This window comes from Sphingobacterium sp. UT-1RO-CII-1 (genome assembly GCF_026711005.1).
Lineage (GTDB): Bacteria > Bacteroidota > Bacteroidia > Sphingobacteriales > Sphingobacteriaceae > Sphingobacterium.
The window spans coordinates 1-57671 of sequence record NZ_JAPPVJ010000006.1; the positions used below are offsets into that span (position 1 = coordinate 1).

At 37.2% G+C, this 57671-nt stretch carries 38 protein-coding genes (1 of these 38 running past the window's edge); 10 read left to right on the forward strand and 28 right to left on the reverse strand.

Translation table 11 applies throughout. The features are described 5' to 3' along the window. Positions 1 to 330 precede the first annotated feature (330 nt). Together ORI89_RS13720 and ORI89_RS13725 are read right to left on the reverse strand one after the other, a co-directional pair. The gene (locus ORI89_RS13720) at positions 331 to 1539 is read right to left on the reverse strand and encodes an MFS transporter (protein WP_268231066.1); all 1209 of its coding nucleotides are present in this window, start codon (positions 1537 to 1539) and stop codon (positions 331 to 333) included. 65 nt (positions 1540 to 1604) lie between these two features. Continuing rightward, complete coding sequence (locus ORI89_RS13725; protein ID WP_268231068.1) at positions 1605 to 2252, reverse strand: FadR/GntR family transcriptional regulator; 648 nt, start codon at positions 2250 to 2252, stop codon at positions 1605 to 1607. A gap of 230 nt (positions 2253 to 2482) precedes the next feature. On the opposite strand from ORI89_RS13725, the gene ORI89_RS13730 reads away from it, so the two are divergent. After that, complete coding sequence (locus tag ORI89_RS13730; RefSeq protein WP_268231069.1) at positions 2483 to 3847, forward strand: MFS transporter; 1365 nt, start codon at positions 2483 to 2485, stop codon at positions 3845 to 3847. 367 nt (positions 3848 to 4214) lie between these two features. Next, entirely contained in the window at positions 4215 to 5591 is a 1377-nt protein-coding gene (locus ORI89_RS13735) for a sulfatase-like hydrolase/transferase (RefSeq protein ID WP_268231070.1), read from the forward strand. Positions 5592 to 5600: 9 nt separating this feature from the next. On the opposite strand, the gene ybaK is transcribed toward ORI89_RS13735, so the two are convergent. Together ybaK and ORI89_RS13745 are read right to left on the reverse strand one after the other, a co-directional pair. Further along, positions 5601 to 6074 (reverse strand): Cys-tRNA(Pro) deacylase, encoded by a 474-nt coding sequence (ybaK, locus tag ORI89_RS13740; protein WP_268231071.1) that lies wholly within the window; start codon positions 6072 to 6074, stop codon positions 5601 to 5603. A gap of 13 nt (positions 6075 to 6087) precedes the next feature. Continuing rightward, the gene (locus ORI89_RS13745; protein WP_268231072.1) at positions 6088 to 6903 is read right to left on the reverse strand and encodes a ZIP family metal transporter; all 816 of its coding nucleotides are present in this window, start codon (positions 6901 to 6903) and stop codon (positions 6088 to 6090) included. Positions 6904 to 7040: 137 nt separating this feature from the next. Between ORI89_RS13745 and ORI89_RS13750 the strand changes: the two genes are divergently transcribed. Together ORI89_RS13750 and ORI89_RS13755 are read left to right on the forward strand one after the other, a co-directional pair. Beyond that, positions 7041 to 7697: a metal-dependent transcriptional regulator gene (locus ORI89_RS13750; protein WP_268231073.1), complete on the forward strand. Its 657-nt coding sequence runs from the start codon at positions 7041 to 7043 to the stop codon at positions 7695 to 7697. 82 nt (positions 7698 to 7779) lie between these two features. Then, positions 7780 to 8871, forward strand: a complete 1092-nt coding sequence (locus ORI89_RS13755; RefSeq protein WP_268231074.1) for a hypothetical protein — start codon at positions 7780 to 7782, stop codon at positions 8869 to 8871. Between the two features lie 97 nt (positions 8872 to 8968). On the opposite strand, the gene ORI89_RS13760 is transcribed toward ORI89_RS13755, so the two are convergent. The 18 genes from ORI89_RS13760 to ORI89_RS13845 form a co-directional block, all read right to left on the reverse strand. Beyond that, positions 8969 to 10072, reverse strand: a complete 1104-nt coding sequence (locus tag ORI89_RS13760; protein ID WP_268231075.1) for a toxic anion resistance protein — start codon at positions 10070 to 10072, stop codon at positions 8969 to 8971. A 2-nt stretch (positions 10073 to 10074) separates the two neighbouring features. Continuing rightward, complete coding sequence (locus ORI89_RS13765) at positions 10075 to 10863, reverse strand: hypothetical protein (RefSeq protein WP_268231076.1); 789 nt, start codon at positions 10861 to 10863, stop codon at positions 10075 to 10077. Positions 10864 to 10996: 133 nt separating this feature from the next. Next, complete coding sequence (locus ORI89_RS13770) at positions 10997 to 12208, reverse strand: MFS transporter (RefSeq protein WP_268231077.1); 1212 nt, start codon at positions 12206 to 12208, stop codon at positions 10997 to 10999. Positions 12209 to 12341: 133 nt separating this feature from the next. Beyond that, positions 12342 to 12791: a copper resistance protein NlpE gene (locus ORI89_RS13775; RefSeq protein WP_268231078.1), complete on the reverse strand. Its 450-nt coding sequence runs from the start codon at positions 12789 to 12791 to the stop codon at positions 12342 to 12344. A 101-nt stretch (positions 12792 to 12892) separates the two neighbouring features. After that, on the reverse strand, positions 12893 to 13555 hold the full coding sequence (locus tag ORI89_RS13780) for a porin family protein (protein WP_268231296.1): 663 nt from the start codon (positions 13553 to 13555) through the stop codon (positions 12893 to 12895). Positions 13556 to 13573: 18 nt separating this feature from the next. Next, positions 13574 to 14854: a TolC family protein gene (locus ORI89_RS13785; RefSeq protein WP_268231079.1), complete on the reverse strand. Its 1281-nt coding sequence runs from the start codon at positions 14852 to 14854 to the stop codon at positions 13574 to 13576. 155 nt (positions 14855 to 15009) lie between these two features. Then, on the reverse strand, positions 15010 to 18102 hold the full coding sequence (locus tag ORI89_RS13790; RefSeq protein WP_268231080.1) for an efflux RND transporter permease subunit: 3093 nt from the start codon (positions 18100 to 18102) through the stop codon (positions 15010 to 15012). A gap of 9 nt (positions 18103 to 18111) precedes the next feature. Then, positions 18112 to 19242, reverse strand: a complete 1131-nt coding sequence (locus tag ORI89_RS13795; protein ID WP_268231081.1) for an efflux RND transporter periplasmic adaptor subunit — start codon at positions 19240 to 19242, stop codon at positions 18112 to 18114. A 731-nt stretch (positions 19243 to 19973) separates the two neighbouring features. After that, positions 19974 to 21773: a polysaccharide biosynthesis protein gene (locus tag ORI89_RS13800; protein WP_268231082.1), complete on the reverse strand. Its 1800-nt coding sequence runs from the start codon at positions 21771 to 21773 to the stop codon at positions 19974 to 19976. Between the two features lie 453 nt (positions 21774 to 22226). Further along, a complete protein-coding gene (locus ORI89_RS13805; RefSeq protein ID WP_268231083.1) occupies positions 22227 to 24488 on the reverse strand; it encodes a DUF4350 domain-containing protein in 2262 nt (753 codons plus the stop codon). A 4-nt stretch (positions 24489 to 24492) separates the two neighbouring features. Beyond that, positions 24493 to 25425, reverse strand: a complete 933-nt coding sequence (locus tag ORI89_RS13810) for an ABC transporter ATP-binding protein (RefSeq protein ID WP_268231084.1) — start codon at positions 25423 to 25425, stop codon at positions 24493 to 24495. A 3-nt stretch (positions 25426 to 25428) separates the two neighbouring features. Beyond that, positions 25429 to 27678 (reverse strand): Gldg family protein, encoded by a 2250-nt coding sequence (locus ORI89_RS13815; protein ID WP_268231085.1) that lies wholly within the window; start codon positions 27676 to 27678, stop codon positions 25429 to 25431. A 57-nt stretch (positions 27679 to 27735) separates the two neighbouring features. Further along, positions 27736 to 29292, reverse strand: a complete 1557-nt coding sequence (locus ORI89_RS13820) for a PKD-like family lipoprotein (protein ID WP_268231086.1) — start codon at positions 29290 to 29292, stop codon at positions 27736 to 27738. A gap of 20 nt (positions 29293 to 29312) precedes the next feature. Next, a complete protein-coding gene (locus ORI89_RS13825) occupies positions 29313 to 30044 on the reverse strand; it encodes a DUF4843 domain-containing protein (protein ID WP_268231087.1) in 732 nt (243 codons plus the stop codon). Positions 30045 to 30176: 132 nt separating this feature from the next. Continuing rightward, positions 30177 to 31652, reverse strand: coding sequence for a RagB/SusD family nutrient uptake outer membrane protein (locus tag ORI89_RS13830; RefSeq protein WP_268231088.1), 1476 nt, complete (start codon positions 31650 to 31652; stop codon positions 30177 to 30179). A 3-nt stretch (positions 31653 to 31655) separates the two neighbouring features. Continuing rightward, a complete protein-coding gene (locus ORI89_RS13835; protein WP_268231089.1) occupies positions 31656 to 35087 on the reverse strand; it encodes a SusC/RagA family TonB-linked outer membrane protein in 3432 nt (1143 codons plus the stop codon). 95 nt (positions 35088 to 35182) lie between these two features. Next, positions 35183 to 36325, reverse strand: a complete 1143-nt coding sequence (locus ORI89_RS13840) for a FecR family protein (RefSeq protein ID WP_268231090.1) — start codon at positions 36323 to 36325, stop codon at positions 35183 to 35185. A 212-nt stretch (positions 36326 to 36537) separates the two neighbouring features. Further along, entirely contained in the window at positions 36538 to 37113 is a 576-nt protein-coding gene (locus ORI89_RS13845; protein ID WP_268231091.1) for an RNA polymerase sigma factor, read from the reverse strand. A gap of 947 nt (positions 37114 to 38060) precedes the next feature. Between ORI89_RS13845 and ORI89_RS13850 the strand changes: the two genes are divergently transcribed. The 6 genes from ORI89_RS13850 to ORI89_RS13875 all read left to right on the forward strand — a co-directional run bounded on the left by ORI89_RS13850 (position 38061) and on the right by ORI89_RS13875 (position 48169). Then, entirely contained in the window at positions 38061 to 38612 is a 552-nt protein-coding gene (locus ORI89_RS13850) for an RNA polymerase sigma-70 factor (protein ID WP_268231092.1), read from the forward strand. A gap of 159 nt (positions 38613 to 38771) precedes the next feature. Beyond that, positions 38772 to 39878 carry a FecR family protein gene (locus ORI89_RS13855; RefSeq protein WP_268231093.1) on the forward strand — a complete coding sequence of 369 codons (1107 nt, stop codon included), beginning with the start codon at positions 38772 to 38774 and terminating at the stop codon, positions 39876 to 39878. Positions 39879 to 39982: 104 nt separating this feature from the next. Further along, a complete protein-coding gene (locus tag ORI89_RS13860; RefSeq protein WP_268231094.1) occupies positions 39983 to 43513 on the forward strand; it encodes a SusC/RagA family TonB-linked outer membrane protein in 3531 nt (1176 codons plus the stop codon). Positions 43514 to 43536: 23 nt separating this feature from the next. After that, on the forward strand, positions 43537 to 44904 hold the full coding sequence (locus tag ORI89_RS13865) for a RagB/SusD family nutrient uptake outer membrane protein (RefSeq protein ID WP_268231095.1): 1368 nt from the start codon (positions 43537 to 43539) through the stop codon (positions 44902 to 44904). A gap of 9 nt (positions 44905 to 44913) precedes the next feature. Continuing rightward, positions 44914 to 45837: an ABC transporter ATP-binding protein gene (locus tag ORI89_RS13870; protein WP_268231096.1), complete on the forward strand. Its 924-nt coding sequence runs from the start codon at positions 44914 to 44916 to the stop codon at positions 45835 to 45837. A 22-nt stretch (positions 45838 to 45859) separates the two neighbouring features. Then, positions 45860 to 48169 (forward strand): Gldg family protein, encoded by a 2310-nt coding sequence (locus ORI89_RS13875; RefSeq protein ID WP_268231097.1) that lies wholly within the window; start codon positions 45860 to 45862, stop codon positions 48167 to 48169. Positions 48170 to 48223: 54 nt separating this feature from the next. Here the strand turns inward: ORI89_RS13875 and ORI89_RS13880 are convergent, their stop codons facing one another. From ORI89_RS13880 to ORI89_RS13905, 6 genes are all read right to left on the reverse strand, one after another. Continuing rightward, entirely contained in the window at positions 48224 to 49396 is a 1173-nt protein-coding gene (locus tag ORI89_RS13880; protein ID WP_268231098.1) for a purple acid phosphatase family protein, read from the reverse strand. Between the two features lie 10 nt (positions 49397 to 49406). Then, positions 49407 to 50219, reverse strand: a complete 813-nt coding sequence (locus ORI89_RS13885) for an endonuclease/exonuclease/phosphatase family protein (protein WP_268231099.1) — start codon at positions 50217 to 50219, stop codon at positions 49407 to 49409. 88 nt (positions 50220 to 50307) lie between these two features. Beyond that, positions 50308 to 52047, reverse strand: coding sequence for a RagB/SusD family nutrient uptake outer membrane protein (locus ORI89_RS13890; RefSeq protein ID WP_268231100.1), 1740 nt, complete (start codon positions 52045 to 52047; stop codon positions 50308 to 50310). Between the two features lie 3 nt (positions 52048 to 52050). Continuing rightward, the gene (locus tag ORI89_RS13895) at positions 52051 to 55299 is read right to left on the reverse strand and encodes a SusC/RagA family TonB-linked outer membrane protein (protein ID WP_268231101.1); all 3249 of its coding nucleotides are present in this window, start codon (positions 55297 to 55299) and stop codon (positions 52051 to 52053) included. A 511-nt stretch (positions 55300 to 55810) separates the two neighbouring features. Continuing rightward, positions 55811 to 57007, reverse strand: a complete 1197-nt coding sequence (locus ORI89_RS13900) for an MFS transporter (RefSeq protein WP_268231102.1) — start codon at positions 57005 to 57007, stop codon at positions 55811 to 55813. A gap of 82 nt (positions 57008 to 57089) precedes the next feature. Continuing rightward, positions 57090 to 57671, reverse strand: the 3' portion of a protein-coding gene (locus ORI89_RS13905) for a helix-turn-helix domain-containing protein (protein ID WP_268231103.1). It continues 342 nt past the right edge of the window; the window shows 582 of its 924 coding nt (coding positions 343–924); its start codon lies beyond the right edge, outside the window; it ends in the stop codon at positions 57090 to 57092.

Sequence of the window (57671 nt, forward strand, 5' to 3'; positions counted from 1 at the left end):
AGCCCCGCACAGGAATAGCCCTGTCTAAGCAAGATCTAAGCCCCGGCTACAACGAAAAAACAACGGACTCTAGCGGACTTCCACGCATATTAACGGACTTTAACGCACTTTAAAAGGAAACCGGAGTCATATAAAAGAAAAGAACAAAAGATACTCCCCTAAAGAAGCAATGTACAAGATAGGCAATTAAAAAGACAAATGCCATCCAAACAACAACTAAACATAATTGCTTAAAACATAAACAGCACCACTTATTAATCTATAATAGATAAGGTCTATTTAAAACACATTTTCTTACGCCAAAGTATGGCGTAAGAGAACGGTTCAATTCTATTTCCTAAAATTTGGTAAAAAGCCTGCTACAATTCCGATTAAAGGCAAATAAGCACAAATATGGAAAACGTATATAATACTTGTTCTATCAGCGAGCCAGCCCAAAACTGCAGAACCTAAACCTCCCATTCCAAAAGCAAAACCAAAAAACAATCCCGCAATAAGGCCCACTTTACCAGGCATAAGATCAGTAGCATAAACTAATATAGCGGAAAAAGCAGATGAAATGATAACCCCAATTATAATTGCCATCACCACAGTCATTGTCAAATCCATATGTGGTAATAGTAATGTAAATGGTGCTGCTCCTAAAATAGACACCCATATAATTAATTTTCTTCCATACTTATCCCCTAGTGGCCCTCCCAAAATAGTCCCAGCAGCAACAGCAGCTAAAAAAGCAAATAAATAAATCTGAGATTGCTGAACGCTCACATCAAACTTATCAATAAGATAGAAAGTAAAATAACTAGTCATGGACGCCATGTAAAAGTATTTTGAAAAAATCAATAACAACAAGATAACAATAGAGGTTGTAATCTTGGATTTACTCAAAGCATTACTAGAGACTTCAACACTACCTTGTACTGCACTTACAGGCTTCGGTTGCATATTCACTTTATACCAATTCCCTACTATCGTTAATATAACTATTGCTAAAAGAGCAAAAAGACCAAACCAACGAATATAAGGCTGTCCATAAGGAACTATAATTGCGGCCGCCATTAATGGTCCTATCGCACTGCCGGCATTACCCCCTACCTGAAAAATAGATTGCGCTAAACCTTTCTTCCCTCCCGACGCTAGCTGTGCAACACGTGAAGCTTCTGGATGAAAAATAGATGACCCCATCCCCACAAAACAAACAGACATTAAAATCATCAAAAAACTATTTGCAAATGACAATGACAATAAACCAACTAAAGTGATCCCCATCCCAATAGCTAGGGATCGAGGGTTAGGATTTCTATCGGTATAGTAACCAACAAACGGCTGTAACAGTGAAGCCGATAATTGAAACACAAGTGTTATCAATCCGATTTGAGTAAAAGTCAGATTAAAACTATCCTTTAAAACAGGATAAACCGACGGAATAACGGACTGTAAAAGATCATTTAAAAAATGTCCAAAACTAATAGCAAACAAAATACTGTAAACCGTTCCTTTAGTTAGTTGATTTGCCGTAGTGGCAGAGGCTGATTTCATTATATTTATCTATATTATATAACACCAATCGGTACACGATCAGTTATTTTTTTTAAAAGAGTTAATCACACCACAGTTATAATCTGCTTCAAAACACTTAATGTTCTTTTACTATCCTGCTGCTTAATGCCTAGGCATAACATTTCATGTAACTCGTGTGTCAATAAAAAAGAACTCGTATCTGCAAACTGCTGCATAAACGACTCCACAACATACACAGAAGATGCCCGATACAACTCTGCCAAAATATTATTCCCACATGCATCAGCAATAGCTTGATGAAAATTCACATCAGCCTTAATAGCTGCAACAACATCCCCTTCTTTAGCATATTTATAACGTTCAACTAAAGCAGCTTCCATTTTCTCAAGATGTTCGTTCTTTCTATTCAAAACAGCTTTTTCAGCTATTCGCATCTCCAATAAATGACGCACTTCAACCACATCTAACAAATTAGCACGCTCAAATTTATCGAACAAGGATTCCCTACCGACCACACAAGTAACAAAGGTTCCTACCCCTTGCCGAACATCTAAAAAAGCGGAGTTCACTAGTATTTTAATAGCTTCACGGATTGTAGATCGCCCCACACCGAATGTATTCATGAGCTCAGGCTCTGCGGGCAATTTCATACCTAAGGCATAATCTCCCGCCTTTATATGTAATCGAATACGATCAGCTACCTGCTCAGCTAAAGATTTTCTTTTCAACATAAGTCATCTGATGATATGATGTTTGCAAAGCTAATAATTCTCTACTATTCTCCAAAAGCAATTTCCTTTTTTACACTTAAAAAATTATCCATTCCCTTTCCCTAGAGATTAAGAAAAAAACACATATACAAGTACACCAAACCTAACAGCTTCAAATTAAGTATCAACAAAACCAAAAGTGGGATGAAAAAAAACCTAAATTTGCCGAAAAATCATCTACTATATACTAAATGCGCAAACAAGTCATTTTAATCCTAGCCTCTATAGGCACATTTGTAGAAGCTCTCGACATAGCTATCATCAACTTAACTATTCCAACTATACAAGAGCAGTTTAATATCACAAACGACACTGTACAATGGCTACAAACGCTCTATGTGCTTTTTTTTGGAGGCTTTTTAATCATTGGCGGAAAGCTGGCAGACCAAGTCGGCAGAAAAAAGATGTTTATTGGTGGAGGCGTTTTATTTATGCTTGCTTCATTGGGAGCGGGTTTGTCAGAAAACTTCGAAAGTTTGGCCCTGTTTAGAGCTCTTCAAGGCTTTGCCGCCGCCCTCGTTATGCCAGCCTCTTTATCTTTAGTAACCCATACCTTTCAAGAACCTAAAGAGCGAAGCCGAGCTGTCGGTATATTTAGCTCTTTTGCAGCCATTGGCTCAGGTAGCGGATTATCAATTGGAGGAATAATTAGCACCTATTGGAGTTGGCACTGGGTCTTTCTTATCAATGTACCTATACTAGCCATTACTCTTTTATTGTCTATTTATTATATTCCTAAAGACGAAATAAAACAAGATGATTTAAAAACAGATTATTTCTCCGGATTTCTGCTCGTCATCAGTTTACTGTTATTGACTTTTGGTGTTCAAAAACTAAACAGCTTTCAAGAAAATCCCTATCTAATTAGTTCAAGCTTGTTTATAGGAGCTATATTCCTTCTTTTAGCAATTCATCGTATCCGTACTTTAGAAAACCCACTGATCGACCCTTCTATTTTTAAAGAAAGATCAGTTGTGCTATCTAACGTAGGTTTTTTCTTCCTAGGAGCAATGTTTGTAGGCTTCCTCTTTTCTATTTCCCTGATGCTACAAAATGATATGCATCACACATCTGCAGCTGCAGGTTTGATGCTTGTTCCTTTCAGCATTCTTTCGGCATTAATAGCAAAGTTCATTCTTCCCCTTATTATAAAACGTATTGATCCTCCAAAAATGGGCATACTTGGTATGTCGTTCATGGTAGCCGGCAACTTACTGCTTTTACTAGCTACCTACTTGGGGCACCCGTTAATCATTGTTTTATTAGCAGCTGCCTGTATTTCCGGAATTGGTATGACCATTTGCTTTACAAGCTTATCCGTACTTGGCGTACGTGATATATCTCAAAAAGATTATGGGCTTGCATCTAGTTTAACAAGCACAACGTACTTCTTAGGCGCAGGAATAGGTCTTTCGTTTATAACCTTCATCAGCCAATTTTTTCCGTCAAATCTAGCGGTCAGCCCATTCAGCTTGCTTGTTTTAACATCTTACGCACTTTGCGGACTGATTTTACTTATAGATTTTACAAAAAAAGACCAACACGACAGCAGATAAAAGAACAACAACTGTATTAAATTCAATACGTTAACACTAATTATGTCCCTCTTATAGGGCAACTATTATCTTTCTTAGTAGATTAAAGATAATAGTTGCCCTATATTATGTTCCTCCGAACCACACTACCCGCACTTTACTCGACAAACATACATCGGCCACTGATAATCAACAAAATGGCACATCATTTGCAAATGTATGTATTCATAATTTAGGTTAATAATTGGTTTAGGAGCTTCAAAATCGCCCGATTTTAAGCTCCTTATTTTTTCAATCATGTACAACGGTAACCAAAAACTTAGTATATTCATATCCATATTGATAAACTTACTTGATTATAAAACACCATATCCCAGTATCTTATACAATGAAACAACGACCTACTTATATCATTTATCTACTACTTTTCTTTGTAATTGTATCGACAAATCAACCTATAAAAGCACAGAACCGCCCAAATATCATACTTGTTCTCACAGACGACTTGGGCTACTCTGATATAGGCGCCTATGGAAATCCATCTATTTCTACACCTTTCCTCGACTCCATGGCATACGAAGGTGTAAAAGCGACACATTATGTAGTAATAAATCCTACTTGCACCCCCTCTCGCGCAGGTTTATTAACAGGTCGTTACCCTACAAGGTATAATTTAAACGACCCCATAGGTCCTGGATCAAAACTAGGTCTACCAGATGAAGAAATAACAATCGCCGAAGTACTAAAGACAAAAGGTTATAATACCGGCATTATTGGAAAATGGCATTTAGGAGATCAACATTCCTATCACCACCCGAACGCACAGGGTTTTGACTACTTCTATGGCATGCTATACAGCCACGATTACCGTAGCCCTTATGTACAAACGGATACAGTCATGAAAATATTTAGAAACCGCTCAGTAGAAATCACTCAGCCGGCAGATTCCGATCTGAGCAAACTCTATCATAAAGAAGCTATGCAGTTTATCAATCGTCAAAAGGCCAATGAACCATTTTTTCTCTATTACGCTCATAATTTCCCACATCTGCCAATAGCTCATGGAATCAATAAAGACCCCGATTCAAACGAGCATCCAGCAGGCCCTTTGGCAATAGTCCTTGAAGATTTAGATACTAAACTATCACAATTGTGGACAGAAGTACAGCGTCTAGGATTCGAAGAAAACACTATCTTTATCTTCACCAGCGATAACGGCCCCTGGATTGAATACCCATCGCGCATGTCCGATGATATGGTCACTAAAAACTGGCATGTGGGCACTGCTGGTATGCTCAGAGGATCTAAAGCTCAAACTTATGAAGGAGGTATACGTGTCCCTTTCATTATTTCGGGTACACAGCAAATTGCCAAGAAAAAGACAATAAGATCCGCTATAAGTAACCTCGACCTATTACCCACGATAATTGACTGGACTTCCGCCTCTTTTGAACAGTCCGAAATTTTAGATGGGCAATCCATAGCTGATTTACTTTCGGGGGAAATAACCGAACAAAATTTTAAACACAGACCTATTTACGTCGTTAATCACGGTATACCTGAGGCAGTTAAGCTAGGCAACTGGAAGTATAGAGAGGTAGAAGCAGGCGTCAATAACAATTCTGGAAAAGCATATACCGCTGCAAAGGAGCTTTTTAACGTTGCAGCAGACCCATCAGAACGAAGCAATGTTATTCTTGACTACCCTGAAATAGCAAAAGAACTCAAAGCTTTATTCGACGCATTCGATGCTTATCCTAAATAAAAAACACGTTTAAGTCAAGTCCACAAAAGAGGCATTAACAGCCCTTGCCAGATCATCTGCAGATAAGACAAGTTGGAGGCCTCTTTTACCAGCACTGACAAAAATAGAATCATAATTTCTAGCTGTACTATCAATAAACGTGGGGAATAACTTTTTCATACCTAGTGGCGAACACCCTCCCCTCACATAACCTGTAACAGCAAGGAGATCTTTCATAGGTATTAACTCACATTTTTTCACGGTTAATACCTTTGCCATCTTTTTCAAGTCCAGAGTTTTTCCTCCCGGCACTATCGCAACAGTATAAGAGTTCGTATTATCTTTCACTACCAATGTTTTAAAAATCAAATTCGGATCTACTCCTTGATTTTCTGCAACATGAACTGCACTTAAATCATGCTCGTCTACCTCATATTCCTTAAGCTGATAAGTAATATTACGACTATCCAACCATCTTACTGCATTTGTTTTAACTGTTGCCATCCTCAAATATAAGCTAGCCTAATACAACATCCAAACTCATCATCACAACAAACCCCAAACTAAAGCCCAATGTCGCAAAATCTGAATTATTGTTTTGCTGGGCTTCCGGTATAACCTCTTCAATTACCACAAAAATCATCGCTCCAGCCGCAAAAGCCAAAGCATATGGCAATATCGGAGTAAAAAAACCCACTGCCACCGCACCAAGAACTGCAGCTATCGGCTCCACAACGGCCGAAAGTTGTCCATAGAAAAAGCTTTTCCTACGGCTCATTCCCATTCTTCTTAAAGGCATAGCTACCGCGATTCCTTCTGGCAAGTTCTGCAGTCCGATACCTATAGCTAAAATCACAGCGCCAGCAATACTAGCCTCTGGCATACCAGCCGCTACTGCCCCAAACAAAACCCCTACTGCTAATCCCTCAGGAATATTATGTAAGGTAATAGCTAATACAAGAAGTGTTGTTCGCTGCCACGGAGACTTCACTCCCTCCACCTGCTTAAAATTAACATGAAAATGAGGCATCAACTTATCCAAAAGAAATAAACTTCCTACCCCTAATAAAAAACCGACAACAGCTGGCATAACTTGTACAAACCCATCCCCCTCTGACATTTCAATAGCAGGAATTAATAAACTCCATATACTTGCAGCAACCATTACACCACCAGTAAAACCCAACATTGTGTCGAGAAAATTCCGATTCATTGTTCTACAGAAAAACACCACAGCAGCACCTAAGGCTGTTAAAAACCAAGTAAAAAGAGAAGCATAGAATGCCGCCAAAATGGGGTCTATCGTGCTTAAATAAACTACTATACTATCCATCTATTAAAATCATATTTTCTAAATCAAATCCTACATAGAATTTGATCCGTGAAACAAAAATATAAAGTTAGCCTATTCTAACAAAATATTTTTCAATAAATATTATTAGACCATACTTACAATACTTACATTTGAATATGATTTCTAACACCGAAGAGAATTATTTAAAAGGTCTATTTATGCTTTCTGTAACAAAAGGCGAGGCAAACGTAAATGAACTTAGTAAGCTTTTAGACATCAAAATGCCCACTGTAAATAGCATGATGAAAAAACTAGCAGAGAAAAAGCTAGTTATTTACCAAAGCTACAAGCCAATCAAACTAACTGAAGAAGGAAAAAAAGCAGCAGCACTTATAGTACGTAAACACAGACTCACAGAAATGTTTTTGGTAGAAAAAATGGGGTTCGGCTGGGACGAAGTACATGAAATTGCAGAACAAGTGGAGCATATTCAATCTCCATTATTTTTTAAAAAAATGGATGAAATATTAGGTCATCCTAAAATAGACCCACACGGCTCCCCCATTCCAGACAAGGATGGCAATATCGATAACCCAAACTACCATCAGCTTAATGAGTGTGAAGTGGGGCAATCAGTTATCTTAAAAGCTGTACGACTTTCTTCTGACACTTTTTTAAAATTTTTAAACGCCCATCAAATGTCCTTAGGTACCATTATCACTATCACAGCTAAAGAAGAGTTTGATGGCAATATGACCTTAAGCTACGGCGATCAAAAATCACAAGTATTCAGCTATAAAGCATGTGAAAGACTTTTAGTGGAAAAACAATAACAAAAAAAACACTAACCATATTAGCTTTTAGTCTTCTAATCGGATATTATTCACAATTTAAAAAAAACACTTATCATTCTTTATGAGAAATATACTCTTCTTGCTAGCAACTTTATCACTTTATAGCTGTAAAGACACCTCATTAACTATTGCAGATATATTAGCTGAAAACGAAATAAAAAAAACAGAGGTACTTGATATTTTATCAAACACCTACCTAAATACTACAAAAATTTATTATAACAATAGCGATACTGTACACCTAGTAAATTATCGCGAAGCTTTTTTACACCTGGATACAGCTAATAAAAAAGCGGTTTTGACGACAACAGAACCCTCTTCCAAAGTGGACAGTAATATAACAGAGTCGTATAAAAAAAAATGGTTAAAACTAAAGGAAATAGAAGACAAAAATTATCCCGAAGATGAACTAAAGGCTAGATTAGACATTTCAGCAAGAAATAGTGATAAAGAAATTCTGCAATACATTAAATCTTCAAAAAATATCCAAGAACGGTTTGCCTATAAAATTGCCAAAGATGGAGGCATTTTCCGAGCCTACAGCAATGTAAATAACTTAAAAACTAGTGATAAAAATATTGATTTTAAAGTCGCGACTACTCATCAAGGTCAATTAACCTTAACTCATGATTCTATTAACAACAGCGTTGTCCCATCAACATACTTTAATTACTTAGATAAAAACACGACAGAGATAAAAGCCGCGACGAAAGTACACGTAAGTATTACAACACAAAAAGAGTCAAATCCAGATAACATTTCTTTTCCTATAAGTGGTGATTTTTATATAACAGACACAATATACTACCAAGATAGTAAACACAACGAAAAATATAAAAAAGACTTCAATACAGGTTTTAAAACTGGCAATATATCAGGAAATATACTACAATCTAAAGGAGAAGAACCAAGAGAGTTTACGATAGAAAGAATAGAAAAATATGATATTGTTGTTCTCACATCGCAAAATGCTCTCGAGCCCCTCACCTATTTGCCTTTTCATATTTCGGAGCAAGGGGATAAAATTATATTAACTGCAGAACTAGAAAATGGACAGTCAAATTTACCGATTTTTGAAATACCTTTCGAAAACCAAGAAAACTCTGAGTACGCATCACGCATTATAATTAAAATAAACCTCACTAAGCGTTAAGAAAATAAAACAAGTAAAAAGGCTAGCTGAGTAATATGCTCAGCTAGCCTCCAATTAAATCCCTATATGAAAAGTCATCTACCTAACTTAAAAACGACTAATTAATCAATTTATTATCATCACTTGCCGATTTTAAAATATGATTTTTCAATTCTTGCTCTGCCTGTACCAATTCCTGTTCAACCAGTTTCCTTTTTTCCCTTCCTTCACGTTGAATCTGCAAAACCTGTTCTATTGTTGACACAATATCCTGATTTGCTTTTTTTATCGTCTCTATATCTACTATACCTCTCTCCGTTTCTTTAGCAATATTTACCGTTGTTTCTTTTAACATTTCAGAATTTCGTCGCAACAGTTCGTTCGTAGCATCCGTTACTGCTTTCTGTGCTTCCAGCGCACGTTGCGCATGTGCTATCCCCAGTGTTAATACCATCTGGTTTTTCCATAAAGGAATTGTATTCACTAGAGACGATTGTATTTTTTCCATCAATGCAGAGCTGTTATTTTGAATTAATCGTATCTGCGGTGCAGTTTGTAACACAACCATACGTGTCAGCTTTAAATCATGTATTTTCCTCTCAAAACGCACGACATGCTGCTCCATATCTTTATAAGCCTGCACTTTATTCTGGTCGCCACTACTTTCAGCTTCTGCTCTCATTTCAGGCAAAGTAGTACTATGCACCTCATCTAATTTCTCCTCACCCGCTGCTATATATAAAGATAATTCTTTAAAGTAACTCTGATTCTCAGTAAAAAGTTTATCGAAAATATTAACATCCTTTGCTAGATTTTTATAATGCCCCTCCATCTTTAATTCAATCTGATGGATGTTTTTCTCTACAGATTGATATTCTGTACGCATTCTTTGAAGCTTTTTCTTAACATTATCAAAAAATGGAATCAACGGTTTCTTATTCAATTTCTCATCGAAAGTCTTAATATCTGTTCGCAGATTTAGCAAAATATCTTCCGCCCCTCCCATATCTTTAGTACGAACCTGTTTTAAAATCTCATTTGAAAAATTACTCACTTTCGTCTGACTTCCCACACCAAACTGGATCACATCCATCGTAGACGTTAGATTGATTTTGTCTTTATACTGTTTAACCAAAGCTTTTTCTTCATTAGTTAATTCAATTGACGACTCTTTCTCTTTTCCAGCACCGTCATCAAATGTTGTCAAATCCAGGTTTCCCATATTTATTCGCTTAAAAGATTTCTATTTTTCAATGTTTTAATATATACATCAGTTTCTGCCGATACATCAAGTATGCCTGCTTTAAACTGATTTGTCACTTCATTTTCAATAGCTATTGCAGCTTTATCCAGAACATCAGCCAACTTCTCTTTAGATGCAATTGTTACAGTATTATTTAATTTAGAATTTTCTATTTCATCATACTTCATTAATACACTAACAACCGTAGAATGTCTTACTAGAAAACGCTCTGCTTCCATGTGATCATTCTTTTGCAATAATTGAAACAGATGAATTATCTTATCAATGTTTTGATGAATCGCCCTATTATCAATTTCTTTACGCCAATGCAGAAGACGTTCTACAAACAGTTGAGGTGTATCCAATGTATTTGGCGATAAAACTTTATATCTATTTTTGGCTGATGCCGTAGGTATCCATGAAAGTTCATGAATTTCGGCAAGCTCTAATCGTTGTAAATAAGGTCTGGCTCGGTTAAGTAATAAACCATTACCCAGCACATAAGCCGTGACATACCCCCCAAGTGTTAACAACATTCCCTGCGACAAAGCCCCAAAAAAATATATAAAAGAAGCAAAAAGACCGATTTCCAATAGGAGAAAAGCTATAGCAGTCGCATACCATGACCTAACTTTACTCTTCTTTGCCTGCGAGAGCATAACAAAAGGAAATAAGTGCACGGGAAAAGGAAGAAACACAACAATAGACAAAAATGTCCAGGTCAATTGCCGTAACTCCCATCTTTTAGTTTTTTTTGTAGCAAATCCCATCCTGCAATTTAATTATTTTTTTCTTTATCTTTCCCAATCAATATTCTCATTTTTACAATTGTTATTCCAAGACTCCCCCACATGCCACAATGACCGCCTAAATCATTTTTTAAACAGCACCACTTTAACCGCATCACCTATGCATTGTTCTATTTTCAACCTTTTCCGAAAATAGCATTTGAGCAAGTAGCGCCATAAATGTGAACCCCAACCCTACCATACTCACTCCAGCCCAGCCCATATACTTCCATGCTTGGCCCCCCAGGAATGTCCCCAACGAACCTCCGACAAAATAACTCACCATATAAACAGTATTCAATCGGCTTGTTGCGTTCGTTCGTATAGAAAAATAATCTGTTTGGTTCATAATATGTAAGCTTTGTAATCCTAAATCAATCAACAAAATACCGATGACTAGACCAATATATGTTTCGCCTAAAAAATAAATAAACCCCCAACTGCCTAACAATATAAATAGCGAAACATAAATTATCCTGTTTAGTGAAAAACGCTGATTAAATCGACCTACAAATGCCGCCGACAAAGCACCTACAGCACCTACCAATCCAAAACTTCCCACAACAGATGCGCTTGCATAGAAAGGAGCTCCTTCCATGTGAAACACTAAAGTAGTAAACACTGCAGATAGCGCTCCAAAGCCCATTGCACCACGAAAAGAAGCCAACTGCAGCAAGGGTTCCTTTAATGCCAATTGCCCAACTGAACGCATTAATGCTCCGTAAGTTCCTTTAAACTGCGGTTTTAGTTCAGGGATTAAATAATATACAGCAAACCATACAGCAATAACAATCCCTGCTGCAACTCCAAACATAGTCCGCCAACTCCAAAAATCACCTATAAAACCACTTAGCGTTCGAGAAAGTAATATACCCACTAATAAGCCAGACACCACTACTCCTAACTGGCTTGCCCGTTTATCAACAGGAGATAATTCAGCTACCATAGGCACAAAAATCTGTGGCACCACAGATGTTACACCAATAAAGAAACTAGCCACAAACAACAGCCATATCTCTTTAGCTATCATCATAACTAGCAGAAATAAAAAAGCAAAGATTAAATCAATTAATATTAATCTTTTCCTCCAAACCATATCACCTAAAGGAACAATTAATAACAAACCAGTTGCGTAGCCCAACTGTGTTAAAACCGCTATTTGGCTTACTTTTTCTTCAGTTACAGATAACTCTTCTGCTATAAGCCCTAAAAGAGGCTGATTATAATAATTATTAGCAACAACAAGTCCTGAAACAATTGCCATCGTCCAAAGAACAAGTGGAGTCAAAATTGGCTTAGCGACAGTCATAGCTACAATTTTTTTCATACATGTATCCAAAATTACGATAGTCTATTAAATACGCAAGACCATTCGTACAAAAAAGAAGCAAGCCTGTCAGGTCGACAGGCTTGCTTCTTTTTCAATCTAAACAATAGTATATAATACCTTAATAATGAAACTACATTCTCTTTTTATAAATATATTGTTCTGCTAGCTCTCCTGTTATTTCATTTCCTTCTTGGTCTAAATGAAAAAGCTGGTTCTCTCCTACTTTAAGACGCACTTCTTCGCCTTCACCTTTCAATAAAATAGACGATCCATTGTTAAACCAAGTAAACACTCCTTTATCTGAAAACTTCCCGTCCTTACCTAAGTACTCAGTTTCCATAGTAAATGTACCATCATCCTTTAGTTCAATCATTGTTTTGATCCCTTCACAATCAGCACAGGGAATCGTCCCATCGTATACCCCTGCCCAATCAACAGAGTTCTGTGAAGTATGCGTTGTATCGGCAAAAGCTTCAACATTTGTACTATCCTGTGTAGTTACTTCCTCCTTTTTACTTGAGTTTTGGTTACAAGATGCTAAAACCAGCATCGAAAGTCCGACTAAAAATATCTTATTCATATCTATCTTCTTAATTGAGCTCCTAAAGCTCTGGTTATTTTCATGTAGTAACAAACAAATTCTAAAAATGTTTCAACATTTCAATTAACTTATTATTATTATTATTGCACTTTACCAATTTTATAATATAGCATAATACTACCGGACTGATTATAAATACTTAATTGATTTTTACTTTCTGCATTCTCCATGATGGGCGCTATCCCCCTAGCAAATTGCAGAGTGACACCTAATAATCTTGAAAAAGAAAAATCAACACCAACTTTGACGCCGATGTCTAACTTCTGCATATAATCCCCCTCTAATTCTGCTGTCCCGTAAATATCTTTATCTCTATATTTTTTACCATCGCTCCCCAATCGCTGTATGCTAGCCCCAGTCAGAAAACCAAAGTAAGGCCCACCGTAAAGACTTAAATTTCTCCATCTATGAACCATATTAACTGGAGAAACTACAACAGTCATCCTTCTTAACTGACTAGTATACGCTTCTTTTTCTTTTAGTTCCACTTTAGTATTCAGCATATTAAACCCCACCTCGTGTCTAAACCCCCAACGATCGCCTAATGGCTGCTTCAACCTAAGACCTACGTCTAGACCAATAGCCGCCCTTGACTTGCCATCAATAGCAAACTCTTTTAACCCACTTCCCATTAAACCACTATAATTAACCCCTCCAAACATCCCCCATTCTATGCCATCTGTTTGCCCGTAGCTAAGAAATGCACTCAACCATAAAAGCATTAAAATCATCTTTTTAATCATCACCGATTAATTTTTTTATTAAAATTCAACATTCCAAATTCCAGCTTTTCTTTCTAACTCCACCAACATCATTGCACGATTATACAAAGCTTCTAAATACCCTATCTGCGCCTCGTTGTATGTCCGCTGAGCATCTAGCAATTCTAAAAGACTAGATTCCCCACGCTGATAACTATACACTCTTCCATCCAGCACTTTTTTTGACCTGTCCATAATACCTGATTGATAACGCTCTACCTGCTTTTGCGCAGCCTGATAAGCATACCAAGCCTGCACAACTTCATTCTTAATTTGACTTTCAGCATACGCATAATTATTTTCCGCCTGCTTAACAGCAAACTGTAAAGCTCTCAACTCCCCTTTATTCCTGTTAGAAAACTTCAAAGGAATACTCAAACCAGCAGACAGCGTAGTAGTTGACGGTGTAGGAGCAACAACATTCGAAACTACAGATGTCCCCCCCACTCCTAAAGTTACACCTAGATCAATTGCTCGTTCACTCTTTGCGAGCTTCAAACTTCTTTCTGACACATTAACACTTTTCAAAGCAGCCTGTAAATCACCACGATTTTCTATTCCACTAGATATTAACTCACTCAATAAATAAGATGTATTCAACTTACTAATATCACCTTTCAAAGTTAGCATGACGTCCTGCTCCGTATTCCCCATTAGTAAATTTAATTCCGTGACCGCCATTCTCCATTCGGCGTCCTGCTGAGCCAACTCTACCCATATCCCCTCGGCTTCTACCCGACTTTGCTCTGCTTCTACCTCCATAATTTCACCTAGCCGAAACCTTATACTATCCGCATCAGCTATATCCCTCATACGATCATAAGAGTCCTGATGCACCATAAATAGAGCTTCATTCTTCAATGCTTCCAAATAAGCCAATGTAGCATCTGCTCGAAGATTTTGGAAATAACTTTCCAACAATGAACGTTCCATAGCTAGTTCGCTTTTAGCTAAATCTATGCGCGCTTTCCTTTTTCCTCCCAATTCCACAGTCCACTCCAACTCCGTGGATACTTCATACCCCATCCGCATACGCCTTTGACCATTATCAGTAGCGCTTACCGAAAACTCAGGATCAGGAAACACTCGCGCTGCAATCACCTCCGCTTCAGCTATGCCTACATTAAACTGTTCTGCAATATATTCCTGATTATGCTTACCAACTTCACTTATAAAATGTGCATAATCTACTATCTTACTATTACTTTGAGCAACTACTGTCTGCATTGTCATAAGACTCAGTAAATTCCCCAAAACATATATATTCAACCAATTTTTCATGATTATTTGTTATACAACTATAAATTACAAAACCTCAATTTTACGTATTGACTTTCCCTATGCCTACGTATTTTATATACAACACCTCTTTGCCTGGTCTCTACTGCGAGCAGATCAAACTTTTCCGCTTCTGCTAAGAGCAAGCTAGTGTCAAATTAGTCCTCCTTATTCGCATATTCGTTTTTACGTTCTACCAAATAGTATAAAGCTGGTAACACATATAAAGTCACCACTGTCGAGAACATTAAACCATAGACAATTACAGTCGCAAGAGGACGTTGAACATCACTGCCTATTCCCGTCGCTAAAGAGGCCGGCAACAAACCTAAAACAGCAACTGTAGCAGTCATTAACACAGGCCTAAACCTATTCTCAGCACCGTTAATTACGGCCGGCAATAGGGACTGACCTTTTCTTCTCAGCTCATTAATGTAAGATATCATGATAACTCCATTCTGGATAGCAACACCAAATAAAGCGATAAACCCAACTGCCGAAGATACATTAAGAGTCATACCTCTAACATTCAAAGCCAACATTCCTCCAAAGATTGCTAAAGGTACAATACCCATTAATAAACCAGCTTGTTTAACTTTACCGAACGCCATATATAGCAATAAGAACATAATTGACAGTGCTAAAGGAACTATAATAGCCAAATGACCGTACGCCCGTTGTTGATTTTCAAATTGTCCTCCCCAACTCAATTTATAATGCTCATGATCATATTGCACTTCCTCTTCAATCTTATCCTGCGCTTCTTTCAAGAAAGACGATAAATCTCTTCCTCTCAAATTTAGCTTAACCGTCAAGTGTCTTTTATTCATTTCACGTGAAATAGTACTCTCGCCTGTATTTAGTTTCACATCACACACTTGTGACAAAGGCACCTTGGCCCCCTCACTATTAGTTAGCATCAGATTACTAATTTTTTCTGGTGTATTTCTACTATCTTCCTCATAGCGACAGGTAATATCGTACATCTTATCCTCCACAAAAATCTGAGAAATCGCCTTCCCTCCCATAGCAACCTCTATCAACTCTGACACATCACTTACATTTAACCCATATTGTGCTATTTTGTTACGGTCGGCAGATATCTGTATCTGTGGTAATGGTGGCTCTTGGTCAATATCTAAATCTACAGCCCCCTGTACTGTTTTCAACGTACTCACCACTTCCTCTGCAATACGTCTCGTTTCTTTAAAATCATCACCATAAACTTTCACAACCAACTCACTATGTGCACCCGACACCTTATCCATAACCCCATCTATCATGGGTTGAGAAAATGCTACAGAATACCCCGGCATCTTAGCATACACTTCAGCCATTTCATCAATCAAGTCTGCTTTTCTTTTACCTGATTTCCATTGCTTATACGGCTTCAACCCTATACTACACTCAAAGTGAGAAGGAGTCCAAGCGTCAGTTCCGTCATCATTTCGTCCAGCCTGTACCATTATATATGTTACTTCCTCAAACTCTAAAGTCACTTTACGAAGTTCATCACTCATCTCTTTTGATTTCTCTACCGTTATGCCGGGAGGTAAGGAAACTTGTAACCAAATTGACCCTTCATCCAATGGCGGTAAAAAATCTTTCCCCACATGCATCGTTAATCCCACTGCGCCTATCAGTACAAAAACGATCGGCAATAACACTTTCTTAGGCTTATCCATAATACTTAAAATATGCTTATGATAGCCTCCCGTCAATTTTTCTAGCCACCTATTATGAAATGGCTTCTGCGGCTTTTTATAAATCACATAAGCCAATCCTGGGATCAACAATAAAGCAACTAATAAAGCTCCTAACAAAGCATAACCTACTGTAAAAGCCATAGGTGTAAACAGCTTTTTCTCAACCCGTTCAAAAGCAAACAAAGGCAAATAAGCTGTAATAATGATAATTGTAGAAAAGAAAATAGGTTTAGCCACCTCTTTAACACGGTCGGCCACACCTTTTACAGTGAGCTCTTCCTCGGGTTCATCTTCCCTCTTTTTCAAGATTGTTTCCATCATTACAATTGCACCATCCACTATAATACCAAAATCAATAGCACCAAGTGACAAAAGATTAGCTGGTATATCTGTGAGCTTCATCAGTATAAAAGCAAATAATAACGAAATTGGTATTGTAATTGCGACTAGTAATGCTCCTCTCCAACTTCCCAAAAATAATATCAAAACGATAATAACTAAGCTTACCCCCTCCAGTAAAGTTGTCGATACAGTCTCTAAAGTCGTTGACACCAAATCCCTTCTATCTAAAAATGTATGAATTCGAACCCCTTTAGGTAAAATATGGTTATTCAACTCTTCCACAGCTTCATGTACGCCATCCAGTACAATTGACGGATTTTGTCCCTTTAAAAGTAGGACGATTCCTTGTATATTATCTGAATAATCAACCCCTCTCTTGTCCGAATATCCTAACGCTCCTTTCCGCTCTAGATTCCCATACTTTAGCTTACCCAAATCCTGTAATAATATAGAGCTACCATCCACTGTTTTAACAACAATATGCCCGATATCATCCAGGTTTTTAACTAAACCAATACCCCTCACTACGTATGCCTGATCACCTCTATCAACAACACTCCCTCCTGCATTACTATTATTACTTTCAATGGTTTCAATAACTTCTGATAGCGAAATATTATACTGTTCAAGTTTTTTAGGATCCAACTCTACTTGATACTGCGTAGTTATTCCTCCAAAATTAGTAACCTCAGCGACTCCCGATACTTGATTTATACGAGGTATAATCGTAAAATTCTGCAGATCGGTTAATTCACGCAAATCATGTGTTTCACTTTCTAATATATAACGGTACACTTCCCCTGTAGGCGAAGTTAAAGGATCCAAGCCTGGTTGTGCATCATATGGCAACTCTACTTCCAATAAACGCTCCTGTATCCGTGCTCTAGCAAAATAATCATCCACACCATCATCAAAAACGATAGTCACCATCGACAAGCCAAAGGTGCTTCTACTCCGCATCACATGCATACCTGGCAACCCATTAATTGCCCGCTCTATAGGTATAGTGATCTGCTGCTCCATTTCTTCTGCCGCCAACCCTGGCACCTGGGTCACGATTTGGGAAGTTACATCTCCAATATCAGGATAGGCCTCAACAGAAAGTTTTGTCCAGGATAGATAGCCAAAAACTACCAGTAAAATAAATAAAGTACTGATCAACCACCTTTTCGCTATTGTCGTTTCAAAAATATTTTTTTTCATATCCCCTCTCTATTTAGCATCTAACAAATAAAATGCACCTTCACTTACAATCTCTACACCTGGCTCTACACCTTCTAAAATTTGAATCTTTCCGTCTTGCGTCACTCCCGTCTTCACATATTGTCTACGGAATTTCCCTGCCCCCAACTTTACAAACAAATAACTACGATCATTATACTGTAATACCGAGTTAGCAGGTACAAAAAGAGACTCCTGAGCTTCATCTTCAAAAAGAACCGTCGCATACATACCAGGTTTTATAGAACGATCGGGATTATCACATTCTATTAATACCTGAGCTGATCTTGTTTCTTCTTCAATGATTTCATCAACATGGTACACCTTACCTTCAATCTTCATCTCTGGAAAAGCGGCAAGGGACACAGTTGCTTTGTCCATCTCATGAATAAAGCGTATATCTTTCTCTTTTACCCTACCGACAACCCACACTTTACTGAGATCAGCTATTGTTGCATGTGCTGGATCATCATCCTTTATAAAATGTCCACTTATAATTTCATTTGTTATTACGTCTCCTTTAATAGGCGAGCGCACTATCATAGACTGTCCAAAAATCATATTCTTAACATTCACCCCATATATCTGCAAGGCTGCTTTCGCATTCTCTAGTTCATTTTTAGCAATAGAATAGCTGGCTTGTGCCTCTTCCAGATCCCGCACCGAACCGACACGGTGCTCATGCAAATCCCGTTGCCTATTCAGGGTTAGTTCAGCTGTTTGCATATCAGTTTTTGCCTGAAAATACGCTTTTTGTGCTTCTAAGAAATCTGGAGATACCATTTCAAATAATGCTGTGCCTGGCTGCACCGTCATCCCTAATTTCAAGTATACTTTTGTTACTCGACCTGCAAAAGGTGGAGCAATTTCTGCATACTGATTGGGTATGGCCCTTACGACACCAGAAGAAGTTAAAGCCAGTCTATATTCCGATATCTCTAGAGGTTCTGTTTTTAATTTTTGCAAGACAGGGTGACCATCCGACACCTGAATCGTGTCCCCTGCAAGCGCATACTTATACTCTTGTTCCTCAGATCCTCCCCTAGTACAGCTCAACACTAAGCCAAAAAGTGCACTACTTAAAATAGTGCGAACAATTAATAATTTGGTTGCTAATTTCATATGTAAACAATTTATTCTTCATCTATCATATGGAATACTCATGTGTGATTGTGCTTAAGGAAACATGAGAATTTCATACATATATAATTACTTTCTATATTCTTTAATCTTATTCTATTCAGTACATACCTAGTACTAACCCATTGTTAATTCCTTATCGAAAAAACAACAGCGCAAAACTAAGCAAGCCCCTATACAGCTACAGTTAGAACCTAAATAGAAAATTATTAGAAAATCATTAGAGATACAGGAGTAGTTTTACATATATAGAATGAAGTTTATATTTTTTTGATATAACCAGCACATTAATAAGCTCCTAACAGACCGAGCTACTAATCATAATTAGACACTTCTTAAAAAAACCGTACAGATACTTTTAACAACTATAAAGTATTCGTGGAAAATAGTCTCTATACACTGATCGTACCCGCCTTTCCAAAAGACTCCCGAATACATAAAATCGTAAACAAAGTAAAAAGCAATCTTAAGAAAATCTATGCTATTGATGGCAAGGACCATACCAAAATTTATAATGGGATTATGTGCTAGTAAAAAAGCTAAAAGTATAAAGACTATTGGAGATACTTGAAAATTCTGCAGCAAATAAGAACTTATATAACATGTACCGACCACATTATACATCAACCTTTCAGGAGATCTATTGACCTTATAAGCTACAATATATAATTAAAGATGACTCCTGTTTTAAGAATCGGTCATCTACATAGAAGTTAATCCGTTCCGGACGCTTTTATCTGTTCCTTATTATCTAATTTACTAAAAACAGAATTTTTTGATACAAACTCCGGAACAATATTTTTCAGCTGTGCAATAGCATTAAAGTCGTTATCCTCTCGCTGCTGCTGATTCAGCTCTACGTAAATCGACAACTCTTTTATAAGCTGCCTCTTTTCCTTCAAAGCTTCCGTACTTACCTTTGCTATTAATATCTTTGAATGATGCGTTTTTATAGTATTCTCATCATTTGCCAGCAATTCTTCAAATATCTTTTCTCCAGGACGTAGACCTACAATTTTTATATCTATATCCTGTGGGTAACGGTATCCCTTTAGGCTAATCATCCGCTTTGCTAAGTCCATTATTTTCACAGACTTACCCATGTCGAAAACAAAAATCTCTCCCCCTTTCCCCATAGTTCCTGCCTCCAACACCAACTGGCACGCTTCAGGAATGGTCATGAAATATCGAGTTATATCTTCATGAGTAACAGTAAGCGGCCCACCTTTCTCCATTTGCTTCTCAAATGTCGGTATAACTGATCCGCTTGACCCTAATACATTTCCGAAACGAGTTATAATAAAATTTGTTTCACTCAATTCATTACAAGAACTCACATATATCTCAGCGGCTCTCTTTGTTGCCCCCATTACATTTGTTGGATTTACAGCTTTATCTGTCGACACCATTACAAACTTTTCCACCCCAAACTCACTAGCTAGGTCAGCTAACAACATACTTCCCCCTATATTATTCCTTATAGCCTCATGAGGGTTACATTCCATTAAAGGAACATGTTTATAAGCTGCTGCATGCAAGACAAAGTCTGGCTTAAAACGTTCAAAAACCCCTCTCATCAACACCCTATCGCGAATGTTTCCTATAACAAAATAAGTCTGTTCTTTATTCGACAAGCGTATACTCTGCTGCACATCATATAAGTTTGATTCTGCTTGATCTACTAAGATCAACTTATCATATTTCCTCGCTGCAATTTGTCGAGCAAGCTCACTACCAATAGAACCTGCTGCTCCTGTTATTAAAATGACACGTCCTTTCAGTTCCTCATTTAACACGGGGTTATCCAGCCGTATAGTATCACGTCCTAAAAGATCCTCAATACGTAGCTTTCGAATCTGTCTTTTATCTCCCGCATTGAGCAATGAATTACCAGGTTGCATGATTTTAAGCTCTAGCCCTAAAAGTTGAAAATGATCCGTTATTCTCGCCAATCGTTCAGGATCATTATTCTCAACAGCTATTACCACCTCCTCTATATCGTACTTCTTTACAAAAGCCCCATCAATACTTAAAAGATTTAGTATCCTTATTCCGCGTGAGTTTTTCCCTACTCTGGAATCATTATCTTCTACAAAAGCTACAACATTATTTTTATTTCGGATATCATCCTTTAACATCGCGTATGCTACTAATCCCGGTCTTGAAGCTCCAAAAATTAAAACTTGCTTACTCTTTCTCTTTCTAAAAAAAAACAACTCATACAAACTTCGATACATGACACGTGCCGCCACCATCACTACCATTGTCAAGAAAGTATGTGTAAAAATCACCGCATACGATAATCTCAAATATTGAATTAAGGGTCCTAAATGGGATATGTTTTTACGTACTAGAAAAGAAATAAGAAATAACGATAAGCAAGCCCACCACACTGTTTTAAATATTTTAACAGTTTCACTAAGCCCGGTATGTCTTACAATGTCACGATATGTTTTCATCAGCAAGAAACACACCGTATATACACCAAGCACAATTACGCTGGTTTTTGCCATCAATTGAATATCAAAAACACCCCGGAAACTATTAACAATAAAATGTGCTGTCACATAGCAAGTTAACACTATCGATAAATCGATCAGTAAAATAACCCACCTAGGACTATCTCGTCTAAGCTTTTTTCTCAACACACTAAGATCCATTTCAGGCTTTTTATGAAATCAATATAATGTCACTAATATTCATGGTTTTATTCACAAATATACAGAAACAATTCACATGGAACGATAAAAAGAAAATGGTAAAAAACAAATTGTTACACTTGTAACAGTCCAAACTCTTTAAATCAACATTTTATATATGAAAAAGTGTGTTTAAGAAAACTATCCTTGTAGTGAAAAACTTAACCTAAAACTCCTCAATAAAGCATAGCCAAAATAAAATAGTAAAAAAGAAAGGGCTGCATCATTACGACTCAGCCCTCTTCTACTAAACAAATTGAAACAAAATCATTTGCTCCGCCTTTTCTTTAAAGTTATAAAAGCGAATCCTGCTAAGAGCATAGGAATTATTCCTAAGAATGTAATTTTTTGAAAATTTATGTTCTTTCTACTTACTTTAATAAGTGTGTCTGGGGCCTTTTCTTTTATCCCTCCTATGGGATACTCACCATCACTAAACCATTTAAAACTTCGCATAGCAAAAGAACTATTTACAGTTGAGATATTATACCGACTCATCTCTGCATTACTCATAAAATCAGCATCACCTGAAACTATTATTTTTTGGTTACGCCCATTCCGCTGTCTTTCCATTTTTACAGCTGTAATTTCCTGAGCTCTTACATCTACAACACTATCAAAAGTCACTTTTTCTTTTTCCAAGTCAAAAGCTCCAGTCTTATTCCAGGTATTTGTTGGATTTGTCACAAAAAGTGGCGTAATCTGATAGCCCTTTTCAGCTACAATTTTAATAGCTGCGGCCCCTTTCATTACGACTTTCGCTCCATCATAAAACTTATAACCGTTCTCAATAGCATCTCTCGTAAACTGCAACTGCAATAAATCAGCATCGAAATCAGCACTCTTTTGCAACAATGTACCATCTTTGTACGCTAGGCCTAAATATTCAAGTATCTCTTTAAAACTAAGCGTACTCCCCGGGTCAGCCAACAGCATGAGATTGCCGCCTTGATCAATATACTGTTTTAATATTGTTATTTGTTCAGGCGTGTATGCCTTCTGCGGATCCGAGACTATGAGTCCCGCACCACTAAAGCTATTCAGATCAGAAAATCTCAACGCATTTACTTCGAACCCCTGATTTATCACCGACCCCCGCACACGCTGCCCATTTAAAAGAACAGTGTAGTCTCTATCCGTATAATTTTCTATTCCCCTTTCACCTTGCCCAACCAATATGCCAAGCTTTGCAGGCCCAACCTTCAATCGCTTCAATGCTGCTAAAACCTCTGATTCCCCCGGATACTGCAACATATCATCATACATCCGTAAAGCAGTTTGTTTCCCATCATACTTCAAAAATCTAACAAAACTATTTTCCTCTTTAGCCACTTCAGGATATTCCTTCATTTGCTCAGGTGTTTTTAACTTTTCAAAATTAAAACCCAAAGCTTTTGCTTTCTTTTTTGCAGCCATTACTATGGTTTCTCCTGAATCTAAACGCAAATAGGGAACACTATCATAATAGGCAATATATTCTATCTCCATATGTGGTATAAATCGAATAAATGATTGGAACCGTTGTACATCAGCTATTCTATTTTTAGATGAACCAAAACCTGCCCGATCATCCAACACATTTACGAAAGATGTCAATTTAATTGGCCCTTCTATACTCTTTGCTAATTCCTGTCCTGTTACACTTATTGTTCTATCTTTTATTCTGGTAGTATCATAGTACATGTTAAACTTTGGCAAACTACTGATGTAACCAATTGACAATAGAAGAAAAAACAATACAACAAAACTAAATACACGTTTGAAGTGCGGAGTCGCCTTACGGGTAAATTCCATTTGCATCACTGCAACTACTAAAAAGAAAACTGTAATTAATACAAAGTATATAATATCACTACTTTTAAGCAACCCATTGACCAAATCCTCTGTCCGTCCACCAATAGCGAGCCAATAGGTAATTTCCCTAAGCCCATCATAATTCTGTCCTACAACTTGTGCATAATTAAAAAATGCCAGCAAAGCTAATGTCGAAATAGCTGCTACAATTTGATATGAGGTCAAACTAGACATTAAAAGTCCTACCGCAGCATACGCGCAAAGCAATAAATATAGCCCTAAAAGTCCAAACAATAGAAACTTAAGATCAAGTTGTTCCACAGAGAAATAAGCTGAAACCAAGTATAGACTTAGCAAGGAAACAACCAAAGCTCCATAAACCATAATGGAAAGAAATTTCCCCAGCACAATCTGCAAAGAAGTAACAGGTGATGACTGTAAAAGCTTGATCGAACCACTTGTATACTCTCTACTTAACAAGCCCATAGTCAATATAGGTATATACAAATATAAATTTTCAATCAATGCCATCAACATACCATTCTCTCCCGCAAAAAGTACACGAGTAACCACCACTAACGGTCTCTCCAGCTGTTGTTGTGTTTCTTGCTGATAGAGCGTATCCCAATAATTAAGTCCACACTGTACGAAAATTATACCCAGAATAATCCATGCTATAGGTGAATAAAACAAGATGCTCAGCTCCAATCTTGCAATTTTTATAATTTTACGCATAGTATTATCTTCCTTTACCGTACGATGACAATTGTGCAAAGACACCATCCAATGAGTTTTTCTCTAGATATATCTCCACCAATCCCCACTGTTCTTTTATACACAACTCGATTACACGCTCTCTTATCCCTTCTACCTGATTAAAAGTCAGCTTAAACTTCCCTTGTTCTAACTCTTGTACCGCTGTTATTCCCTCAATTTCTTCCAAACGATTACTCCCAGGAGCTTTACTCAGCTCTATAATCAATGTATTAGGTTCTACATAATTATTAAACGCTTGCATAGAATCCGCAAATACGACCTTTCCATGCTCAATCATTATGATCCGATCACAAGTAGCTTGGACCTCTGAAAGAATATGCGTTGATAAAATAACTGACCTTTCTTCCCCTATCTCTTTTATTAGCTTTCTAACTTCCAATATTTGATTAGGATCTAATCCATTTGTTGGCTCATCTAATACTACCAATTTTGGATTATGAATTATTGCTTGTGCAATCCCTACTCTTTGTTGATAACCACCCGACAGATTGCTTAATAAACGATTGCTAAAATGACTAATTCCACACTTTTTCTTTGCGACATCCATGGCGTCCTCCACTTCATTAGCAGGTATATCTCTCAAAAAAGCACAATGTCTTAAATATTCATCTACAGTTAACTCCACATACAAAGGCGCTTTCTGCGGTAAAAAGCCTATCAAGCGCTTCGCTTTCACCGCATCTGTACGAATATTAACTCCATCTATCCAAGCTTCCCCTTCGGTTTGACTGATAACACCACAAAGTATATTCATCGTAGTTGATTTGCCTGCACCATTAGAGCCTAGAAGTCCTAAAATACCTTTACCCGTAATTTCAAAATTGATATCTCTGATAGCCCAATCTCTAGAATATTTATGAGAAAGAGCTTCTATTTTCACTATACTGTTCGTCATTCTTTATTTTCTTTTTCTACGAATTAATACAACAGCTCCTATTATCCCTAATCCCAATGGCATAAAACCTATCCAAGTATATTTAATGGTGTTTAAGGTACTGTCCTTTACTAAAATTTTATTATCAATAGGTGCTGGTCGCTGCGTATCTACCGGAAAAGCCCCTTGGCTGAACCACTTAAAAAGACTCAATGAAAACTGATCATTGACCGTCCGCATATTATGTCTATTCAACTCACTATTACTCATAAAGTCTGCATCGCCAATCAATAGTATACGTTGTTCGTGCTCTTCACTATCGACTTTAGTCAGTGCTACAGCCATTATCTGGGAAGACCCTAGCTGAGAAAGTTTAGAAGTGCTATCTTGAATATTCCCCAGCCAACTATCTTTATTACTGCTATTTAAAACAGTGGTAATCTTATAACCTCCAGTATTTTCATTTAACAATAAAGGAGCAGCCCCTTTCAACGAAACCAAAGATTTAGTTGACTTTGCAAAACCAAACTCAATAGCATCATTTGAAAATTGTGCTTGCACTACCTCTGCCTCTACATCTTTACTTCTATGATAAACCTGCTTATTCGCAAATTTGACGGGTAGATCTACCAAGACATCATTAAGGAAACCAACTTTAGTCGGTTCTGCAGCAAAAAGAGCGCTGCCACCTTTCTGTATGTACTTACGGATATTTTCTACAGCCTCATCCGAATATTTATTATATGGATCAGCTATAACTAAAGCTGTGAGTTTATCGCCTACAGTATCAAGTTCATTTGGTGTTAATGTACGCACCTGAAAGCCGCTATTTACAATTGCTTCTCGTGTTTGAATATCGGCGACTAATCTATTATACGATTTATCACCTATTGAATATATACTACGTTCATCAGCACCTTGCAGAAAACCAATAACAGGACTTTTTATATACAGTTGCTTTAATGCAGACGAAATAGCTGATTCCGTAGGGTAGCCCGTTGCGTCCAAATACATACGCAACACTACACTATCTTGCCCATGGTGCAAATACCTTACAAACGAATTGTTCTCCGGGCCTAAATCAACTATTTTTTTTATTTCAGCAGGAGCTAGCACCTCCGTAAATTCAACTCCATGAGCTAACGCTGCTTTCTGGGCTTTTTCTAATAAATTAACTGTACTATCTGCATAACGCGGTGTATAATCATAATAATAGATATATTCCATATCCATCCTAGGAATATATCGGATATATTGTTCAAATTGCTTCAAGTCAAACTTTCGCCATTTCGGTGTTCCTAATCTCCCTAATGGATGCAAGATATTAACATAATTCTTCACTTTCAAAGGCTGCTTCAGGTTAGAAATAACCTCTTTGCTATTAGCTGTTAAAGTATTTGCCTCGAATCGGCTAAGATCAAGATATCCTCTACTGAGCGGCAATGAGCTAACAAACCCAATTGCAATAATTCCTGCTATCCATCCCACATAACGTAAATTGTTCTGTACTTCCGAGCGGATTGACTTTTCATTATTCATACGTATTATCGTACAACCTATAAAAAGCATAATCACTAACACAAAATAAATACTGTCTTGACTGCTGATCATACCATTCACAAAATGATCAGTCCTCCCTTGCAGCGACAGCCAGTAAGTAATCTCACGTAGGAAAGGGTTTCCTTTGCCTATTTCACCAACAAAATTTAAGCCAACCAGTACCGCTAACGTACTAATTGCTGCTACAATTTGGTACGAAGTTAAACTCGACATAAATAAACCTATAGCTGCATAAGCTGCTATTAACAGATAGATGCCACATATTCCCGCACAAATCACTCCCCAATCGAAATTACCGATCAAAAAGCTACCTGTGACCGCTATTCCGAATAATATAAAAACAAAATATATACTAAAAATCAAAAGCCCTAGATATTTACCCAGAACCACTTGTGTATTCGTAACTGGTGAAGACTGCAATAGTTTTATCGTTCCACTGCTTAATTCTCTACTTATAATACCCATCGTCAAAAGAGGTATATATAAGTATGTGTATTTTAAAACCGATCTAAAGAAACCTCTCGGCCCCGCAAATACATCAGCTGTCAAAGATTGTAATTGGGCTCCCAATTGTTGTGAACTTTCTTTTTCGCTCAACAAATCCATAATGCTAACGCCGCACTGTATCATAAAAATAATCATCAGTACCCATGCAATTGGCGAATAAAAAAACACACTCAATTCTAGCCTTGCTATTTTCCCTATTTTCCTCATATATATCCTATTGAAAATAAGGGGGCAGTTTAGTACATCTGCCTCCCTTGCTAGCTGTTATAATTGTGTTGTTGTAAATAAAATACGCCCAAAACCATTATATGTTTTGATGTTCTTTTGATCGATATTTGCCAACCCCTCATTAACCAATGGCAAAATATGCACTTTACCTTCACTACCGGTATAAGTACCCAAGATTAACTGTTTGTTATTTTTTTCGAAATGTCGGTTTTCGTCATTCCACACCGAACGTTTGGGATAATCTGCTTGTTGAAAAACTTTAAGGGAGGTAATCTCCTCTCCATTTATTGCTGTATAACGTACTCCAAAACTAGGTTTTGATCCACCATAAACAACACCATATATCTTCGTCTTTGTGGCATAGAGCATCACGTTTTGGTTAGGCAAAATCACATACAGTATAGCCTGATCAATCTCGGGAGCATCAGCTAAGCTGATCTTCCGTAGTGGCTTGGGCGATATCACTACACCATTATCTCCATCATACTCTCCCCCATCCAAGATAAACAAAGATCGTTCTTGATTCTGTTTATCTCGCAACAGGTGAATAAACTCGCCTCGCTCGTTGACCCCTGCTGCTAAATTTTCATGATCCCTTACACTATTCGGATTAAAAGCTCCCGTCGCAGCGGCTACACGTTTCATCTCCCGATCACCAAACGTGCTCAAAGCGGGTTGGTAAACGAAGGTACCAAGATCTTCCGAATAGAAGTTTAAGACCACTGTCGGATAATCATAACGGGCATTCAATCCTACAATAGCTGGTACCTTAAAGTTATTCGTAAAAGGCAAGCCTATATTATTCAGTTCCATCCAACTAGCAAATAACTTTCCATCCCGTATAATGACCTCATTTTGCACAATAGTTCCTAAAAAATCAGCCCCATAACTGGCTTGTGGCACAAAATAAAGTTCTTCATTCCTTTTTTCAAGCTGATAATCTAGCATGTCAATATTAAATAAGGATGAATTTGTACTACCTAGCAAAGATTTTTTCGATTTCACTTGGGTATAGATCAAATTATTAACTAACCCCTCTATTGGGTATGCATTGGCTGAAGAAAACACTTTATACCGTATTTTCTCTTCATTAAAATCAGGTGTCACAAGGGGCGACATCACATGGCTTAAATCAGTATTCTGTCCATCATAGGTTTCGACGATAACTAAGCCTTCACCAATACCATTACGAATCGTTAGTTTCCAATCGTGCAAATAGGCTATACCTGTATTCTCATCCGTTACTTTCAATAACACTTGATGTTCATAGCCTAAACTTGTTGGAGGAAAATTAACTTCATAATCTAGCTTCTTATCCATACCAATCACCACATATTCAATCGAACGTCCCTCCATATTTATTTTCCATTCGTAGCTCAAATTATCTGATTCACTTCCCTCTTGCACAATTTTAGGTTCAAACTGTAAACGGTCAAATTGAAATACAGTCAAATCTTTCTTATCCGCATCGTCTACTTTTATTTCTGGCAGTGTTATTGATTCTACCGTGCTCAAATCGTCTTTACAACTAGTTATAACGAGTAGCAAAAACAGATTTAAACCTATCTTCAAAATATTTTTTATATTTTTCATCTCTATATTCTCTAATTTGGTTAATACCTCGGTACGATAGGCTGTCCTTCTTGTAAGCCATCATCATGCACTAATATATCTGTGGGGTTTGCTGCATTCCATTCACGAATATAATCGCCAAACTTCTTGCCCAAAACCTCAGCACCAAGCTGACCATAAACTCGAAAATCGGCAGCAGTAAAATTCTGTAAACCTGTCGTTTCAACAAAAATTCGAAAAGCCTTTGTACTACCCGCTGCCGAAATAAAAGTCCGAAAATAAACACCCCACGTTGGCATAATAGCCTGATTGCTCCACGACACTTTAAAATATTGCCGTTCGATTACACCACGATCAAACTCCTCGTTAGCTTTAACACGTAGGTACAAATCAGCCACTGACTCATTGAGATCTTCGGTCTTTCTCACTTTGATTGATAAGGTATCAACCACTACTCCGGCTTTTAATAAGCCCTGCGGTATGGTATATAACTCAGGCTTGGCATTTGTTATCGTGTCCATCACCACTTCCAGTTCGTAACTACGATCACGATCTTCCGGAAAACCTACAATACGGATAGGGATGCGCACCTCCCCTTGATCTAAGGGATTTCCCAAAAAAGAATAGGTGATTTTATTTTCACTCACTACTCGCTGACCAAAGACCAAAGCTGGTTTGGACTTAAAAGCTATAGGGTTAGATTTTTCACAACTAATAAGTGTCAAAATAACCAGACTGCCCAATGCGAGAAATGTTTTATATATATGGTTCATATTTTTTCTTTCTTATTAATAAACTCCTCTTACACTATTTATAATATTATAAATAGTGTAAGAGCTCGAAGCTTATCCTTATGTTTAGTTAACATAAAATTAGACACATGCGTCTAATCTTATTTCTTTTTTCTAGTTCTGAACACGATTCCCAAATTCGATCTCCGACATCGGGAAAGGCAACATATAGATTGCATCGTCGACAATTATATCATTAGATATATTCGGCATATGCAACAAACCAATACGTTTGTAATAAAAGAACAATTGCCCTTCAGCTATATATTCTTTTCTATACTCTTTCATTAATTCTTCTTGAAAATCTTCTACTGACATTTGCTTAGGTAGCTCATGTACTATACGTCTGCTTGCTCTGACCTCTTGTAACAGAGCAATTGCTTTACTTAAGTTGTTCTTACTATAATACTCAGCCGCGATATAATACATCTCTGGCAACTTAATTAAAGGCATTTTGTCATAATCTAATGAGTTAAAATAACGATTCAACTTACTAGAGAAAAGTCCATAAGCCCCTCTATCGATCAGACTGCTGTATCGAAAATCTACTACTCCAATTTCAGGAACAGCGGTTTCATAAAGTTCTTCTATGGCCTCATCTCCTAATCTCAATACATCATAATCAGTATTAGAATTCGCTGAAAATAGCGGGGCCGCTATTAATGAGTGATTTGTTATATGTAGTCCAAAAAGATATTCTGAGCTTACAGTCTTATTCCAACTGATATCCAAATCTACAGCAGCTAGTTTAGCAGCAGATTTTTCAATCACCTCTTCAGCCGCTTGTACTGCTAGTTTCCATTTTTGTCCACCTTGCCATGCATAAACTCGCGCCTGCAGCGCCTTAACAGCAAAATAGTTCATACGACCATCCCGCTTACTATAAAAACCTTCCCGATTAATCTCCACCAACTGTGCCTCTGTCAACAAAGTATTTGGGTGTACAGGATCATACTTCAATAAATCCAGAGCTGTTGCAATATCACTTTCTAGTAATTCAAAAGTTTCTGTATAGCTTAACTGAGGTATTATCTCCTTCGAATACATCGTGCTATAAGGAATGGCCATCTTACTAGTCAGATCACTGCGATTTTCATAATTAGAATGTCCAAAAACACGCATTAAATCGAAGTGTAAAAAGGCACGCAAAGCTAATAGCTCTCCCTCAATAATTTCCTTTTCTCCGGGATACCATACAAAATCACTTTTTTCCAAGTAGCTTAATGCAGTATTCACATTCGCTATGGCAAAATAAAATTTATCCCATATTCGCTGTATATGCTCTTCGCTTCTCGTTGTACTATATCTGAAATTTTGCATATCATTATATTTAGCTGAAGCTCCAGTAAAAGGTTGATATTGCTGAGCTAAAATATCGATCATATTAAAGGTCATATCTTTGCCATATAAACTTTCAGTGCCCATAGCCAAATAAATCCCAGTCAAGGCGTCTCTAAACCCGTCCCCCGACGAAAACTGATCTTCAGCTTTTATTTGATCGCTGGCAGTCACGTCAAACCATTTCTCGCACGATTGTAGTGCAAATAGGGTAATGAAACTAGCTACTATATATTTTATTCTTGTCTTCATAATTTAAAATGTTGCTGTTAATGAAAAAGAAACGGTCCGAGCAAAGGGATAAGACAAGCCTCGTTCAATTTCGATCGAGGAAAACTTAGCAACCTCATTCATATTAAAAGCCGCCCGTAGACGTTCCAATTTGGCTTTTCTCAACCATTCATGTTTATAAAAATCGTAATACACGTTAATAGACGATATATCCAATTCTTTTCTGTTCTGCACAAAGCGTGTAGTCGCTCTTGTCTTTTCCTCTAATTCGATCGACAACCCTTCCTCATCCGTATAAGTATAGGTGCCCAATTTCTTAAAAAACACATCTTGGCCCGGCGTTGTCCACCTACCTGTTAATACGCGTTTATCTACGTTATAAGCCATATTGACATTCTCTACACGATCCACTAAAGTCTGGTTATACAATTGTCCTCCACCCAAATAGCGAGCTGTGATCGAAATACCGATTCCCTGATACTCGGCCTGCAGGCCAAAAGTCCCTTGATATTTAGGCCGAGCCACACCTGCCATAATCATATTGGAAGCTGCCCACATATAAGAAGTATTTCCGTCTTGTTGCACATAAACCTCTTGTCCCGAAGCTGGATCAATACCCAAAGAAGGTACTGCCCATATGGCATCCATAGCCATACCATCTTGATATTTTTTCACCGGTACTCCAGTTCCCAAATTTGCCGCCAAAGCGTCCATCCGAGCATTGTAAGCACGCATTGAGTTAGAGAGCTCGACAATACGATTTTCGTTAGTTTCTATCCCAAATTGCAAGCTCACAAAGTCACGTTCGCGTTGCCATGCCATATAATTTAATTGCAACTCTATGCCTGTATTCTTAATCTTACCCAAGTTATCCTTTACTTCATCAAAACCAGATGATGTAGGTATAGTCACATCAGCCAACAGATTTTTCGTAAAACGCTCGTAATAATCAAGGCGTAAACCTAACCGCCAAACCTTTAGATCAAGCCCACCATTGTAATCAAAAGATGATTCCCACTGTAAATAAGGATTGACCATATTCGCTACCTGAGAACCCGGAAAGCCTTGATAAAAGCGATCTAAAATATATTTATATGTAGCTATAGAGGCATTTGTATTAAAATTTTGATTACCCGTCGCACCGACTGATCCTCTGATGCGAAATTGATCCACTATATTTAAGTTTTTTATCCACTCTTCGTTGTGAAAGTTCCAACCCAAACCTGCACTCCAAAAGGAAGCCCAACGTTTGTCGGCACCAAACTGCGACGAGGCATTCGCACGATAGGTAAAGTCAGATATCAATCGATCATCCCACATATATGAAAAAGCCGCTAAAAAACCCATATCTCGCGTAATACCGTCAACACCTGTAGGCCGTGCATCTAAGGCATAACTCTTTGCAAACATAATATCCTGCAAGCGGTCACTTGGAAATCCTTCTGCTAAGTAAACACGTTCTGAAAAACTACGTTCACTCACATTATAACCTAAGTTTCCAAAGAAATAGTTTCGTGCAATCTGCTTACTATAGTTTACGTTTAAATCACCCGACAAATAAGTACTCTTTCCATGATTCACTTGATACGAACCTTTACGATTCACATCATTGGACGAAAAAGACTCAAATCTCGTATGTTTTGATGGATAAAATTCATCTGCATCACTGTTTTTCACATCGATACCCACCCGAGCTGTCGCACGTAATCCAGCAAGAGGCTTCCATTCCACATACAAATTATTCGTAAAATTATTATAGGTACTTTGGTTTTTACTATTTAAGGTTGAGTTAAACAAAGGGTTCACCACTTTAACATTCAAATCCTCATTATTTTCAGCATAGTAGGGTATAGTCCCATCAGGATTTACGGCTCGCCAATATGGATTCATTTGAACATACTCTGAAAACTTACCATAAGGTGATTCATTAGACCTGTTTGACGTAAAAGAAGCTAAATTACGGAACATAAAGTCTTTAATACGGTAAGAAGCCGATACATTTCCACCAACATTACGTCGATCAGAGCCTTTCATGGCTCCTTTAACATCATTATAGGTAAAGTCGGTCATGACTCGTAAATCTCCGGTTCCAAGTTCGGCACTCAAAGCATGTCTTTGCCCCACGCCATTACGTAAAGGTTTCGCCAACCAATAAGTATCAAGCCCTTCTTCCACCAATTTTAATCTCTGGTTATAAAGCTTAGTCAACTTTAAATACTGTTGGCTAGGATCATAAGTATTTGGATTAGCCAAATACATGCCATCTAAGACTTCAGCTTGTAGTTTCTCGCGCGCATTAGTCAGATTATAACTTTTTAAGTCTGGTAGCTCTATATTCGTCGTAGCATTGTAAGTCACGAAAGGCTTTGAACCTGACATCTTCAGAGTTTCAATCACAATAACCCCATTTGCAGCCTTCGACCCATATATAGCTTTCGATGCTGCATCTTTCAAAATAGTTAGGCTTTCAATACGATTAATATCCAAATCGAATATACGCTCGATACTCGCTTCAAAACCATCTAAAATAAACAAAGGCTGAGTAGGATCTTTCAGGTAATTACCCTTTAGTCCTGCCCCTATATCCCCCATGTCAGTGGGCAAGCTCCCATTTCCCCTGATCTGCATATTGGGTAACGAATTGGGATTAGAACCCATATCAAAATTATCTAAAAACATACTTGGTGAGATGTTTTTTAACGATTGAAATACGTTTGTACTTCCTACCTTACGCAGGTCTTCCCCTTTTATCTGCACAGTAGATCCCGTAAAACTTTCAGCCTTACGCTCAAAGATACCTGTCACGACCACATCTTCTATTTCAGCTATCTTTTCTTCCATCTGCACACTAACTTGCTTACGACCCCGTATAGGAACGATACGCATTTCATAACCAACCGCTGTAAACATTAGCGTGTCATTAGCACCGAGTCCCCCTAATTGGTAATTACCATTATTGCCTGTTTGCACTACCGACATGGCATGCGTACGATTCGAGTAACGTTGAACATTCACATTTGCTAAAGGGACTCCTTTGATATCCGTCACAGTTCCACTAACATCGGTCTGTAAGGTGATATGCATAGGAATCTGAATATGGGTACGGCTATTCTTTCTCGTAATAACCACCATATTATTATCTATGCTATACTCTAAATCAGTCTCTGCTAAAGCTTGGTTTAAGGCTTCCTTAGTAGAGGCTCCTTTTATATTTACGTTCATCTGTCGTGCATGCGATACTATGCTTCGATCAAACATAAAATCAACTTTAGCTTGATTACGTATCTCTAATAGTAGATTTTCCAAGCTCATATTTCTCATCTCAATATTTATTTTTTGAGAATAGGCTGAAAATGCCCACAATTGCATCGGTAATAACGTCATTAAAATACAGCTGAGATATACTTGCCGTATACCTCGCTGTCGGTTAGGTTTGTCATCTTTAAACAAAAACATTCTAGTTAGGTTAAATTATATTCATAATGTTCGTAATGTGCATATACTTTTCCCCTATAAGCACATGCAACTGTTAGTAATTCTCTAAATTGGGGTTAGTTATTTTCAATCAATACGCTTTCTCCTTTCACATTGAACTTCAACTCGCTTATTTTTTCCAACGTTTTCAATACTGTTTCTAAACTCTGATTTTTAGAAAAAACACCAGAAACTCGCCTTTCTAACTTCCTATTACCCACATCTATTTTCACTCCATATGCTCTTTCTATCTTTTTTAGAGCGTCATATAGGCTTTCATCGAGTATATAGATATCACCATTTCTCCATCCGGAGGTGTACTCTATAGATTTTATTTTCTGCACAGTCGAGCCGCCATTCTCTTTGGTAATAAACTGATAACCTGGATCCAAAGAAATTGCAGAGTCTTTATTTTTTGTACCTCTGACATTTACTTTACCTGTTATTAAACTAGTTTTTGCTACAGAGGAGCTTTTATAGGCTTCAACATTAAACTCCGTCCCTAAGACCTGTACTATCTGAGGGTCAGTTTCTACTATAAACTCCCCAGCATCCTTTGTAACTTTAAAATAAGCTTCACCTTCTAGGAACACCTCTCTTCTATCCTTTTCAAAACGAGAAGGATAACGCAATGTCGAAGATGCATTCAACCAAACCTCCGTACCATCAACTAACTTAACTTTCAGTTGCTCTTTTGCAGGTGTCTTGATTTCATGCCAACTAATAACCGACTCTACTCCTAGTTCACCTTCTTTATATCTATATTCCAAAAAACCATCATTATCCAGATAAATACTATATAGCTCATTTTCGGTCACTAATCCGGTATCCAAATTATTTAAAGCTATACTTTCTCCATTTTCTAGACTTAAAACAGCCTTATCTAACTCTTCTACAAGAGTTAAACTTCTGTCATTAAAATCACCGTCTTGACCTATATATAAATAGAAAAAACTTGAAACAATCAACACTGCAGCTGCTGCAGCAATCCATAAACGTTTTACTCTATAACGATTTACCTTCTTTATATCAGTCATAATTTTGCTACGACTAATTTCAAAAGCTCCGTTTAACTCTTCCTCCCGCAAATCCACTCTTTCACTCGCTCGATATGCATGCAACCAAGAAAGCAATAAATTACGGTCAGCATCCGTCTCTTCATCATTAACAAAGCGATTACAAATCTCTTCAGCGTTCTCTTTTTTGCCTTTTTCTGTCATTTACTTAAAATCATGCTGTACACTAATAAAGTACCATCAAAAGAGAGCATAGGGTACTCTCCTCTTTTTTTATTTTACTACCACCATCAACAAAGTCATTATGCTATACAAATAGTCAAGAAAAAAGACGATTGTTCCGAATAAAAACACACAAAAACTGACTGAAAGCCCTAAATGAGCGACAGCAAAAATTTCACACTAAAAAAAAACTGTTATTTCAAATAATAAAGGATAATTGCAAACAGAGACTCTCCAAAGCGACTTCTTAAGACAGCCAAAGCTCTCTTCATGTGAGTAGCAACCGTATGATGTGAAATACCCAAACGCTCGGCTACTTCCATATTACTTAAATTTTCATAAAAACGGAGTTTAAAAACTTCACTCATTTTATCTGGGAGTGCATTAATTTCAACAAAAAGTGTTTCAAAAAATTCTTTCTCAAAAAGATCTTTCTCTAGCGTATTATCTGCTCCATCATAAAAAGCCATAAAAGACTCTTTGTACATCTGATTGTACTTTTCTTTTCTAATCTTATTAAGCACATTATTCAAAATAGATCGATACAAAAAAGCTTCTACACTTTCTGGCAAAAGTATTTCGGCTCTACGCTCCCACACACCTAAGAAAACTTCGTGCAATACATCCTGAGCTGCCTCCATATCATGTAGCCGCTTATAGGCATAGATCAATAAAGGCTTACCCATACGCTCATAAAGTTCGGCATAGGCCAAAGCGTCGCTAGATCTTACTCTATCGAATAACTCTCTGTTATCAACATGCTTAAGCATTACTTTTATCTTACGAATTAACGGTTGGGCGGTAAATATACAATAATTTAAAAAATTAGCAATAACATCACTATTTTATTTACAAATGAATAAACTGCTCATACTGCACATTATATCATTGGCTTTTTAGTAGTAGCTCACACCTCAAAGTGAAGATTAAATCAAACGCTCAAATTTCTCCTATATATATAAAGCTTGTAGCATTTTGCCTACACATTCCGTTATACCCGATAAACAAGGAATTATAACAACAGGAATTTCATTTTATTCCTTACCTTTGCACACGCTTAAAAAAAAGAAAAGAGATAAAACTTAAGTTTGGCAAGGAATTTGTTACAATACTCGTCGTTTGCCTTTTAAAACTATGCTTATGCAAAAACTTTACATAAATTACTCATCTATACCATATACTGTTCGTCTTTCAATGATGATGGTATTATTTTTCTTTATATCAATTGCATTAGTACTTTTTACAGCATTTTTAGAGTCTAGCCATAAAAAAAGAACAATTTACTCTAAACTTCAACAAATAGAAGAGCCCATCAACTGATGTAATACAACAAAGCGTGTCGAATAACATGCAGCACACTCACTTCTGTAGCTATAAATATCATCAATCATATTCCGAAAACTACCTCTAGCGTTCTACGCTACTTTCTTAACAATACCAATACACTCCTTGTAGCTATCTTCAGCACACATACGTTATACTATTGAAAACCGCAAAGTTTTCATACGTGTTAATTTGACTTATAGAAACCTTCAAACTATTAAAAGAAATGTATTGAAATTTACTTGATTACATATTTTTAGTAGGTTTGCAAAATAGGCTGAAATAAAAAAAGCACTGTAATATAAGATCTTTTTTATTTACAGACTAATAAAAAACTGTGTATTCGTAGTGGGAGACCATAATCCTACATTCTATAGATTCGATAAATAATAAATTGAAAAACAATTTAAACGATACAGCCGTAGATAAATTAAACCCCTCATGTTTTAAAGGAGTTTACGATACATATTGGCCTGTTCTTTATTTACATGCCTGTAAAATGCTACAAGATGAAGACGAAGCTAAAGATATTGTACAAGATCTATTTATCCATATATGGGAAAATAAAGAGCAAATCAACTTCAGCCAAATACGTCCCTACCTCTATGTTTCTCTACGAAATCGCATCATTAACCGATACGCACATGCTAAAGTAAAAGATCGCTATATCGACTCTATTAAACATCTTTCAGACCATCTACAGCTGCACCACCATGTGGAAGAAGCTCTACTATATAAAGAGTTAGAAAAAAATATCGAAGAAGGCATTAATCTCTTACCAGAACGTATGCAAGAAATCTTTAGGATGTCACGAGACGCACAACTTAGCCATTCTGAAATTGCCGAACATCTCAACATTAGCCCACACACTGTAAAAAAGACAATCAACAGAGCCCTAAAAGTGATTCGTTCAAAAATATCACTGTTAACTATACTTTTTTCATAAAATATACTTAATACGCAAACCTCCTTCGTTTCGACAAGTCTTTATCTCCTAAAAACCTAATATTTATAACATATTAAAATAATTTAAACTTTTACTGTCTACCAAACTCTTCTTATCCTGTACTATTATATATAGGTATACTATAACCAAATTAACTTTATGGATAAGAAGACTTTTGAAAGTTTATTAGATAAATATAAATCAGGGCAGTGCACCGCCGATGAAGAAAGGCTGATTCACTTATGGTATAATAAGTTTTCTGATATGCAACCGTCAGGCATGCCTCCTCTCTTATTGGAAAAGCGTTCCTCCGAGTCATGGGAAAAAATTAGTAAACAGATCACAAAACCGAAACGTATTCAACTTTGGCAAACCGCAGCTGCAGTCTTACTACTAGGGACCGTATCTACCTTACTTTATGTTTTTTCCACTCATCAAAATTGGAACAATCAGGCACAAGACTTTAGTCATGCTAATAGTCAACATATCACTCATGATAATAGTAGCGCACAACTACGCCTAGCAGACGGCACAATATTATCACTAGAAAAACAAGAAGATATTACTTTATTCACTGCCCTAAACAATCAGGCTAATACTGTTGTACAAGAGCTTACTGTGAGCACCTCTAAAGGAAGTAGTTTTCAACTGACCTTACCTGATGGCTCCACAGTATTATTAAGCCCATTATCTAAAATCAGCTTCCCATCGATTTTCACAGGAAATAAAAGACAAGTGGTATTAGAAGGGGAAGCATACTTCAACGTTGTGAAAAAACAGTTAAATAACAACCACGACCACCAAGGATTTGAAGTCATCAGCGGACAACAAACTGTTACTGTTTTGGGCACTAAGTTCAGCATTAGCTATCACCCTGAGGAGTCACAAACATTCACAACTCTAGAAGAGGGCTCTGTCCGAGTACAAAGTAACGAGTTACCTCACTTACACAGTCAAGTTCTAAAACCTGGTGAACAGGCGGCTTATTCCGCTACAGGGTTAGACGTATATCCTATTGATTTAGATTTAGCACTCGCTTGGAAGAATGGTGAGTTTGCTTTCTCTAATCAGTCTTTAGAGAAGCTCGTTCAGCAAATAAGCCTTTGGTATAATGTAGATTTCGAGTGGGTAAACACAAAAAACAAAAAAGAAACCTTCGAAGGTTTCTTTCCAAAAGAAAAAAGTATCACCGCTGTACTACAAGCTATTGAAAACACAGGCAAAGTGCAGTTTAAAATCAAAGACCGAACCATCTATATATTATAGTCCAAATAATAAGATCTTTTCACAAATGCCGTCTTTATATAATTCGGCTATTTGATTAAATAATAAATAATTACCAAACAATACAAATTTAATTAACTGACCTAATGACAAAAAGAAGTATTTTTTTTCAGTTGGTTTTACTGCTTACGCTCAACCTTTCTGGCACATTGGTTTCGGCACAAACAGTTAAAATAACAGAGACCACAACACAGATGACCACTGTTTTTAAAGAAATAAAAAAACAGACTGGCTACGGATTTGTATACAGCACTTCCGACCTTAAAAACAGTAAACCCATTCATATTTCAGCGGGTGAAAAAAATCTTGACGCTATTTTAAACGAAATTTTTAAGGATCAACCATTAACTTATACTATTAATGACAAATTAATCACTGTACGCTTAAAATCACAAAGCAAAGAAGTTGCTTCAGTTCCTGTTAACGACCAACAAAGCATTATAAATGTAAACGGTCGTGTTCTTGATAGTCACGGGCAACTTGTCAAAGGTGCTACCGTTCAAGTAAAAGGTCGTACTACGGGCACCGTTACAGATGTTGACGGACGTTTTACTCTCGAAAACATATCCTCAGGTAGTATTCTTCGGGTATCATTTGTTGGTTATGAACCTACAGATCTAATCGCTCGCGAACAAGTAGGTACTATTACATTAGTAGCTTCTGATTTCAATATCGAAGAAGTATCTGTTATGAACACCGGCTATTACCAAGCTCCTAAGGAGCGTGCCACAGGATCATTTACATATGTAGATCAAAAAACCATCGAACGCGGTGCTAGCACAAATATCTTACAACGCTTAGAAGGTTTAGCGAGTGGTCTTCAATTTACAAAAGCAGGAGCTACAAGCACCTCTGATATTCGTGTTCGCGGACTATCAACTCTTCAAGGGAATAAGCGTCCACTCATTGTCATCGACAATTTCCCTTACGAAGGTAACCTGTACAGCAAAAATAGCGGCGACGCTAGTAATGAAGTAGATTTAAGCTTTATCAATCCTAATGATGTTGAGAGCATCACCATTTTAAAAGACGCTGCTGCAGCTTCAATATGGGGAGCCAGAGCGGGCAACGGAGTCATTGTCATCACAACAAAAAGTGGACGTTTCGATCAAAAAAGTAGAGTCAATTTCTCTTACCGCACCACTATTGATCAGAAACCCAACCTCATGTACGACCGCGGTCGCATTAGTAGTGATGCTATGCTTGAAATCGAAAAAATACGATTTGACCGAAATAACTATGCAAGAGGCACAAATGTGACTATCATTCCCGAATATGCAGAATGGCTGCATAAATTCAATGACGGGGCAATTACGGCAACCGAGTTAGCAGATATGGAAAATGTTTTTAGAAACACAGAAGTTCGCGACGACATTCATAAGTATCTCTTGCAAACTGGCTTACAACAACAATACAATTTAGATCTGTCCGGAGGATCCTCCAAGTATGCCTATTATTTATCAGCAGGTTATAATCATGGTCGTTCCAATTGGATTGGTGACAACAGTAATCGTCTTAACTTAAGCACACAACACCGTATGCGACCGGTTAAAAACTTAGAAATCCTTGCCCGTGTCGATTATTCAGAAAACAAAACTAAAAACAACGCTATTACAACTTCCGACCTTACTAACGGTATGGGTATCGGACTTTCTCCTTATATGCGCTTAGTCGACGAACAAGGAAATCATCTACCTATCGTAAAAGACTACCGTAGTAGTTACAAAACAGAAGAGGAAGAGCTTGGTCTGCTTGACTGGAGCTATGTACCATTAAATGAGCAACGTTTAAAAAACAAAAAAACAAATGCGCGTGAAATTCGCTTCAATGCCGACATATCCTATTCTTTTTTAGACATGTTTAGGGCTAACATTACGTACTCACACACACAAGGTCAAAATGATAGCGAGGACTACTACGATAAAGACACGTATTATGTACGCAACCTTGTAAATAGATTTACGAACAATGACATGTTTCAACAGATTCCGTATGGAGATATACGGATTTTAGGAACGCCTTATGAGTCTCGTCAAAATAATGTTCGCGGTACATTACATTTTAATAATACTTTTTCTAACGATCATCATATCTCTGCTATAGCCGGAGCAGAAATTAGCGAGGGTATCCGCTCTGCAACAGGCGGACACTACTATTACAATTATAATAAAGAAACAGGTCAAGGTGAGACTGCCTTAAACTACAATACAAACTATCCTGTAAGACCCTCCGGTAATGTCACCATACCAAGTCAATTCCCGATCAACAATGCCAAATTCACTGACAGGTATCTTTCCTATTTTGGAAATGCAAGCTATACCTATCAGGACAAATACGTAGCCAGCGCTTCTCTACGCTGGGATGCGTCCAACTTGTTTGGTGTAAAAACCAATCAAAAAGGGACTCCTCTGTGGTCGCTAGGTGGGGTTTGGCATATGCATAATGAAGACTTTTATAATGTAGACTGGTTACCAGAACTAAGCCTTCGCGCCACTTACGGAAGCGCTGGAAACGTTTATAAAGACATTAGCCATTTTGCCACAATACGTTACAACACGCAGCGTCCAGTCGAGACACCTCAGGGAACAATCATGAGTGCGGGCAACCCATCCCTACGTTGGGAAAAAGTTTCCACAACTAATTTAGCTCTTGATTTTTCTGCACTTTCACACCGTATCCGAGGTTCATTTGATTATTATATTAAAAATGCTACAGATTTAATTGGTGAAGACTATCTAGCTCCTAGTACCGGTATTATCACAGGCGGTACAGCGGCCAATAGTAAACTCATCAACTATGCGAGTATGCGCACACATGGTTTAGACTTGACCATCAATACAAAAAACCTAGTGGGGTCATTTCAATGGAATAGTACAGTTCTTTTCAGCATCTCTAAAAATAAAATCACCGATGTATATACCAATCCCAATGCAAGGATAGAATCATATTACAGTACTCCGCCCGCACCCATTTCTGGTGTCAGTCGCGACCTTATGTACTCTATTCCTTGGACAGGTTTAGATCCTGAAACTGGCTACCCCATTTACTACATGCCTAATGGCGATCGAGTAACAAATTTCCCTACCTACCAAAAGGAACTAAAAGTGGAAATGCTCAACAAATCTGGAGTTAGTGTTGACCCATACTTTGGCTCTGTTCGTAATGATTTCACTTGGAAAAATATAGACTTGAGTTTTCTCATCACTTGGAAATCAGGAAGTGTATTCCGTAGAAGCTCCATCTATTCAGGAGCCGAATTTAACGGAACCTACCACCAAGATTATTACAAAAGATGGGAGAAGCCAGGCGATGAAAAATTCACTCACGTACCTGCTTATGCAGAAACATTTGATGCAAGCGCTTCTACTACTTACAATTTTTCCGAGATACTTATTACACGTGGCGATCTTATTCGCTTAAATGATATCACTTTAGGGTATACACTCAATAAAAGATTTTTCCCACGTCTACCTTTCCAATCTATTCGCTTAACAGCTCAGGCTAATAACTTAGGCTTAATCTGGAAATCCAATAAACACGACATTGACCCTGACTTTGCCAATTCTGCCTTTGTCACACCAAAAAGTTTTTCTTTTGGTCTTCATGTCAACATGTAACATATAAATACAACTAACATATCATGAAATTTCATATATATATCATCAGTTTACTTATCCTTAGCAGCAGCTGCGGAGATAGTTTCCTAGACGTCAAGCGTGACATAACCCAAGTCATACCTAAAAACATTGAAGACTACCAGTCCCTGTTAGATAAGTTTGGCGTAATAAATGATAAAGCCTCAATTTCACTAGGTCTTGTTGGCGCTGCTGAATACACCTTAACTGATAAAGCATTGACAACTTGGCGATCCATGATGCCTTACGAAATCACGGGCTATCTATGGGAGGAAGAAATTTTTGACGGCTATGAGTCTACCGACTGGAATAATGCCTATCATCGTATTCTTTATGCCAATATGGCTTTAGAGGTTAAAGACATTACACCGACTCCTAATCAACAAAATGCTTGGGACAACGTAGTTGGAGGCGCACATTTTATTCGAGCTTACAGTTATTACCAACTGGCTCAATTATTTTGTAAACCTTACGACCATACAACTGCAGGACATGATCTTGGCGTACCATTAAAAAAGAACAGAGACGTTACTGAAAAGTTAAGCCGCTCAACAGTAAAAGAAGTTTACGATTTAATAATTGATGACCTTGAGAAATCCTATCAGTTCTTACCTGAACGATCTAGTTCTGTAATCAGGCCTCAAAAAACAAGTGCCGCGGTACTACTCACCCGTGCCTATATGCAAATGGGCGATTATAAAAATGCGCTAAAATATGCTGAAATTGCTTACAAGTCGCCGCAACAATTACAACACTACAGCTACATCAACCCTGCTCATGGTGGTTTCCCTACAGACTATGGTTCCAGCAACCCCGAAGTGATTTTTTATAGTGCTATTAACAAGCCTAGTAGTACTTACACAGATACCGACGCTTCTAAAGAGATAATCAATCTTTATGAACATGATGATTTACGTTTTAACGTTTTTTTTCACCCAACTCAGGATGGCAGATTAGAGTTTAAAGGTTCCTTTGCTGGCCTCTACAATAATTTCGCAGGTATATCATCAGGAGAAATCTATTTAAATTATGCAGAATGTTTAACTCGTAATGAACAAATTTCCCAAGGCAATGAGATACTCAATGAATTGCGAAAAATGCGTTTTACAACAAACAGCTTTAAAGCTGTCAATAAACAGAACTCTACAGACTTACTGAAATATATATTTGAAGAGAGGCGTAGAGAACTATACTTCAAAGGTCTAGCTTGGGAAGATTATCGCCGTTTTAACAAAGAAGGTAAAATCTTGACAACACTCAAGCGTGAAGCTTATGATAAAGTTTATACCCTTGAGCCAAATACCAATCGTTGGGTTTGGCCTTTACCTGACAATGAAGTAGAACTTAATAAATATCAACAGAATCCTAGATAAACATCTTATATGTCAGATAATATCTTTAAAATCACAAGCCTATCTCATCGCTACAGTAGCGATTGGGCTATTCGTGATATTAATTTCGAAATCAATAAAAAAGGTATTTTAGGTTTGCTCGGCTCCAATGGTGCCGGCAAATCTACTACTATGAATATTCTTTGTGGCGTCCTTAACCAAACAGAAGGGAATGTTCTTATCAAAGGTATAGATATTCGCAAAAACCCTAAAGAAGCTAAGAAATTGATCGGTTTCCTTCCTCAACACCCTCCTCTTCACTTAGAGCTAACAGTTGATGAATACCTAACACACGCAGCCTACTTACGCCGTATTCCGAAGGTTGATATTCGTTCTTCCGTAGAGAAAGCCAAAGCACGTTGTGGCGTTGCCCATTTTAGTGATCGCTTATTAAAAAATCTATCGGGCGGATATAGGCAACGTGTAGGTATAGCCCAAGCTATTATTCACGAGCCTGAGCTTGTCGTACTTGACGAACCTACGAACGGATTAGATCCCAATCAAATCATTGAGGTACGAAAGCTTATTCGAGAAATTGCAGAAGAACGTGCGGTTATTTTCTCTTCACATATTCTCCATGAAGTACAACTACTTTGCCGAGATATCATTATGATCGAAAAAGGTAAAGTTGTTTTTGCAGACAGTATGGATGCTTTCAACAATTACATTGAACCCAATGGTATACATGTATGGATGAAAACCCCACCTACAGACGAAGTACTACTAGCGATACCCGGTATAGAAAAAATCGATCGTCAATCCGATCATATACTCATATTACAAACAGATCGTACACCAGAAGTCAACGACTACATTGTTGAAGAAAGCGTCCGGAACAACTGGGGGCTTCGAGAAATAACACCTTTCAAAAGCTCTCTAGACGACATCTTTAAACAGCTTTCTTCACATTCTTAAATACATTAGATACTATATTACTATGCGCGTCATATTCAGAATTGCAAGACTAGAGCTTGCTTCACTATTCTTCTCACCTATCGCATGGTTGATACTTTTAGTCTTTGCTGTACAATTCGGACTTGCTTTTACAGGCAAGCTTGAAATATACGCAGCACAAAAAGCTTTAGGCTATAATACGGTCAACTTAAGCGAATACATTTTCTCTCATGGACAGAGTCCCGGACTATTTTTAACAGTGCAATCTCAGCTTTATCTATTTGTCCCCCTCTTAACTATGGGACTTATCAGCAGAGAGCTACAAAGTGGATCAATCAAACTTCTGCTTTCATCTCCTGTCAGTACTGCCGAAATTATCTTAGGAAAATACCTGGGCATACTCTTATATGGCTGCTTACTTTTTATCCTTCTGCTAGCTTATGTATTAACTGCATGGACCATTATACCCAAGTTCGAAATCACGTGGATGCTAACCGCCCTTCTAGGTCTATTTCTCCTTTACGCTGCATACGCCGCTATCGGACTTTTCCTATCAAGCCTCACCTCCTATCAGGTTGTAGCTGCTATTAGCACCCTAGTTTTACTCACATTTCTACATTATATTGGTAGTCTATGGCAGGATATTGACTTTGCTCGACATATTGCCACTTTCTTCTCTGTGGGTGGCAAAGCAAATAGTCTCATTGCCGGTTTAGTAAGAAGCAAGGATATCATCTACTTCTTAATTGTCATTATACTATTTTTAGGTTTAACAATTCTAAAATTAGAAACGGCACGTTCTTCTGTAAGTAGCAGTAATAAGGTTTTACTTTACGTTTCTTTCACTGCAATATGCTTTACAGTTGGCTATTTAAGTTCACTACCTCATCTCACTTACTATGCAGATGTAACTTCACAAAAAACAAGAACCCTGACTAAAACTGGTCAAGAAATTGTCAAAGACTTAAAAGAGCCTTTAACCATTACTACCTACGTCAATCTACTTGATAAAGACTATAATATAGGCTCTAAAAAACAAAGAAATGTTGACCTCAGCAGATTTGAACAGTATCAGCGCTTCCTGCCTGATATGAAAATGGAATATGTTTATTATTACGACACAGCAGAAAACAATGCATTGTTCGGTAATAAAATAAACAAAGGACTCAACCTTGATCAGGTAGCTCATAATGTCGCTGAAACCTACTCCTTAAATATCAACAGCTTTCTAAAGCCATCGGAAATAAAAGAAAAAATTGACTTAGTTCCCGAAGGGAATCGAATGGTACGCGTACTTGAAAGCGGAGGCAAGAAAACGTTTTTAAGATTGTATAATGATTATTTTAAGCATCCAGGAGAGCCAAACATACTTGCCTCACTAAAAAACTTACAGATTGGGCCTAGTAAAATAGCCTTTATAGGCGGTTATGATACACGAGGCATCGACAATAATAACGAACGTGGCTACCGTCAATCAACTAGTGACATCACCCAACGAAATGCCTTAATCAATATAGGCTTTGAATCCAGCACACTCTATCTTGATCAAGAGACTATTCCTAACGATATTGCGACCCTTGTATTAGCAGATCCTAGACAAGCACTTAGCTCTTTAGCAGAAGAGAAAGTTATCAATTACTTAGAAAAAGGCGGAAATCTATTAATCCTCGCCGAGCCCGAACAACATAAATACTTAACAAACATACTTGATTATTTAGGTATTCGTTTCGACCAAGGAACGATGGTACAAGATCATGAAGAAATTGCTGCAAGTGTAGTTTATGGAAAACTAACAGCGCCAGCAGCAAAAATGGGTAACACTTTTAGCAAAGGTCTTTTAGATACTCTTTTCAAAGCTGTTATGATTAGCCCAGGTCATCTTATTGCCGAACCAAAGAATGATTTTACTCCTTTTCCTATTTTACAGGTAAACGAGGAAAACTCTTGGTTAAAATATAAACGCTTAGATAGTGATTCTTTGCGTGTTCAATTCAACCCACAAGATGGCGATAAAAAAACAATAGGTATAGCTGCAATGGGCCTAACTCGTACAGTCAATGCTAAGGAGCAAAAAATCGCCGTACTAGCTGATGCAGATTTTGTAAGTAATATTGAACTGGGCACCTTTCGTAAAACACAAGGCAACAACAATACGCAAGTCTATTCAGGATTATTCGAATGGTTCAGCAATTCAGAGTATCCCATTATACTCGATGTTATTATGCCTGTGGACAATGAAATTACCATAGACAACAATAGTGCACGTCGCATTAAATACGCATACGTATACATACTTCCAATGTTGATTTTCATTGGTGGTATAAGTGTACTTACATTTCGAAAAAGAAAATAACAAAAACAGTCCTGCAGTTATGTTGCAGGACTGTTTTTCAAACCTTAAAAACACCTATTTCAAAGGGCTCAGTTTAACCTCATCTACAAGTTTTCCTTCTAAATCCACAACCTTGAAAGAAGCATGAGATTTTGTCAAAGATACTTTTAACAGATTATTGTTTGAATTAACAATTACTGGGAAACTATGCACTTCATTCTCTTTTACAATCATATGTTTATGCAGGTGTCCACTCAACATAATTTGAGCACCAGACTCGTTTAACAAAGGAACGAATTTCTTTGCAATATCCTCTTCACCATGCCACCCTCCAAAAGGAGGCATATGACAAATAATTACTTTATACTTAGCATTTTTATAAGTATCCTTCTGCAACTCATCTTTCAACCACTCTGCTTGATCCGTTCGGTATTGATCCATATCCACAATACCACTGTATTCAATATCGGAATCTGGTTTATCCTCTCCACAGTCTAAAACAATAAAACTAGCATCTCCTACAGTAAAGCTATAATACAACTTACCAGAGCTTGTTGGAAAATACTTACTATAGTCAAAAGCAAAGGGGCCTCTGGTTTCGTGATTACCCCGCGCATAATACATTGGTATCTCACTTGCAAAAAGAGCAGTTGCTGTATCCATAAACCCTCCAAACATTTGCTCCTCACTCAACAGATTATCTACCATATCGCCATTAAATACAATAAAATCTGTTGTTTTTAAATCAACCTGTTTTACCATAGACTTCAAGATATTATTACGCCCATGTATATCATTAACAACAGCAAAATTAACTTCCTCTTGTTTCCCGTTCGTCTTAAACTTCAAAGGTTCTTGCCTATATACTCCCGTGGCAGCTGTACTACCGTATATTACTTTGGTTCCTTCATGTTGCAACACTTCTTGCACATAAACTCGGTAGCGATATGTAGTATTGGGGCTTAAATTTTTCAATTTTACTTCATGCAAAGTACCAACAGATTTAAACCCATCCTTCGATGCAAAAAACTTAGCCCGTTCCTCCTTATAAAAATGGCTACCATCATCATCTGCAAGCTCTACCCAAGCAATAGCAGGTTTATTACTTGTCCACACAATAGACACACTATTTTCTGTAAGCCCTTGCAAATAGGGCATATGGCTTATCTTAATAGTTTCTTGCCCGCGGACAGTAATAGACAATAAACTAAAAACAGACAGTAAGAACAGTAAAAATTTTCTAAACATATTATAGGTTTTAATTTAAAAATTCAAAAGTTGCTACATGAGGTATATGGTCAGAGGCTTTCTCTTCCTTCAATGCTTCAGATCCCTTAAAATCTAACACCTCTTTAACCTTATTATTATAAGCAAAAAAATCAATCGCTCGTTTTGGATTACTAGTAGGACTCGTTAGTGGGCACCCACCCGCTACGCACGACAAAGTAAAAGATTCCTGCAATTTAATCATTTCTTCGCTAGTTGGTATTGCATTAAAATCACCACCTATAATTAGTGGAGCATTTAAATTCATCTCAATTTCTTTAATTCTCTGCACCTGTGCAATTCTATTTGGTATATTTAAATCTAGATGGGTAGACCCAAAATATAATTCCTGATCATTAGGCAACTTCACCTTCGCTAAAGCTAAACTCCTTTGCTCCCCATCTTTAACCATTGGCAAATCAAACCTCTCTACAGATATCAAAGGGTGTTTACTAAACAGCGCTACACCATATTCTCCACCATTATAATCAATTGATTTCGAAAAATATCCTTTCATATTTAATAATTGCTCCAATTCAGCAATTTGATCCACATTTCCAGAACGAGCTATAAAACGATCCAGCTCTTGCAGCGCTACCAAATCTGCTTTACTTCTTAATATAACATCAGCAATATCTTTTAAATTGACTTCTTCGGAACTTTGCGGCGCACCATGATGAATATTATAAGTAATCATGATTAACTCTCCCTTCTTTATTTCTACATCTTTAAATTTCCATGCAGAAAAAGACAGGCTCAGTACAACAGTAGCCAAAGCACATAAAAAGGCTATATTTCTTTTCATTAAGATCATACTTGTTAAATATATACTAAAAAAACGATTCCCATACTATTAATTATAATACGGGAATCTCAATATTTCTGATCTTATCTTAATTTTGCCATTTTGGATTTTGATCCAAATTTTTATTAAGCTCCAATTGATCTATTGGTAAAGGATATAGATAGTCTCTATCTTCATTAAATATTTTCTTGATATGTGCATTCACAATAACATTTCCACTTTTCCCATTTTCAAGAACAATTTCAGAATCTAATTTCAAAAGCTGAATTCCAGATGCAGTAGGCTTATCTCCTTCATATATCCAAACATCATCTTTACCGTCACCATCTAAATCAAACTTCCCTGCTCCAGGAAAGTACATCCCCTTAAACTGTCTCGTCACTAAAGCCCCTGCTTTCCATCTCAATATATCATCCCATCTAAATGACTCCATAACTAACTCTATTCGACGTTCTCGACGAATCTCTAAAATAACACCTTTAAATGCACCTAATACATTTGGGTAATTGGCAGCTAAATAAGCATCGGGTTTTGTATTGGCAGCTGACAGGCTCATATTTGGCATTCCTACACGATCCCTTAAAGACTTAATAGAGAGATCAATATCAGCCTGTGATAAAGTCCCTAACTCAGCCTTAGCTTCGGCATAATTTAATAAGACTTCCGCATAACGAAACACAGGCATATCATTCTCTGACCGATTATAATTATCATACTTCACATCCCCCACGTATTTAATCAATTGATAACCTGTCACTGAATTCCCAAAATTAGGCGCAACCGCTTGAGCCCCCCCAATTCGTCTATATCCAGGCGTCCGTATCGTCTGACTTAATCGAGGGTCTCTATCTTTTACCTCATCAACAAACATCATCGTTTTATAATTCGCTTTATCTGTAAAACGACTTCCGTCAGCCATCAAATAAGAGTCTACTAAGTTTTTATCAAGCCCTGGCTTTCCATACGATGCTGTTATCGTATAATAATTTACATTATGCCATATTTGAAGCGCATCAGAAAATTTCCTTGCCAATATCACTTCTTGCGGAATACTATTAACGGATTGGAATAAATCTGCATACGATTCCTTTCCTTTACCCTCATATATACTATAACGTTTACTAGCGATTACCTCATGGGCTGCTGCTACTGCTTGTTCTAATAATTTAGTAGCCCCATCAATTCCCAAATTCGCATGATATTTACGAAAAGTCCCCTCAAACAATGCTACTCTTGACTTTAGTGCTAACGCAGTCCATTTCGTTACTTTTTCGTCACTCACACCATCGGAAAGATTTGTAATAGCAAAATCCAAGTCTCTAAGAATAGAATCAGTTATCAAAATGCGTGAATCTCTTTTCTTCATTAACAAATCCTCATCTGCTGTTCCTAACGTAGTATTATACCAAGGCACATCTCCAAAGCGTTTCAATTTGTCGAAATAAAAATATGCTCTGAAAAATTTAGCTTCTGCAACATAAGGAGCCACCACATTTGCTGGCAATGTATTGGATGCATTTTCTAAAAAATAATTAATATTTCTCAAATCGGACCATGACCAACCGCCACCTGACACAGGAACTTGACGTTTACCGGTCAATTCATCACCTAGGGTTGTTTTTACAACATTGTCCACAGACTCATTATACACTCCTTCAGCTGATGGTAACACATCATAAAATGACTTTGTAAAAAGAGCCAAGTCCTTTTCTGTTTTAAAAGACGCATCTGGTGAAATATCAGATTCAGGCGAACGGTCTAAAAAATCTTTGTTGCAGCCTAGTAGCAAGAAGCTTACTGCTGTACAGATATATAATATATTTTTCATTGTTTAAAAAGTTAAATCGATACCAAAAGAAATCGTTTTCGAATAAGGATAGGCTCTACCATTAGCCTCTTGTGCAGCTTGTTCAGGGTCAATATAATCTGATTTCAATTTAGTTGCTGTCCATAAATTTTCTCCCGAAGCAAAGATCCTAGCATTAGCCAGCTTAATTGGTTTCAAAATACGTTGTGGTAATGTGTAGCCGACAGTCAAATTTTTCAATCGGATATAAGCCAAATCTTGCAAATAACGATCTGATTTCACATTTAATGATCCTCTATCATTTAACGCAATGTAACCACGCATTAAAGGAAAGTAAGCATCCTTATTTTCTGGAGTCCACACATCTGCCTCAAAATCTTTCGGTACAAATGAATAATACGGACGAGAATAAGGACCCCAAAACTTATCAGCATTCGCTCCTGGCCACCAATGCTGCCTGCCTATCCCTTGAAAAAAAGCAGATACATCAATACCTTGCCAGCTAGCCCCCAAATTAATTCCAAATGTATACCGCGCTCTATTATTTCCTATAATTATCTGATCTCCCGGATCATTTAATGTATTCTTACCTGCATCCACAATTCCATCTCCATCAACATCCACAAATTTCAAATCACCTGCTTGCAATCGAGACCAGTCTCCTGGCGCAGCTAAACGTTGCTTATCAACATAATCCTGATTAATTTTCCAACCTGCAGCTTCTTCATCAGAATTAAAGAAACCATCCGTTTTATATCCCCATATTTCTCCAAGTGTTTGCCCTACATAATAATTACTTAACAATTGCTCTTTATTGTCAAATCTCGTAATTTCTGCCTTAGAATCAGACAGTCCAAGACCGACATTGTAGGTCATCGGTTTACCTGCAACCGTGAATTGATCTCTCCAAGCCATTGATAACTCCCAACCTTTATTTTTCAAATCTCCCGCATTTGTTTTAGGAGATGCAGCACCAAAGACTGCGGGCAGTGTTTTCCCTGGAATCAGCATATCCAAGGTCTCTCTTATAAAATAATCAAAGGAGGTTGTTAATCTTCTTGAGGCAAATTCCATATCAAGTCCAAAATTTAAGGTATTAGTACGCTCCCAAGTTAAATCAGGTGATATGGGTGTTGGCACTTTTAAGTATTGTGTTTTTGTACCATTCGTGATATAATTTGAATTACCTGTATTTAACAAAGGTATATAACCGTATTCAGCAGCCTCTTGGGCATTTCCCAAAGCTCCATATGACACTCTAAACTTAGCTTCATTCACATGTGCTTTAATTGGTTCCATAAACGACTCTTCCATCAATCGCCATCCTGCAGAGAAAGATGGAAAGAACCCATAGCGTTTATTTTTTGGAAATTTTGACGTCCCATCATAACGACCATTAACTTCCACTAAGTATTTATCTTTAAAGTTGTAGTTGACCCTTCCAAAAAAGCCTTGAAGTGCCCATGTTCGTGCGCCTCCGTATAACTCCATTTGTCCCGTTCCCAAAGCAAAATCGTTCAAATCTTCAGACAATAAATTATTATGTCTTCCTCCTATTCTACCATATACATTAAGCTCCTGATTATAACCTGCTGTAGCACCAAAATTATGATCACCTACGCTTTTATTATAGTTTGCAAATAAGTTTAAAGAGTGTCGCCTATTCGTCACCATGTTCTCTGTATACTGATCATTTCCCAAGTAGCTAATTTCTCCCGGAAAAATAGACCAAGGTGCCATAGTCCTTCTATTAAAGGTATTTATTGGGTTATATGTAAACGTATAATTTCCCGTAACCGTTAAGTCCTGTGTAATACTTACAACTCCTTCTAAAAGGTTAATAAACTCATATTCCTTTTCTCCGCCTTTTGATTTACCATGCAGTAAATCTGCCATTATACCATCACCTATATTATAATTATTCAACTCCGTTCGATAAGTAGCTGTCCCATCTGGGTTTTGTGCTACATAAGATGGTAATGCATGTACAGTTGTTGAGATAAAGTTATTATTAGCATCAGAACTTGAATTCCAGCCAGGATAAGTATAATTTTGATAATTCAGTTGGGTATTGTTACTGATTTTTAACCAATCGGTAACTTTTGCATTCAACCTAGAACGCAAGTTATACGAGTTAAACTTATCTTGATTTACTTTCATTAATCCACCCTTTTCGTATAAGCGTCCCGAGACATAGTAATCAATTTTTTCGCTCCCTCCTGAAAAAGTCAAGGCATGCTCCATAGAGTTTTGGCGTTTTCTATAAAAAGTATTCCACCAATCAGTATTCCCATAATAGACATACTGGTCCTTGCCATTTCTATTTTGTACAGTAACCCAAGGTAAAGAAGGATCATTCTTACGCTTCAATAACTCCGCATAATCCTCTTCTGTATAACCTGTATAACTATTCCCTGTTGCTCTGATAAAAGCTTCATCGTTTAGTCTTGCAGCATCATACCCACTTGTCATAAAATCGGTATTTACAGTCAGCCCAGCGCTACCAAAATTGTTACTATAATTAATGGTCATTTGCCCCTCTTTCCCCTTCTTGGTCGTAACAAGCATTACCCCAAAAGCTCCCCTCGCACCATATATTGCAGCAGCAGAAGCATCTTTTAGTACAGAGATCGACTCTATATCTTTAGGGTTAATTGTATTAATATTTCCAGGCACTCCATCAATTAACACTAAAGGCGCAGCATTCGCCGAGTTAATGGAAGCAAAACCTCTAATATTAACTTTCCCCCCTCCTCCTGGACGACCATTCGTAAAGTTAATATTTAAGTTAGGGACAGCTCCTTGCAAAGCCTGAGTAGCGTTAGACACGGGGCGGTCTTCCAAAATTTTAGAATCAATCTGTGCCACAGCACCTGTCAAATTAACTTTCTTTTGCGTACCATAACCAACAACAACAACTTCCTCCAAATCATTGTTATCCGACATAGTTACAACGATATTTCTCGATTCATTCACCTTAAAATCTAGCGTTGTATATCCTACACAAGAAATAGTCAAAACAACACCTGCTTGTAAGTCATGTTTTAAACTAAACATTCCATCAGCATCAGTTGTGGTTATTTTTGTTGTACCTTTAACTGATACAGTTGCATGAGAAATTGCATTTCCACTTGCATCGATCACTCTACCAGACAACGTCTCATTCTCTTGCAAACTGAGAAATTCCAGTTTAGCCCCTTCAAAGGGAGAGGCTAATACATTACTAGCGAAACAAGCCCCCGCCAATAAAAATACAGGTATAATTTTTTTCATAAAAATGAATTAATAAGTTGTGAGTTCGTAAAATTCAAGCTACTATATTGAAGCTTTTTGGTCGGTTCTAAATTCATACTACGGCTATTAAAACATGGGCAAAGCTACCGTTGTAATATAACCTTAGTGTTAATAGTTTATTTACTTTTTGTAAGCAATCATAATTAAACTAGACATACCTCTTGCTTTCCATTTCTTCGCTATAAGCTTAATATCAACTGCGAAACATACTGGATCATAGCTAAGACTAGACGCCTGTAATCAACAAAACTAAATATCTAGAAGACTAAACTGATAAATTGAAACATTAGGTTAATTTTAGGAACAATTATTCCCTAGAGTTAATGAAAAATTTCATCTCCTAAGGCAAAACAAATAAAAAACGGTGACCATTAATGAACACCGTTTCATCAAAACTTAATTTCGTAAAATGTTTTATACATAATAGTTCTCTTTCAAACTCTTTATCTGGAATAGATGATTTTATAAAAATAATAAAAAAATAATCGCCCTACCTTTCTTTTTCCTCTAATCGGAACAAACTCAAAACAACAAAAGCCAATAAAACGGACAGTATCAAATAACGTCCTGCAATGTCTCTTTGAGTTGCCACTGTGCCACCTAAAGAAATGAAGAAATTAGCCACAGAAGTAATAATATAAACTAAGCCCCCCATTAAGCCACCAGCTGTTCCCGCATTGGCTGGAAAAAACAACATACTGTTTGTAAAAAAACTGGTAAACATAACTCCCGAAATAATATGGATCACAAAAGCAAAACCGATCATAATATATAAGTTTTGGTAAAAAAAACTAAGAACCAACAAACCTACAATCGTCACCAATTGCACCAATAATGGTAAAAATACCCGAAACCGAAAATCCAAGCTCATACTCTTTTTTGCAATCCCCCCTCCGACCATCCACGAAAAGCCCAATACCAACGTACAATAGCCAATCGTCACAGAAGTAAAATGAAAAGTATCCTCAATAATGAATGGCCCTGTGGTATTAAATAGCATGACTATAGAATAACTTAACCCTAGTATCATAATTCCTAACATAAACCTCATATTTTGCAGCATCATCTTATACACTTCTGAAGTTTCTCGAATACTTACCTTTTTAATATTCACAATAGTTTCCCGACCAAACACCAATTCAAGTATTAGCAAAAGCATAGCATAAGCCGCTAAAAAATAAAAATTAGCCTGCCAATGGAATAATTTCTCTAAATACCCCCCTAGAAAAGGTGCCAAAATAGGACCACAAGACCACACCATAGTAAAATAACTAAGGTAATTTTTTAGCCTATCTCCAGAATACACATCAGCAAATAGCGCTCGTGTTGCCACTACAAGCATTGAAATGGCTATCCCCTGAACCGCCCTCCACAAACAAATAACAAAAACACTATCTGTATAAGATATCAGCACGCTGCTCACAATTAATAAAGACAGGGCTACTAACTTTGGGCGATAACGACCTATACTATCTAGTAAACTACCGATAAACAGCTGTGATATACCATAGCTCAATAAATAGATTGTTAACGTCCATTGAATTTCACGCTCACTAACAGTCAAAGCTTTAGCCATAGCTGGAAAAGACGGCAAATAAATATCTGTGACAAAGCCTGAAAGTGGTATAGAAAGAAATGCAATTATAGTTATTCGGTTGATTTGTTTCTTAGATGTTCCGTACAGCATAATGCTCCTATTTTGTTACTCTACAAAAATAGATACTATTAAACGACACAACTTTTAAAACACAAATCAAAAACTACAAAAATCAAAGATTAATTGTTTTTCTACGAAATTGCAACGGAGAAGATTTAGTATTTTTCTTAAAGTAATTATTAAAATGAGCGGGCTCGTCAAAACCCAAGGTATAAGCGATTTCACTGACAGTCCAATCAGTATAAATCAATAAGCTTTTCGCCTCCTCCAACAATCTCCCTTTAATAATTTGAGTCGTTGTCAAACCAGTCACTGCTTTAATCGAAGCATTTAAATGGTTTACGTGCACATGAAGACGAGCAGCAAAATCAGCAGGAGTACGCATTTCTAACGGATATGCTGGCGAATCTAAAGGAAATTGCCTACTCAGCAATTCGTCAAACAAACGATATAATCTAACCGTCCCTGATTGTTCCTGTACTTTCAAATCGTCTATACGCCATTCTAAAGCCAAATGAAGCACAGCCGCCAAACTGCTTTTGAGAGCATCATGACGGAAAAAATAAGTAGAATTATTTAGCCGAAACATATTATCAAAAAAGGTCGTCACTGTACACAATTGCACATCCGTCAAAAATATAATGGGCTTACTCCATTCTTTAAACAATGACGTTTTTTTAATAGCCTCAAATAC

Coding starts and splice junctions, on each gene's coding strand:
- ORI89_RS13795 (WP_268231081.1), bottom strand. CDS start 19,242: ATGAAATTAGCAACCAAATTATTAATTGTTCGCACTATTTTAAGTAGT.
- ORI89_RS13810 (WP_268231084.1), bottom strand. CDS start 25,425: ATGACGAACAGTATAGTGAAAATAGAAGCTCTTTCTCATAAATATTCT.
- ORI89_RS13745 (WP_268231072.1), bottom strand. CDS start 6,903: ATGGATAGTATAGTAGTTTATTTAAGCACGATAGACCCCATTTTGGCG.
- ORI89_RS13870 (WP_268231096.1), top strand. CDS start 44,914: ATGTCAGATAATATCTTTAAAATCACAAGCCTATCTCATCGCTACAGT.
- ORI89_RS13735 (WP_268231070.1), top strand. CDS start 4,215: ATGAAACAACGACCTACTTATATCATTTATCTACTACTTTTCTTTGTA.
- ORI89_RS13855 (WP_268231093.1), top strand. CDS start 38,772: ATGGATAAGAAGACTTTTGAAAGTTTATTAGATAAATATAAATCAGGG.
- ORI89_RS13785 (WP_268231079.1), bottom strand. CDS start 14,854: ATGAAAAATTGGTTGAATATATATGTTTTGGGGAATTTACTGAGTCTT.
- ORI89_RS13725 (WP_268231068.1), bottom strand. CDS start 2,252: ATGTTGAAAAGAAAATCTTTAGCTGAGCAGGTAGCTGATCGTATTCGA.
- ORI89_RS13775 (WP_268231078.1), bottom strand. CDS start 12,791: ATGAATAAGATATTTTTAGTCGGACTTTCGATGCTGGTTTTAGCATCT.
- ORI89_RS13845 (WP_268231091.1), bottom strand. CDS start 37,113: ATGCTTAAGCATGTTGATAACAGAGAGTTATTCGATAGAGTAAGATCT.
- ORI89_RS13895 (WP_268231101.1), bottom strand. CDS start 55,299: ATGAAAAAAATTATACCTGTATTTTTATTGGCGGGGGCTTGTTTCGCT.
- ORI89_RS13885 (WP_268231099.1), bottom strand. CDS start 50,219: ATGAAAAGAAATATAGCCTTTTTATGTGCTTTGGCTACTGTTGTACTG.
- ORI89_RS13840 (WP_268231090.1), bottom strand. CDS start 36,325: ATGACAGAAAAAGGCAAAAAAGAGAACGCTGAAGAGATTTGTAATCGC.
- ORI89_RS13800 (WP_268231082.1), bottom strand. CDS start 21,773: ATGGCAAAAACCAGCGTAATTGTGCTTGGTGTATATACGGTGTGTTTC.
- ORI89_RS13760 (WP_268231075.1), bottom strand. CDS start 10,072: ATGGGAAACCTGGATTTGACAACATTTGATGACGGTGCTGGAAAAGAG.
- ybaK (WP_268231071.1), bottom strand. CDS start 6,074: ATGGCAACAGTTAAAACAAATGCAGTAAGATGGTTGGATAGTCGTAAT.
- ORI89_RS13770 (WP_268231077.1), bottom strand. CDS start 12,208: ATGAAAAAAATTGTAGCTATGACTGTCGCTAAGCCAATTTTGACTCCA.
- ORI89_RS13830 (WP_268231088.1), bottom strand. CDS start 31,652: ATGAAGACAAGAATAAAATATATAGTAGCTAGTTTCATTACCCTATTT.
- ORI89_RS13805 (WP_268231083.1), bottom strand. CDS start 24,488: ATGCGTAAAATTATAAAAATTGCAAGATTGGAGCTGAGCATCTTGTTT.
- ORI89_RS13860 (WP_268231094.1), top strand. CDS start 39,983: ATGACAAAAAGAAGTATTTTTTTTCAGTTGGTTTTACTGCTTACGCTC.
- ORI89_RS13865 (WP_268231095.1), top strand. CDS start 43,537: ATGAAATTTCATATATATATCATCAGTTTACTTATCCTTAGCAGCAGC.
- ORI89_RS13780 (WP_268231296.1), bottom strand. CDS start 13,555: ATGATTAAAAAGATGATTTTAATGCTTTTATGGTTGAGTGCATTTCTT.
- ORI89_RS13900 (WP_268231102.1), bottom strand. CDS start 57,007: ATGCTGTACGGAACATCTAAGAAACAAATCAACCGAATAACTATAATT.
- ORI89_RS13815 (WP_268231085.1), bottom strand. CDS start 27,678: ATGAGGAAAATAGGGAAAATAGCAAGGCTAGAATTGAGTGTGTTTTTT.
- ORI89_RS13820 (WP_268231086.1), bottom strand. CDS start 29,292: ATGAAAAATATAAAAAATATTTTGAAGATAGGTTTAAATCTGTTTTTG.
- ORI89_RS13720 (WP_268231066.1), bottom strand. CDS start 1,539: ATGAAATCAGCCTCTGCCACTACGGCAAATCAACTAACTAAAGGAACG.
- ORI89_RS13790 (WP_268231080.1), bottom strand. CDS start 18,102: ATGAAAAAAAATATTTTTGAAACGACAATAGCGAAAAGGTGGTTGATC.
- ORI89_RS13730 (WP_268231069.1), top strand. CDS start 2,483: ATGCGCAAACAAGTCATTTTAATCCTAGCCTCTATAGGCACATTTGTA.
- ORI89_RS13765 (WP_268231076.1), bottom strand. CDS start 10,863: ATGGGATTTGCTACAAAAAAAACTAAAAGATGGGAGTTACGGCAATTG.
- ORI89_RS13875 (WP_268231097.1), top strand. CDS start 45,860: ATGCGCGTCATATTCAGAATTGCAAGACTAGAGCTTGCTTCACTATTC.
- ORI89_RS13880 (WP_268231098.1), bottom strand. CDS start 49,396: ATGTTTAGAAAATTTTTACTGTTCTTACTGTCTGTTTTTAGTTTATTG.
- ORI89_RS13750 (WP_268231073.1), top strand. CDS start 7,041: ATGATTTCTAACACCGAAGAGAATTATTTAAAAGGTCTATTTATGCTT.
- ORI89_RS13825 (WP_268231087.1), bottom strand. CDS start 30,044: ATGAACCATATATATAAAACATTTCTCGCATTGGGCAGTCTGGTTATT.
- ORI89_RS13890 (WP_268231100.1), bottom strand. CDS start 52,047: ATGAAAAATATATTATATATCTGTACAGCAGTAAGCTTCTTGCTACTA.
- ORI89_RS13755 (WP_268231074.1), top strand. CDS start 7,780: ATGAGAAATATACTCTTCTTGCTAGCAACTTTATCACTTTATAGCTGT.
- ORI89_RS13835 (WP_268231089.1), bottom strand. CDS start 35,087: ATGTTTTTGTTTAAAGATGACAAACCTAACCGACAGCGAGGTATACGG.